Genomic DNA, 57,671 nt, shown 5'->3' with positions numbered 1-57,671 from the left:
GATGACGGCCTGGTCCTGGACCCTGATGCGCCCGTCACCCCCACCCAGGCCATCGAACTGCTGGCGCTGCGCGGTCTGTGCTACTCGGGTGAACGCTTCCCCCAAGACGTGCGCGCCGACTCGCGGCAGGCGCTGGACACCCACCCGGACGTCCTGCTGTTGCCGGCGACGTTCGCGGTGGTGGAACGGACTGCGGGCGGTTGGAAGCCGGTCAGCGGCCCGCACGCGACCGCGCACGCCGCCCGCAAGTCCTTGGACTTCGCCCTGACCTGGATGTGGCCGCGCATGCGGGGCCACATCCCCGACGACGCCGGCCCGCACACCGACGCCCGTACCCGGGCAGCTGGCGGCCCGTGGGCTGCGGAGCTGGCGGCGTACGCCGAGGCCGGCGACGCGCTCCGGGCCGGACGCGTCAACCGGCTGGAGTTCCAGGGCTCCGTGTACCAGGTGGTGCGCACCCGTCGCCTGGTGCGCTGGGGTCCGGACGGGCCCGAGGGACCGCGTCGATCCGACGTCAACAGCCAGGACCCCGCACGCATCCACCTCGCGCTCGACGAGGACGGCCGGGTCGTCCCCGAACGCTGATCCGGAAGGCGACCGTAAAGATCGGCTTCGCGCAGGCGGCAGGTACACACCCCGGTACCCCCGCTCGGAGCGAGCGGGGGTACCGGGGGTCTTCTCACCACTCCTCGGTGCCGAGGTCGGCGCGCGCGGCCGGGAAGCCGTACCCGCTGTTCCAACAGACCGTACCCTTCGGGCAGTTCCGCTCGCCTTACGCAGTGGTGTCTGCGGTGCGGTGAACGCGGCCGCGGCCGGTGCGGGGGTTGCGCTCGCTGCCTTCGACGGCGGCGCGCACCCCAGTGAGGGTGTAGGCCAGCGCGGCGGCGGCCACGATCGCGAGCAGGGCGAGGCCTGCCGCGTACGTCCCGTACTCGCCGTACAGCGAGCCCATCACCAGCGGCGGCAGGAAGCCGCCCAGGCCGCCCGCGGCGCCGACCACGCCGGTGACCGAGCCGACCTGGTTGGCCGGGGTCAGCAGGGCCACCAGGGCGAACGTCGCTCCGCTGCCCGCGCCGAGCGCGGCGGCCATGGCCAGGAAGGCAACGGTGCCCACCGGGCCCAGCGCCGGGGTGAACGACTGCACGACCGCTCCGGCGACGACCACGGCCAGCGAACCGGCCAGCACCCGGACCGGGCCCAGTCGGTCCGACAGCCAGCCGCCCATCGGGCGCATCGCCACTGCGAGGAGCACGAACCCCGCCATGCGGTTCGCGGCGTCCGCCTGGGTGAGGCCGTAGCCGGTCTTGAGGTAGGTGGGCAGGTAGACGGAGAAGGCCACGTAGCCGCCGAACGCCACCGCGTACAGTGCGGACGCCTGCCAGGTGATGCCGAGGCGGACGGTGGCGGCCAGTCGGCGGGCCAGCGGCTCGGTCGGCACGGTGCGGCCGGGGGCGTCGCGCAGCAGCAGTGCGGCGGCCACGGCGTACACGGCCAGCACTGCGGCGGTGATCAGGAACGGGGTGGACATGCTGTTCGCGTCGACCAGCTTGACCGTGGTCAGGGCGCTGATCGCGGTGCCGCCCATGCCTGCGCCGAAGACGCCGATGGCCAGACCCCGCCGCTCGGGCGGGAACCAGGCGCTGACGAGCGGTACGCCGACGGCGAAGGCAGTACCGCCGATGCCGAGGAAGAACCCGCCGACCAGCAGTGCCAGCAGCGAGGAGTGCCCGGCCAGGCCGAGGTAGAGCACCGGCACGATGGTGGCCGCCGACACGATGGGGAACATCACGCGTCCGCCGAACCGGTCGGTCAGCGCGCCGACCGGGATGCGGCCCAACGAACCGACGACCACGGGCACCGCCACCAGCAACGACTGCTCGAACGACGACAGGTCGAGGCTGTCCTTGAACCGCGGGCCGAGCGGGCTGAGGAGCGCCCACGCCCAGAAGTTCACGGCGAACCCGACCGTGGCCAGAGCCAGCATCAGCCATGCCCGGCCTGACACCGGTGCAGCTGACGGCGAGTCGCCGCTCTTCGACTTCAACGCCTGGACCATGTTGACCGTCCCTTTCCTCTTCATGGCGGTACTGCGCCACTGGGATCGCACGGGCACCACAGGCCCCTTGCCTGTGGATCGGCATCCCGTCTCCACTGTCCGCATCAGGAGTCATCGGAGGCATGGGCCATGAGTCCCTACCGACGGACAGAGGGTCCCCGGGTTCGGGCCCGGCAGTCCCTGCCGACAGTCCCTCCCACCAGCCGCGCCCGGCAGCCGCGCCCGGCAGCCGCGTGCACCGCCGCGGGCCGGTGGCCCCTTCCGGTCATAGCCCTAGGGTGTCGCGCGGGGTGTACTGCGACCGCTCGGGCCGTACCCGAAGCGGATCAGCAGTTGCGGGCAGCGCCGCCGCCTCGACCCGGCCATCGCCGCCCGCAGGTCCGGCCACTCCATCGCCTGGTGCAGCATCGAGGTGCGCACCCCCCGCAGGGTCGCCGTGAGCAACACGTGCTCCAGGGCCTGGCCCGCGCCCAGCCAGTCCTGCGGCCGTTCGTGGGCCGTCCACAGCAGGGCCACCTGAGCGTGGCGTTCGAAACGCAGGGCGGGCAGCCGTGGTGCGGGCCATGCTCCGGTGAAGTCCCGCACCGGCATCCGCCCGGACGCGTCCTGCGGGCCCAGAGCCGTCACGGGAATGCCGTAGGAGGCGTCCGTTCCCGGAGCGGTGATCCAGGCCCGCACCTCGGCCGCGCGGTCCGCGTGGACGGCGTTGCGCGCCTCCGCCGCCTGGGTCAGGCGCAGCAGGCGCCGGGTCCCCGGGATGTCGGGTACGTCCAAGTGGGCGCCCTCGGCACGGGCCGCGTTGATCATCTGGATCACGACCGGGTCCGGAACCGGGCGGCCGGTGAACGGCATGCGGCTCGTGTGCCGCAGTGCGATGGCCTCGTAGAGGGCCGGGTCCGATGGCTGGTCGACCGCACCGAGCGGACGGGTCAGTCGTACGGAGGCCAGCAGGCCGGGGTCGTGCGGGGCCGGCAGGAGCCTCACCTCCGGCCGCCAGCCCAGGCGGACGGCGGCGAGCCGGAGGTTGAAAACCGCGGCGCCCACGGAAAGGTACTGGGCGCGGCGCATCGGGTCGGTCAGTGGCAGCAGGCTGCGCTCCGGCGCCGAACGGACCTCCAGCACTTGGCTGTCGGGGTCCAGGCGGAAGCGCCAGGGTTGTGTGTTGTGGATCGACGGGGCCGCCGCGGCCGCCGTCAGCAGCGCCTCCACGGTGGCTGCGTCCAGTGCGGCTCGGGTCCGCATGATGCTTCCTCCTTCTCTTTGGTGCCGTCCTCGCAGTGGCCGCCGGTCACGTGGCGGGCAGGGCCGTGGCGAGCAGGACGACACCGAACGAGCCGACGAGCGAGACGACCGCCAGGGCTCGGGCCAGCTCGACGCGGCCCTTGGCGTGGGCGATTCCGTGCCCGGCCGCGGCGAGCATCACCACTACGAACAGGGCGAGTTTGGTCGTCAGTGTGCGGCCGTAGCCGGGTTCGGCGAGGGAGGCCCAGGTGACTCCCTTGTGCCAGGCCATGGCCCAGCCGGTGGCCAGCTGGACGGGCAGGAACACCGCTCCGGTCAGCATTCCGAACCGGCGGCCGGCGGCTGCGGTGAAGCGGTCCTTGGCCTCGGGGTCGAGCAGGCGGCGGGCCAGCGGCAGCACCACCAGGGAGAGGGCCAGTTGGCCGCCGACCCACAGGGCGGCGCCGGCCACGTGCGCGAACCGCACCAGGGACCACCAGCCGACGGTGTCCATCAGTCGCTCACCTCCACCATCCCGTGGGCGCCGGACTCGGCGTGGCGCATGTCGTGGTCGACGAAAGCGTAGTGACCGGCCTCGCGGAACGTCGCCTCGACGAAACCGCCCTGCGCCGTGGCCAGGTCCAACACCTGTGCACCGCCCGGCTGGTCCGGTGTGAGCAGGTAGCCGCCCTCCTTGTACACGGTGTCGAAGACGGTTCCGACGACGTGGAAGGCGATGCCGTCGCTCGGCCCGGCGGCGACCACCCAGAAACGGACCCGCTCTGCGACCTTCGCCTTCAGCGGCTGCTTGGCGTACTGGTTGGCGACGCCGTTGAACACCCAGGCGTCCGGCGCGTTCTGACGCATCTTCGTCACTTGGGCCGTGCTGCCGGGCGTGCCGAGGTACAGCTCGGAGCTCACCAGCACGTAGGAGCGGTCAACCTTCGCCAGGCCCGGCGGGTCGATGATGACGGCGCCGTACATGCCGTTGCCCATGTGCTGGAGCATCGGTGCGGTACTGCAGTGGTACAGCCACGCTCCGGCCTTCTCGGCGCGGAACCGGTAGACCAGGCGCTCACCGGGCCGGATCGTGCGCATGGGCCGGTCCGGGGCGAGGGAGCCGGCGTGGAAGTCGATGCCGTGGCCCATGGACGGGTCGTCGTTGACGAGGGTGACCTCGAAGACGTCGCCCACCCTGCCGTGCAGGGTGGGGCCCGGGGCGGTGCCGCCGAAGGTCCACATCTGCTGCTTCACGCCGGGAGCCACCTCCACCGTCGTATGGGCGGCGTGCAGTTCGACCTGGTGCACCGTTGCGCCGGGTGCGGGGGCCAGGTCGGCATCGCGTGATCGCCAGCCGGCGGAGAAGTCGGCGGAGAGGTCCGGACCGCCGCGGTCGGCGGCGGCCGAGGTGTGTCCCCCGTGTCCGCTGCTGTCGGTTGCCGCGTCGCCCTCCACGAGGATGTCCAGGGTCATCCCGGCCGCACGGTGGCCCGGCAGGGTGCACCAGGCCCGGCGGTTCCCGGTGACCGGTCCGAGGTCGAGCACGCGGGTGCTGCCCTTGGCGAGCATCGGGGTGGCGGGACCGTCCTCCACCTTGAGGTCGTGGCGCTGGGCATTGGTGTTGGTGACTTCCAGCCGCAGCACGGTGCCTGCGGCGACCTCGATCCGGGCCGGGCGGATGCGCAGGTCGGCCAGGGTGACCGCGACCGTGCGCGTGGTTGCCCTCACCGGGCCCGCCGGCCCGGCAGCGCGTGCCCCGCCGCTCGGGTCCCCGCCGCTGTTGGCGACGAGCACGGCCAGCACGGTCACCACGGCGCCTGCCGCGGTGCCCCACAGCACGGGGCGCCGTGACGCGCCGGCCCGCTCCGGGGCCCGGAGCAGATCCCGCCCGCTGCGGACCAAGACGCCCACCACCGGTGCGAGGAACGCGGCCCCGGCCGCTCCGGCCAGGAGCGCGCCCGTCGTGCCGACGGGGCCGGGCAGCGGAAGTGCGAGCAGGGCCACCCCGGTGTTGAGTACGACGAGCCGCGGCGCCCAGCCTCGTTCGAGTACCGCCCGCAGCGCGGCCCGTTCTCGAGGACCGCCGGCGAGCACGACGGGCAGCAGGTAGATGAGGGCCCCCATGAGGACCTGCGCGACGAGCCCGACGAGCAGCACCGCAACCAGGGACCCGATGTCGTCCCGCATCTCGGAGAGCGGCCGTGCGACCAGCAGGCCCAGGTCCACGACCACGCCGAGGACCAGCCATCCCGTGGCTGCGGCCAGGGTCCACGCGGCGGCAGGCGAGATCGCGGGCCTGTTGCGTACCGTGCGCACCGTACGGGCGAACAGCTGCACCGCGCCGGCAACGCCGGCGGCGTACAGGGCGATGCCGAGTACGGCGGCGGGGCGCCAGCCGGCCGCCAGCCCGGCGACGGCGATCGCCAGCCCGCCCCCGGTGAGCGCCAGCACCCGGCGCGCCAGCCGGGCGGTGTGCTCGGCCATCCGCACGCCCAGCACGGTGGGCCAGAGCATGAACAGCGTGCCCAGCACGGGCAGTCCGATCCAGCCGAGGAGCATGACGTGCACGTGGGCCAGCTCCAGTCCGGTGGAGTGCCCGGGTCCGGCCTTGCCGGTGGCCACTATCCAGCCCAGCGCGGCGCCGATGACCATCGCCGCCGCGGCGGCCCGGTAGTAGTCGGCGATCGGGGCGAGCCGCCCGCCGAGCGCGCGCCGGCCGATGCGGACCAGGACCACCAGGTGCGCGGTGACGGCGGTGATCAGCAGCGCGCATCCGGCGCCGGTCAGGACGGGCAGATCGGCCCACACACCGGTGAGGACGCTGACGGCCCCGGCGTTGACGCCGACCAGCCGGGCGTTGCTCCACCGGCGGTCGGGCAGCGGGGCGTGGAGCACGGCGACGGCGAAGTGCTCGCTCCACACCACGATGGCGGTGGTGGCCGCACCCAGCAGGAACAGGTGGACCGCCAGCCAGCGGGCCACCGGGAGCGTCTGCTGTGCGCTCGCGGCCAGCAGCGCGAGCACGGCCCAGGCCGCGACCAGGACGTGGGCGGTCAGCTGTCGGCTGCGCAGGCCGGCCGGCTTGGACCTGCTGGGCGGGCGGCCACCGCCGACGGCCGGGTCATCGTTCTTGGTGTGCACGGTGCTCCTTGGCGTCCGAGGCCGCGCTCGGAGCGGGGCGAACGGGCGGTTCCGTGTCGGCGCCGCCCAGCAGCTCGGCCAGTTCCCGCTGGCGGGGGAAGGAGCCAGGGGCGTAACCGCACCACGGCTCCTCGGCGTACGGGTCGCCGGTCAGCCCGTACGCCCTGGAGCGCGAGCCGCCGCACACCCGGCGGAACTCGCACGCCCCGCACCGGCCACCCAGCCGGTCGGCGTCCCGCAGCCCGGTGAACAGCTCCGAGGTGCGGTAGATCTCCGTCAGCGGCGTCTCGCGAACGCTTCCGGCGCCCAGTGGCAGGAAACCGCTCGGGTGCACGGTGCCGGTGTGAGAGATGAATACGAAGCCGCGGCCCGCGTTGACGTCCAGCGGCGGTCGCCGTACGCGGCGCGGTCCGGCGTCCAAGCCCAGCTCGGCGGCCCGCTCGCGCAGCTCCCGGTACAGCGGGCCGAGTCCGAGTACCGCCACGTGGTCGTCGCCGGTGGCGGCGAGGACCTGGCGCTGCAGGACGACGCGGCGGAAGTGGTGGGCCTCGGTGGTCTTGGCGGGGATCGTCAACCCCACGTCGTAGACGAAGTTGAGGACGTCCTCGACCTCGCCCGCGGTCAGTGCGCCAAGGCTGCGGCCGCGGCCGGTGGGCACGAGGAAGAAGGCGCTCCAGAGCACGGCTCCGTGCTCGGAGACGAGGCGGACGATGTCGGGGAGGTCGTGCAGGTTGTGCCGGGCGATCGTGGTGTTGATCTGGACCCTCATGCCGTGGGCTCGCGCTGCGTCCCAGGCGTCCAGGGTCCAGCGGAACACCCCGGGCACCCCACGGAAGTCGTCGTGGATCGCGGCGGTGGACCCGTCCAGGCTCAGCGAGAGTCCGACCGCACCCGCGGCGTGCAGCTCCCGCAGCCGCTCGGCGGTGAGCGTGGGCGTGCCGGACGGTGACACCGCGACCCGGACCCCGGCCTCGCGGCCGTACGTGATGAGCTCGGTCAGGTCGGTGCGCTGGAACGGGTCGCCCCCCGTGATCACGAACAGCGGGGCGGGCTGCCCGAAGGCGGCCACCTGGTCCAACAGGTCCCGTGCGGCGGCGGTGTCCAGCTCTCGCGGGTCGCGGTCGGGGACGGCCTCGGCCCGGCAGTGCAGACAGGCCAGCGGACAGGCCCGGGTGGATTCCCAGATGACGATGAACGGCCGGTCCCCCGCGTCGTGGCGCTGGTGGCGGATGGCCCGTACGGCAGTGCTCATCGCACCTCCCTCCCCAGCGCCCTCGGGCTGTGTCCGGCCGCCCTGGAGTCAGGGCAGACCAGGCGGGCGGCCGGACGGTGACCGGACCGAACTGTGCGCGGCACCCACCACGAGCGACAGCGGCGGGATCGGCCTCGATGGTGGTGGTCGAGATGGTCGTGCACGAGATACCTCCGGATCGGTCGCCGTCAGCATCCACCGGAGGCGGGGGGCGGCGCGGCGGCCGATGGTCTTCTCGAACAGGGCCGATGGTCCCCCTTCGCGGCGGGTCGCACAGGGCCGGTCGGCCGTCCGGCAAGGACCGGCGGCCCGGGTGTACCGGGGTCCGCGCCGCCTACCGTTCCTGGCATGGAGAACGATCAGAAACCACGACGCCAGGTGCCACGATCCGGTGAGGGCTGGCCGCTGGCCGCCCGCAGGCTGCTTACCCGCAGCGAGGTGTCCGCAGACGGACGGGCCGTGTTCGGCACTGGCGACCCGCACTGGGAGGGCTTCTATCGGGACCGGTGGGCGCACGACAAGGTGGTGCGCTCCACGCACGGGGTGAACTGCACGGGTTCGTGTTCGTGGATGGTGTACGTCAAGGACGGGATCATCACCTGGGAGCACCAGGCCACGGACTATCCGTCGATCGGTGCGGACTGTCCCGAGTACGAGCCCCGGGGCTGCCCGCGCGGTGCTTCGTTCTCCTGGTACACCTACTCCCCCAGCCGGGTCCGTTACCCGTACGTGCGCGGCGCCCTGCTGAAGCTCTGGCGCGAGGCGCGCAAGCGGCTGGGCGATCCGGTGGCGGCCTGGGCGGAGATCACCGGCGATCCGGCGAAGGCACGGGCCTACAAGCGGGCCCGCGGCAAGGGCGGCCTGGTGCGTGCCGACTGGGCCGAGGTCAGCGAGCTGATCGCCGCCGCCCAGGTCCACACCATCAAGGCGTACGGCCCCGACCGCGTCGCCGGCTTCTCCCCGATCCCGGCGATGTCCATGGCCTCGTTCGCGGCCGGCGCCCGTTACACGTCGCTGATCGGCGGCACCCTGCTGTCGTTCTACGACTGGTACGCGGACCTGCCGATCGCCTCGCCGCAGGTGTTCGGCGACCAGACGGACGTACCGGAGGCCGCCGACTGGTGGAACGCCGGCTACCTGATCATGTGGGGCTCCAACATCCCCGTCACCCGCACGCCCGACGCGCACTTCCTGACGGAGACCCGCTACAACGGCACCAAGGTCGTCGCGGTCAGCCCCGACTACGCCGACAACGTCAAGCACGCCGACGAGTGGCTCGCGCCGCACCCCGGCACGGACGGGGCGCTGGCGATGGCCATGGGGCACGTGATCCTGCGCGAGTTCCTCGTGGACCGCGAAGTGCCTTACTTCCACGACTACATGCGCAAGTTCACCGACGCCCCGTTCCTGGTGACGCTGCGCGAGCACGGCGAGAACGGCCTGGTTCCGGACGGGTTCCTGACCGCGGCCGACCTCGGGCACGACACGGAACACGCCGATTCCAAGACCGTCCTCATCGACGCCGCCACCGGCGAACCGGTCGTGCCGAACGGCTCGCTCGGTTTTCGCTGGGGGGAGGCCGAGCCGGGCCGCTGGAACCTCGACCTGGGCGACACCGTGCCCGAGCTGAGCCTGCTCGGCCGTGCGCAGGACATGGTGTCCGTGGCCCTGCCCCGCTTCGACGAGGGGAGCACGGAGGGTGGCTCGGCCATGGTGCGCGGGGTGCCCGTGCAGCGCATCGGCGGGCGCCTCGTCACCACGGTGTTCGATCTGATGCTGGCGCAGTACGGGGTGGAGCGGCCGGGCCTGCCGGGCAGCTGGCCGTCGTCGTACGACGACGCGACGCAGCCCTACACCCCGGCCTGGCAGGAGACGATCACCTCCGTGCCGGCCGAGCAGGCGGCCCGGATCGCTCGGGAGTTCGCCCGCAACGCGGAGCGCACGAACGGCCGGTCCATGATCGCGCTGGGCGCCGGTACCAACCACTGGTTCCACTCCGACACCATCTACCGGGCCTTCCTGGCGCTGACGACCATGACCGGCTGCCAGGGCGTGAACGGCGGCGGCTGGGCGCACTACGTCGGCCAGGAGAAGGTCCGCCCCCTCACCGGCCTGCAGCACCTCGCGTTCGCCTTCGACTGGCAGCGACCCACCCGGCACATGGCGGGCACCTCTTACTGGTACCTGAACTCCGACCAGTGGCGCTACGAGGCGTTCGGGCCGGACGAGCTGGCCTCCCCGCTCGGGGACGGACGGTTCCGGGGCAAGGCGTTCGCCGACTGCCTGGCGCAGGCGGTGCGTCTGGGCTGGACGCCCGGCCACCCCGGCTTCAACCGCAACCCCCTCGACCTCACCGACGAGGCAGCCGCTGCGGGCCGCCCGGTCACCGAGCACATCGTCGACGAACTGAAGTCCGGACGGCTGCGGTTCGCCGCCGAGGACCCCGACGACCCGGCCAACTTCCCCCGCGTACTGACCGTGTGGCGGGCCAACCTGCTCGGCTCGTCGGGCAAGGGCAACGAATACTTCCTGCGCCACCTGCTGGGCACGGACGCCGCCGTCCGCTCCGAGGAGACTCCCCCCGAGGGCCGTCCCGAGGAGGTGGTGTGGCGGGAGGAGGCCCCCGAGGGCAAGCTCGACCTGCTGGTCACCATGGACTTCCGGATGACCTCCACCGGACTGCTCTCCGACGTGGTCCTCCCTGCCGCCACCTGGTACGAGAAGGACGACCTGTCCAGCACGGACATGCACCCGTTCGTGCACGCCTTCACCCCGGCCATCGCCCCGCCCTGGCAGGCCCGCACCGACTACGACTCCTTCCTGACCATCGCCGACCGGTTCAGCGAGCTGGCCGCCGAGCACCTGGGCACCCGTACCGACGTCCTCGCCGTGCCGCTGCTGCACGACACCCCCGACGAACTCGCCCAGCCCGGCGGGTCGGTACGGGACTGGAAGGCCGGCGAGTGCGAGCCGATCCCCGGGCGGACCATGCCGAAACTCGTCGTCATCGAACGGGACTACGCCGCGACCGCGCAGAAGATGCGCGCCATCGGCCCGCTGCTGGACACCCTGGGCACCACCACCAAGGGCGTCACCGTCCACCCGAACCAGGAGCTGGACGAGCTGCGGCGGCGCTGCGGCACCGTCAGGGACGGAATCGCCGCCGGCCGGCCCTCGCTGGCCACCGCGACCGACATGTGCGAGGCGATCCTCGCCCTGTCCGGCACCACCAACGGGCGTCTGGCGACCGAGGGCTTCCGGGAGCTGGAGCGGCAGACCGGCAGCGAGGGCCTGGTGGAACTGGCCTCCGAGCGCGAGGCGGAGCGCATCACCTTCGCCGACACCCGCACCCAGCCGCGTGCCGTGATGACCTCCTACGAATGGTCGGGCTCGGAGACGGGTGGTCGACGCTACTCGCCGTTCGTGATCAACACCGAGCACAAGAAGCCCTGGCACACCCTCACCGGACGCCAGCACTTCTTCGTCCAGCACGACTGGATCACCGAACTTGGTGAGCAACTGCCCGTCTTCCGGCCCCCGTTGAACACCCCTCGGCACTACGGCGACGAGCACCTGCGCGACAAGGACCGGGCGGAGGTCACCGTCCGCTACCTGACCCCGCACTCCAAGTGGTCCATCCACTCGAACTACCAGGACAACAAGTACATGCTCGACCTGTCCCGCGGCGGACCCACGATCTGGATGTCCTTGGCGGACGCCGAGAAGATCGGCGTCAAGGACAACGAGTGGATCGAGGCGTACAACCGCAACGGCGTCGTCGCCGCCCGCGCCGTGGTCACCCACCGCATGCCCGAAGGCACCGTGTACATGTACCACGCCCAGGACCGCAACGTGAACGTCCCGAAGACCGAGGTCAGCGGCAAGCGCGGCGGCATCCACAACTCCCTGACCAGGCTCCTGCTCAAACCCACGCACCTCGCGGGCGGCTACGCCCAGTTCACCTACGCCTTCAACTACTACGGGCCCACCGGCAACCAGCGCGACGAGGTCACCGTCATACGCCGCCGCAGCCAGCAAGTGGAGTACTGACATGCGCGTCATGGCACAGATCGCGATGGTCATGAACCTCGACAAGTGCATCGGCTGCCACACCTGCTCGGTCACCTGCAAGCAGACGTGGACCAACCGCACCGGCGTCGAGTACGCCTGGTTCAACAACGTCGAGACCAAGCCCGGCGTCGGCTACCCGCGCCGCTACGAGGACCAGGAGCACTGGAAGGGCGGCTGGATGCTCGACAAGCGCGGGCGTCTCGTCCTGCGCTCCGGAAACCGGCTGAAGCGTCTGCTGTCGCTGTTCTCCAATCCCGACCTGCCCACCATCGAGGACTACTACGAGCCGGTCACCTACGACTACGACAACCTGGTCAGTGCCCCGGCCGGGCAGGACATGCCCGTCGCCCGCCCCCGCTCCGTCCTCACCGGCGAGCCCACCGCCATCACGTGGGGCGCCAACTGGGAGGACGGCCTCGGCGGCGCCCCCGAGAACGCCGGCGACGACCCCAACCTGACCGGGGCGTGGGCGGAGAAGGTGAAGTTCGAGTTCGAGCAAACGTTTCTCTTCCACCTGCCGCGGCTCTGCGAGCACTGCCTCAACCCCGCCTGCGTCTCCGCCTGCCCGTCGGGAGCGATGTACAAGCGGGTCGAGGACGGCATCGTCCTGGTCGACCAGGACCGCTGCCGGGGCTGGCGGATGTGCGTGACGGCGTGCCCGTACAAGAAGGTGTACGTCAACCACGCCACCGGCAAGGCCGAGAAGTGCACCTTCTGCTTCCCGCGCATCGAGGCCGGCCAACCCACCGTCTGCTCCGAAACCTGCGTGGGCCGCCTGCGCTACCTCGGCCTGCTGCTGTACGACGCCGACCGCGTCAGCGAGGCCGCCGCCACCCCGGACGAGCAGGACCTCCTCGATGCCCAGCGCGGCGTCTTCCTCGACCCGCACGACCCTGAAGTGATCGCGGCGGCACTGGAGTCCGGCATCCCGCAGGACTGGCTGGACGCGGCCCGCCGCTCTCCGGTGTACGACCTGGTCATGCGGTACAAGGTCGCGCTGCCGCTCCACCCGGAGTACCGCACCATGCCCATGGTCTGGTACGTGCCCCCGCTCTCCCCCGTGCTCGACGCCGTCGACGCGGCGGGCGGGAACCAGGACGACCCCGACCACGTCTTCGCCGCGGTCACCCGGCTGCGCATTCCGCTGGAGTACCTCGCGGAGCTGTTCACCGCCGGCGACAGCGACGTCGTCGCCGGCGTGCTGATGAAGCTCACCGCGCTGCGCTCGTACATGCGCGAGCGCACCCTCGGCGAAGCCGGCGACGAGACGGCGCTCAAGGCCGTTGGGCTCACCGCGCGGGAGGCGGAGGACCTCCACCGGCTGCTCGCCGTCGCCAAGTACCAGGACCGGTACGTGGTCCCCGCCGCCCACAAGGAGGACGCCGCCGCGCTCACCGCGATGGAGAACCGCTGCCCGGTCGAGACGTCCGACGATCCGGCGGACGCCGGTGGCCGGCGCGTGATGCTCGGCATCCCCACGCTGCGCCGCCGTACGCCCGACTCCCCGGCCGGAGGCCGCTCGTGAACCCGCTGCCCGCGAACCCGCAGCCCGTGAACCCGCGAACCGCGAACCCGCTGCCCGCGACGATCCCCGCCCTGGTCCGCACCCGCGTCCGTGCAGCCGTCCGCCGCCCCGGCCGCCTCACCCCCGAGGAGGCCGCGGCGCGCAGCCTGCTGCTGCGGCTGTGCTCGCTGTTCCTGCAGTACCCGGACACCGAACTCGCCACCGCCCGGCCGGTGCTCACCTCGACCGTCGAGGCACTGCCGCCCTCGCCCGCGGCCGAGGAGCTCGCCGCCTTCACCTCGTGGTTCGCCGAACAGCAGCCGGAGGCGCTGGAGCGGCACTACGTCGAAATGTTCGACCTGCGCCGCAAGAGCAGCCTCTACCTCACCTACTACCTGCACGGCGACACCCGCCGCCGGGGCATGGCCCTGCTCACCTTGAACCAGCGCTACCGGGCCGCGGGTTGGAACACCGACGGCGGTGAACTGCCCGACCACCTGCCGGTCGTGCTGGAGTTCGCCGCCCTGACGGGGTCCGCTGGCGGCGAGGCACCGCTTCGCCAGCACCGGCGCGGACTGGAGCTGATCCACCGGGCACTGACCGACGCCGACTCGCCCTACCGACACGTCGTGGCCGCACTGCTCACCCTGCTGCCGCCCGCCACCGAGGCCGACCGCACGGCGGTGGCCCAGCTCGTCGCGGAGGGCCCGCCGAACGAGGAGGTCGGCCTCGACCCCTACGGCACCTACGGTGAAGGGGAGTTCGCGCCTCCGGGCACCTTCGTACCACCCGCGGCCGCCCTGCCGACCCGTGTACCGCCCGCCCCGACCAGCCGTACGGAAGGCCCCCGATGAACCCCACGCCCTCTCCCCTGGCCGCCGCCCCGGCCAGCGGTGGCGATCTCCTCCTGTGGGTCGCCGTTCCCTACATCTGCCTCGCCGTGTTCGCCGTCGGACACGTCTGGCGCTACCGGCAGGACCAGTTCGGCTGGACCTCCCGCACGACCCAACTCCTCGAACACCGCTGGCTGCGCTGGGGCAGCCCGCTGTTCCACCTGGGCGCCTTCATGGTGATCGCCGGGCACGTGCTGGGGCTCGCCATCCCCGACTCGTGGACCGAAGCGGTCGGCATCACCGAGCACGCCTACCACACCACGTCCGTCTGGGGGGGGTCGGTGGCGGGCGTCGCCATGGTCGGCGGACTGGGCATGCTGTGCGCCCGCCGGCTGCTGACCCGCCGGATCCGACTCGGCACCGACCGCAGCGACAAGTTCCTCTTCCCCCTGCTCTCCGCCACCGTGCTGTTGGGCATCACCGCCACCGCCGCCCACAACGTCTTCGGCGGTGGCTACGACTACCGCGCCACCGTCTCCGTCTGGTTCCGCGGCCTGTTCCTCCTCCAGCCCCACCCCGAGGCGATCGCCGGGGCGCCGCTGTTGTTCCAGCTCCACGCGCTGACCGCCTGCCTGCTCTTCGCGGCGTGGCCGTTCACCCGCCTGGTGCACGTGTGGAGCGCCCCGATCGGATACCTCGCCCGCCCGTACCTGGTCTACCGCCGGCGCGCCACACCGACCGCGGCCCCGAGCGCCGCTGGCCGGACGCGGTCGACTTCCGGCTCCCGGTGAGCCGAGCGAGTCATCAACCCGAAACCGTCGGAGAACCGATCATGGACGATGTACTGAAGGAATGGACGGCCGCCCTCCAGGCCGAGCTGGGCATCGAGCTCGAAGTCGACCGGTCCCTCCTCCTCGCCCTCGCGGGCGATGCCGCTCACGGCGTCGCCCGGCCCGCCGCACCGCTGACGACCTTCCTGGTCGGGTACGCAGCGGGGCGCGCGGGCGGCGGACCGGACGCGGTAGCCACCGCAGCCCGGCACGCCGGACTACTCGCCGACCGGTGGGCCGCCGGGGCCGCTCCTGACTCCCGCTCCTGACCCGCATGACCTCCCGTCCTGCGGACGAGGACCGGTCGGCACGCACTGTTCCTGGGGGTGGCACCCGGACCGGCCGCCCGGATCGCGGGGTTCGGGACGGGAGCGCCGCAGGAGGTGTCCTGCGGTCGGCCAGTCTTCGTACCGCGGCATCGCGCAAGTGCAGCGGCCACCGTGCAACGCCTCCCCGTACGGAGAGGACAGAGGCGGTCGGGGCAGCGGACCGGGTGGGAGGCGGCAGGCCCGGACACCTGTCTGGCATTGGAGTGAAACGCCGTTTCCCGTGACCGACCCGTGACGTTGAATCGCCGACGCGTACCTTCGTCGCGCGTCATCCAGACGTCCTTTAGGAGTAGTCATGCGTATGCGCTCTGCCCTGACCGCCTCTGTCCTGGCCGCGGGCATCCTGCTGGGCGGCGCCGGTGCCGCCCTGGCCCACGACGAGGTCGAGGGCGAGTACTTCTCCGGCGGCCACGCCAGCTTCGCGTCCACCTGCTCGACGGCCGCCGCCGTCCCGGCCCGGTTCGGCCCGGCCTACACCTCGACCTGTTCGAGCGAGGGCGAGAAGGAGTACGCGGAGTTCGGCCACTTCCACGCCCACTGACCCGCAGACGGCAGCGCAGGGGCGGTCGACCAACGACCGCCCCTGCGCTGTGAGCGCCCACCGGCCCGAACAGCGCCGCCGAGGGCACCGAAGAAGCAGTGAGAGTCACGACTGCTCCCCGTACCGGCTGGCCGGCCGGCCCTGATCGCGGGACATCCCATCGACTGGGGCTCGGCCGCTCCTCCTTCTGGTCGAGGAGTACCGCGGCGGTATCACTCTTCGCGCTTCAGGGCGGTCAACTGGAAGAGACGTGCGGTGTGCATGTAGGGGTGGCGCGCGGTCAGGGCGAGTTCCAGACGTTCCAGGTCCTCGTAGAACGCGGGGTCGTGCTTGCGCGCGTCGTCGGTGATGTAGTCGCAGACGCTGCGGATGCCGTAGTGCCTCAGGTCCCGGCAGCCCAGGTCGGTCAGGTGCGGGGTGATCTCCTCGGCCGTGTGCAGGGTCAGCGCCGAGTCGAACATCTGCGTTCGAGCCCGGTCGGTGTCCAGCGCGGCCACCGCGGCGGCAAGGTCCATCTCGCGGACGGCGACGGTCAACGGCGCCGAATGCCGGTTGATCGCCATCACCGAAAGCAGGCCGCCCGGCCGCAGCGGGGCCAGGGCCGTGGCGAGCGTCTGGCGGACGTCGTCCACGTACGGAAGGAGGTTGTGGCACAGCACCACGTCGAACCCCCCGTCGGTGAACTCGTCCGGCAGCGCGTTCACATCGGCCTGAACGCAGCTGATGAGATCGGTCAGACCGCCCGCTTCGGCCCGCTCGGCGGCAGCGGCGAGCATTGCGGGGGCGTAGTCGACGATCGTGACGTGGTGCCCCCGGGCAGCCAGGCGCACGGCGTCGCCACCGTCCCCGCCGGCGAGGTCGAGAACGCGCAGCGGCCCGCCCACCGGTTCGTCGAGATGGCGGACCAGGTTCGCCTCGGCGACGGCGTAGCGCAGACGGCCCCACGGAGCGTCCTGCCACTCCTTCCAGGCGGACATGGCGGTGTTGAACTTCTCAGCAGCTTCAGGCATCCGGTGACGATAGCGGCCTGTTCCCGGCCACGGGGAACACCGTGGACGAGCAGCCCGGTGACAGCAGCGCAGGCCGATCCGAACGGGCAGCCGCCGGAGCAGTCAGCCTCGGCTACGGCCGCTGGGATAAGGAAGCCCGGATACTTGGGTCCTCGGCGCGTGGTACGGGCGGGCCCGGGAGGTCCGGGCCGCCCGCGGACCCGACCGCCGCGAACGCCACGCGGTGGAGCGCGGGATCAACCGCCCGACGTAGCTCCGGCGGCGTGGCGACCCGCGACGAGGGGCTGTGACCAGCACCTCTAGGCATCGGCCGGGCGGTGCGGTTCGCGCCACATCGCCCACAGCACCGGCCCGTTCCCCGGCAGCTGCACCTCCTCACGCACGGTGAAGCCGAAGTGCTCGTAGAAGGGCAGGTTGGACGGCTTGGAGGATTCCAGGTAGGCGGGCAGACCCGCCGCGTCGGCCTTGGCCAGCCCCGAGCGCAGCAGAGCCGCCCCGTGCCCCTGGCCCTGGGCGGCCGGGTCGGCACCGATCACCGCCAGGTACCAGTGCGGTTCCTGGGGAGTGTGCTGGGCAGCCGCCTCCACGGCGTCTCTGAACAATGGAGCCCGGTCACCAAGGATGTTCTGGAGCTCCTGGATGGTCTCCGCATCGGGAACGGCCTTGGCCTGCGCCTCCGGCGGTACCCAGAAGGCAGCCGCCGACTCGGTGCACTCGCACACGCTGTGGTGGACGTACTGCCGGGTGAAGATCGTGGAGAAGTAACGGCCCAGCTCTGCTTCGCGCGAGGCGTCGCCGGTGAAGAACCAGCGCATCATCGGGTCGTCGTCGAAGGCGCGGGCCAGGGTGCGGCTGATCAGAGGTGCGTCGGCGATTGTTGCCGTCTTCGGCGTGTTCGTTATCGACATACGGGTCATTCTGCACACCGGTGTTCTTCGGCGACTGGGTGGGGGCCGGTCCGCTTGCGGGGCCAACAGAAGGAGAGGCGGGCGGGAGTTGGGGCGGGGTGCGGCGAGGAGCAGTGGGGCCCTGGACACCCTGGCCCCGGCAGGGGCGCGCACGAGGTGTGGGCGGGGATGCCACGGTCGTCGCCGGGTGCATGCTGGCCCGCCGCCCCGTGACCGGTCCTGCCGAGCGAGTGACGGCGCCGGTCCCGGCCTGTCCTGGCGAATCGACGCCCGAACGGCACACGAGGAGTTCCACGCCACTTACGTTGGCGACGACTTCAACATGAGCCCGTGGTTCGTCGTTGGACCGCGGTTCACGGGCGCTCGAAGAACTGGAGCACGCCCCCGACCGAGAAGCAGAGCGCCCCCGTCAGGGTGCCCCAGTTGGCGATGTCCTCGTTCACCAGACTTCCGGTCGCGGGGCGGGTGAAGGCCGCCAGCGCCGAGATCAGGAAGAGTAGGGATCCGAGCTGGTTGACCGCGACGATCCACCAGCTGAGGTCCCGGGCGCGGACACCCAGGCGGCCGTGACAGACCTCGACCAGCGCGAGGTGCCCCGAGATCAGGAACAGGAAGCACCCGACCATGTCGGGGGCCCAGATCAGTCGGTTCACCTGCTGGAGCGAGAGCCCTTTCAGGAGGGAATTCAGCAGGTTGATGCCGAACACGAGGGTGCCCACGAACAGCACGAAGGTACTCAGCCAGTCGATCCGGTGGGGCTCGTAGCTCCACCAAGCCCAGCGTCGGACGGCCAGCGATCCCGCTTCGACGTCCGGGCGGGGGGCGTTGATCGCCTGGAGCAGTGAGGCGTAACCGCCGGTGTTGAAGAACAGGCCGCCGGCGAAGTAGATCCAGGCGGCCGTCGCGTCACCCGAGCCGAACTGGGCGACGCAGGCCCCGAGCGCGAAGAGGGCCCCGCCGACGGTGAACGCAAGCGCAGCGACGGTATTCAGCCTGCGCAGGCGGCTGATCGACACGAGGTCGGCGATTCGGGACCGCGACTCCAGCTCGCCCGCTGCACGTACGGTCAGCTGGCCGCGCTTGCGCGCCTTACGGGACTCCCAGACCGCCGTGCCCCCTTCCACGGGGCGCCAGGTCAGCCGAGTCGTGAACGGTCCCGCTCCCTCGGAGCGCCTTTCGGTTTGGCTCACCCGCCGACCTTAGCCCCCAACGCCCGAAAAGATCCCTTTGCCCGCTACGCCATTTACCGGAAATCCCGTCGGTGCGACCGGGGCCGCCGCTCCCGCGGGCCGCTCCCGGGGGTGGCGTGCGGGGGGCTGTTGGACCGTTATCGTCCGGGTCGAATCCGGGGTTCCGGTGCTGCCCGGACCGCGGCCTGCTACTTCAGGCCGATCTCTTCACAGGCGGCCCTGAGCTTGTCGGTGCAGATCTCGGCGACCGTGTAGACGCCGTCGTCGACCACGGTGGACTTGACGTTGGACTTGGTGAGGGCAACGCCCGGGACGAGCACCGCTCGCACGCCCTTGGTGGTCGGGCTGTCGACGATCTGGTTGATGATTCCGTCGATCTTCTCTCCCTGGGCGAGGGCGACGGCCATCTCCGCGGCTGCCGCGGCCTCGGGGGCGTACCGCTTGTAGACGCTCATGAACTGCTCGCCCGCCACGACCCGCTGCACACCGGCGAGTTCCGCATCCTGGCCGGTGACCGGGGGCAGGGGGGACACGCCGGCCGCCTTGAGCGCGGTGATGATGCCGCCCGCCATGCCGTCATTGGCGGAGTAGACGCCGACGATCTTGCCCTTGCCGAGCGCCGCGATAGCGGCAGCCATGTTCTTGTTGGCGTTCTCCGGCTTCCAGTCGACCGTGTCGTACTCCTTGCCGATGTTCACCTTGTCATCGAGGACGAAGTGCGCACCGGACTTGAACTGCTTGGCGTTCGGGTCGGTGACCGAACCGTTGACCATGACGATCTGGCCGTCCTTGGCCTTGTCGCCCAGCGCGTCCAGCAGCGCCTTGCCCTGGACCTTGCCGACGTCTTCGTTGTCGAAGGAGGTGTAGGCGTCGATCGGGCCCTCGGCGAGGCGGTCGTAGGCGACGACCGGGATGCCCGCGTCCTTGGCCTTCTTGACTGCGGGCGCGATGGCCTTGGAGTCCACTGCGTCGATGATGAGCACGTTCACCTTGTTGGCGATCATCTTCTCGACCTGGGAGTTCTGAACCGCCGCATCCTGAGCCGCATTGGCGTAGACCACCTGGCCCTTGTTCCGCGTGAGTTTGGCGACCTCCCTCTCGATGAGCGGCTTGTCGAACTTCTCGTAGCGCGCGGTCTGGTTCTCCGGAAGCAGGAGACCGACCTTGATCGCGTCGCCCTTCGCGGAACCCCCGGGTCTTCCGTCGCCGTCCTCCGTGGCGCCGCAGGCGGCGAGCGAAACGGAGATCGCGGAAGCGACGACAGCAACGGCGGCACGACCCAGATGTGTGTTCACGATGTAAACCTCCATGACGAGGCCGTGTCCTTGCGGCCGAGGTAGAGGCAGTCAACTCGGCGCCGGCACCATCGTCAAGAAGTGAATTATTAACGAGATGGCAACGTTGCATCACCATGAGCAATCGCGCAATCCGGCGCTTTCCATAGCTTTTCTGGGCCATTTGCTCTGCCATGACACTTCAACTTATGAAGTTGAAAGGAAACGCCTCCGCGTTGTTGGAGGAGCCCGTCAGATTCAGTTCACCCTTCGCCTCGACCTCGTACGGAGTCACGGCCCGCGGCGTCATCGGGCCGGAAGGCGGCGCCGACGCCGTAGAGCCCGTGGGCAATGACGCCCTCGCGGATCCAGACCCAGCCCTGGTGCTCACGGATTCCTTGCCTGCCGAGCCAGGCACCGCCGATCTCCAAGAAGCCGGTGACGACGAACAGGGCCACGGAACGAGCGACGATCACGCAGGTGAGCCTTCGCCGGTCGGTAATGGAGAGCCCCACGGCGTCGTGCGTGCACGAGCAGCAGCGGCGGCGCGGCCGGGCTCCAGCAAGGTGGAGTCGAGCCGTGGGCATCCTCGATGACCTCACGCGCGGTACGCGACGCCGGGCATGCCGCGCTCCGCGGTGCGAACCGCACGGACGTGACGCAGGAGCCCATCGGCCGTTGTTCCCGGTATGGACGACACGCTGGACCTGCTGGACGTGCTGCTCGACGGAGTGACCGAGCCGCGCCTGAAGCTGATCAGCGGCGACGAGGGACGGGCCCTGATGGTCCTCCTCGGGCTGCTCGACGACGACACTCAGCCCGAGGAGGTGCGCAGGGCGGCGGGTGAGATGCGGGTCCGCCTCGCATCCCGCCTCGCCGGAACCGGCGACGGTCCCGTTGCCCGCGGGACACGGCACGTGGGCGAATGCGCGTACGTCCGTGCACCCGCCAAGGGTTCACCCAACTCGGGAGCGTCGGCACCGCAGTTCGGGGCATGATGCTGCGACACAAGGGCCTCGTTCGCGCACCGGTGCCCGCCGCGTGTCCGTCCCGTTCCGCCGTCCAGAGGGTGAAGAGACGCATGCTCGACTTCCTGGGGGCCTTCTCGATCTGGCTGGTGCAGATGGTGGGGGCATGGGTCCTGGCTGCCGTCGGTCTCCTGCTGCCCCTCCTGCGCACCTCCTTCTCGCGGTTCGCCCTGGCCCGCTCCCTCGCCACGTCCGGGGTGGTGCTGGCGCTGGCCTACCGGTACGGCTTCACCGCCGACGGGTTCTCCGGCCTGGTGGACACCATCATCGGCAAGTACCTCGTCATGGGCGCCGCCGCTGCGGTCGCCCTGGTCGTGGTAAGTGCGGTCTATGTGGCATTCGGGCGCCCGCGCGCCCGAAGGGACCGCCTGCGGAGGCTCTTCGTTCGACGCACCGACGACTCCACGATCCCCGGCCCCCTCACCGTGATGCTGCTCCTCCTCGCCACCACCGGATTCCTCGCCTGGGTCATGAAGGCCACCGAGGCGTACGAGAACGACCTCATCGGGGTGCTGAGTTTCCTCATCGTGTTCCTGCCGGCCCTTGCGTTCCTGCTGCTCGTCCCGTTCAGCGTCGCCGGTACCGTCTTCAATGCGGCGAACGCCCACCCGGCCCTGCCGCCGTTGGCCGCCCCGTTCGTGGCGGGGGCGGCGGTGCTCGCCGACCGGTTCCTCGACGGGGTCATCGCCACCCCCGAGAACCTCAAGGACCCCCTCGCCCTGGCCGGTCTCCTTGTGGTAGTGGCCACCAGCGCGGTCGAACTCTTCCTCCTCCACCAGCGCGGCCACGGCCTCACCCGCGACCCGGACGGCGAGGTCTGGCGCCCGGAGTGACACGGGCGGTGAGGGGCCTCCTCGTACGCGTTGCCCAGCACAGGGAAGGATCGAGTCGCACTCGTGTCGGGCCGTCAGCCAGTGCCGCCCGCACAGGAGTTCACGATCCTAACCGGCCCCAGTTCTGCAGCGCCCACCGTCTCGACGGTGCCGTTCGGCCGTCTGATTCGCAGTCCGCGCTCGGTCGTGGAGTCGAGGAGCGTTCCGCACACCGTGGAGTCGTCCGCGCGGGTCACCTCGACGAACGCCCCTGCGGGCGCGGTCCGCGGCCAGAACCAGATGCACCCGAGCGCCACCACCAGGGCGGCCAACGCCGCCAGGGCCCATCGCACACCCCGGCGGAGCTGGGCCGCGGCCTGCGAGAGATGGGTGCGCCGACCCGCGAACCACGTGGTCAGCAGTTGGTCGTTGCCGAGGTCGACCACCACGGGCCACCCGTAGGCCGCTCGATAGGACTGCGTGATCGCTGCCGCTGCGAAGGCGGCGGCCAGCAGTGCGGCGCCCCCGGCACAGCCCCTCGCCCAGGGGCTCAGGCCGGTGAAGGCGTCCTTGCCCACCACCACCCCGGTCAGGCCGAACAGTCCGACCAGCGCCGTCACCGCCGCGATCCACTTCTCGGCCGACGACCGGAGCCTGCTCTCCTCCGCGGTCGTCACCTCCTGCACCGCGCGCAGGGCCGGCAGCAGTGAGGCGTCCGTGGCGGCGCGGACCGGGACGACCGCTCCTTCGTCCAGGGCGATCGTGACGAGCCACCAGCTGCCGCAGCTCATGACCGGCTTCGCAGATCCGTTCGCATGGGCGACATTGCAGGCGCAGTCGCAGATCCTGGTCATCCGAGCGGTCGGCGGTGGCAGGGGCGCCGGCGTGGCCTCTCCCGCCCCCGCCGCCCTTTCGGCGTAGTCCAAGGTCAGGACGGACTCCTCCACGTTCTGCCGGGTGAGATGACCACAGTTGGGACACGGCCCGAAGACGGCCAGGATGCGGCCGTCAGCCGCCCGCTCCACCCTCCAGCCGAGCAGATCCTCGTCCGTGACCAGGTGCTGCTCGTAGCGGAAGGGCAACGCGTCGTTCGCCATGCCACCAGGGTGCGGGCATCCGTACGACGCGGCCTGCCCATGCCGCCGAACGGTGCACCGCGCGTTCCGTCGCCGAGCCGCCGAGCCGCCGCCCGCCTGCCCACCCGGCGGTCCTACGGGCACCGGGCGGGGCCGTAGCCCGGGCTTCACCCTCCCCCGTGCCAGCGGTGGTCGTGTGTCCGGTGGGCCTCGGTCAGCCCGTCGCGGAAGAACCGCTCGTAGTAGCCGTTCTCCAGGTGATGGGCCTGCAGCCACACACCCGGTGCGTGGATGGTGTCGCAGTGCGCGGGGAACCGTCCGTGGGTCTCGTAGACGTAGGTGCAGATGTCCCGCGTACAGGCGATGACGTCGGCGGAGTAGTTGCTGGCCTCGTGGAGGTACTGGCTGCCGAAGTCGCCCCGGTAGATGCGGGCGAACAGCCCCTCGTCGCTGTAGACGCCCGCCGGCCCGAACTTGCCCGCGACGACGGCGTCGACCGCGTCGCCCATGCTGTCGTAGTTGGGCGGGCACATCGCCTTGATCAGGTGTTCACCGTTGTGCCGGAGGCCGACGGTGGTCGCCCGCAGGGTCGAATAGCGCGGGAGCGGTACCTGCCAACGCAGGATGTCTGCCGGCTTCCACCGCGGCGTGGCCCAGTCGAAGGCGAGCATGGGGCCGTAGGTGGGGCGGAACTTCGGGTCGCCCAGCATGATCGGCGGGGCGATCGAGGCGTGGATCCACGCTCCGAGGCCCATGGCGTCCGCGGTGAGCATGAGGTTCTGCAGCAGGAGGTCCGCCTCGATCTGCGTGCGCATGGCCCAGATCACGCCCAGGGGCAGTTTGATGTCTTCGTTCAGGAATCCCGACTTGACCCACTTCCGCACGCCGGCCGAACGGTAGAGGTTCCGGTCGTCGACGATCGACGGCCTTGCCCCTTCGGGCTGGGTCAACAGGTACATCAGCCCGTTGATGTACTGCCGTGACAGGTCCACCACGGGAAAGAGGAGGGTGGTGCCCGGAAGGTTCGACAGGAAACGGTTGGAGTCGAGGTAGGCCGGGAAGTCCCGCTTCCCCTCGGGTACGTCGATGCGGTGGTCGAGCAGCTGCACCTTCGCCTCGGCCGCGCGTGCGCACAGAGTCGCCTCGTCGAACGCCAACGTCGAGCCCTCCGGCGGAGGGGGCAGTTTGCGCAGGAAGTAGGTACCGGTGTCGTTGATCAGGAAGAAGTGGGTGCCCTGGGCGTTGTCGGGGCTGCCGGCGGTCCGGCCGACCATGTTGAGGTTCGGTTTCGCCATGATGGGTGTGCCGTCGCGCGGATCGGCGAAGGGGCGGTCCGGCATGGTCAGGCCGGAGCATCCCGTCACGGCGATGAGGACGGCCTCTTCGAGCTCGGTCAACGGGGTGCGCGGCTCTGCGGACGCCCAGCTCATCGAACCGGCCTCGACCGAGCTTCCCCGGCTGACGCGGTGGGTGCGGCGACGCCAGATCGACGTGAGCAGCGGGTGGTTCATCAGGGCGTCGAGCCCGGCGCCGCTGCGGGTGTTCAGCGGGTCTTCCATGCTGCTGTCCCTTCACGGCGCGTCCGGGCCGGTCCGGCGCTCTGCCAGTCCGCGGGCCTACCGATCCGCGGGCTTGCCGGTCTGCCAGCCCGTCGGGTTCTGGCCGGCTGCCCGTCTGCCGTCAGTCGCGCAGGCGGGCTTCGATGGTCTCGACGAGGCCGGCGATGACTCCGTCGGGCGACGGGCTGTAGTGGGGAACGGCCCATCGTGTGATCTTGGCGTCGATCAGGGTGGGGCGGCCGGAGCCCAACGCTTCACGGAACGCCTTTTCGAACTCGTCCAGTGTCTCGACGCGGTAGCCGTCGGCGCCGCACGCCCGTGCGTACGCGGCGAAGTCGGGATTCCGGAATTCGACGAGCCCCGTCTCCCCGTAGGTGGTGAGCTGGAACAGTTTGATCAACTTGAATTCTTCGTCGTCGAAGATGACCCATATGACGGGGACCTCGTGCTCGACGGCGGTCATCAGCTCGAAGCCGGACAGCGAGTAGCACCCGTCGCCGCAACCGACGACGACGGTCCGTTCGGGGTGAGCGATCTTCAGGCCGATGGCGCCGTTGACGTGGCCGGCCATCGGCCCGAAGGAGCCGGCCTTGCGGAAGTGCTGTCCCTCCTCAAGCTCCACGTAGTAGCTGAGCCAGGCGAGATGTGCGCCCGCGTCGGCGAGCAGGACGCCCTGTGGGGGGAGCAGCCGGCCGATCGACTGGGCCAACTCCCCCGGGTGGATCTTTCCGGTCAGGTGGGTGATGTGACGGGCCTCGTAATCCCGACCGTCCACCTCGACCGGCGCAACGTCGCCGACCTTTGCCTCCAGCGCGTCGTGGAGAGCCGCCACGGCGAGGCGGGCATCCGAATGCAGCGCGTAGTCGGGCCGGTAGGCCTTCCGGAACTCGGCCTCGGAGATGTTCACGTGGACGAGCACCTTGTTCGCGAAGAGGTCTTCGCGGTAGTTGAACGTGGCGTGCTGGTTCAGGGAGTTGCCGATGCACAGGACGACATCGGCCTCGCGGAACGCCTTCCACGCGCTGGAGTGACCGCTGTCCGCGAAGACGCCCACGGAGAGCGGGTGTCCCTCGGAGACGATGCCCTTGCCGTCCAGCGTGGTGAGCAGGGGAATCTGGAACCTTTCGATCAGCCGTCGCACCTCCGCTCCCGCTCCGCTGCGGATCGCGCCGAAGCCGACGAGCGCCACGATCCGCTTCCGCCTCGCGAGGGCGTCGGTCAGCATCGACGCGATGTCCTCCACGCGTGCCGGGTCCGGGACGACCGGTGCCACGTCCAGCCGGATGTGGCGGAAGTCCGTGACCTCGACGCCGTGGTGGGTGAGGTCCTCGGGGACGTGGATGTGGACCGGTCCGGGCCGTCCCTCGAACGCGATGTTGACGGCTTCCTCCAGCACGTCGCACGTGTCGGCGGCATCGGTCAACAGAAAGGACTTCTTCGTCGTGGCCGCGAACATGGCCCGCGAGTCGGGCGTCCGGTTCAATCCCGAGGTTTCGTTGAGCGAGCCCCAGCCTTGCCATGCTCGTGACGCGTATCCCGAAACGGCCAGGACGGGGTAGGAGTCGGACATCGCCACGGCCAGGCCGGAGAAGAGGTTGAACGCACCGGGTCCGGCCGTGGCGAAACAGAAGCCCAGCTCGTTCGTGTACATCGCGTAGCCACACGCCATGAACGAGGCGGCCTGCTCGTGCCGTGTGATGACCGGCCGGATCCGCTGCGAATGCTTCAGCGCCAGCATCAGGCCGGCGGCGTTCTCACCGGCACCGCCGAACGCGGCCCGCACGCCGATGTCTTCCAGCCCTTTGACGATGGCCTCGTACACCCTCATCGCGTCGCCGTCCCCTCGTTCGCTCGTTCGCTCGTGCTCCTCGTACGGCGATCGAGAGCCCGAGCGGGTGGGACTGCAAGGGAGGCAGTTACGGGCCTTCCGGATCTGACGTCGCACCATGCCGGGTACGGCGGGGTGACCGACCGCGACCCCTGCGGGGGATTGGAGACACCACCGCGCCGCGCGCGCGTGGCCGTCGTACCGTCACCGTGCGCTTACGCTGTCCGGCGTGTTCACGCACACCCGACAGCAGGTCGTGCAGTGCTCCGAAGTCCAGTGTGACAGCAGTCGACGCGTCGCGCTCCTGCACGGGCACCGGTGTTTCGCCGCACGAGCGGGACCGGTGCGTTCGAGTGGCGGGCCCGGTGACGCTGCCCGCGGCGCCCCGCAGGCAGCGAGCCGGACGCCACCCGTCTGCGTTGCTCCGCGCGACGCGGACGCGTCATTGAGTCAAGGTTGCCGTGTGTAACAGAGGTGCCCGCAGGCGCAGCCTCGGGCAGCCGTGCGGCGTTGCCCCGTCGGGGCCTGCAGCCTTGTATGCGGCCGATGGGGTGCGCCTTGGCGAAGAGGTACACATGGACGAGATCCGGCAGTACGAGCACTACGTGGGTGGGCACCCGGAGGTCGAACGGCTCGCTTTCGAGCGGCTCGCCCGCGAGCTCATGCAGGTCCAGCTCACGTCCAAGAAGCGCAGTGGCGCCGCCGGCATCGCTCGGGCGTTCCACGCCAAGGGCGTCCTCGGTGCGGAGAACGCGCGGCTGAGGTTCCTCGACGACCTGCCGCCCGACCTGCGGACCGGCTTCGCAAGTCCTGGTGCCGAGTATCCGGTCACCATCCGGCTCTCCAACGCGAACGGCGCCCGGCAGCCCGACCACGCCCCCGATCTGCGCGGAATGGCCCTGCGCATCGCGGCCGGGCCGGGCGAGGCGCACGACCTCCTCATGACGAGCCATCCGGTCTCGCACGCGCGCAACGCGCGCGAGTTCGTCGCCTTCGCGAAGGCCATGGCGGGAGCCGATTCGACGCCGCGGAAGGCCTTCGCCCTGTTCGTCAGCCTGCCGCTCGCGGTCGGATGGTCCACCGCCGCGCGCATGCGGCGCAACGTGCGGGCCGGTACCCGCCGCACCGTGCGCAGCCTGGCCCTGGAGACGTACTGGAGCCGCGGCGCCATGCTGTGGGGCGACGCGGGACCGGTGCGCTACCAGGTGCGCCCCGCCGCGGACGCTCCGCCGGCCACCGAACCCTCCGGCACCGATCCCGACCACCTGCACCACGAGCTCGCGCGGCGACTGAAAAGGGCGGAGGTCGTCTTCGAGTTGTACGTGCAGCGCTACCTGGACTCCCGCCGCACACCCATCGAGGACGGCTCGGCCGAATGGAAGGAGGCGGACGCGCCCCTCGTACGGGTGGCCACGCTCACCGTCCCGCGCCAGGACATCGACTCCGCCGCGGCTCGCGCCGCAGCTGCCCGGGTCGACCAGCTGGCCTTCAACCCGTGGAACACGACGGAGGCGTTCCGGCCCCTCGGAAACCTCAACCGCGCGCGCAAGATCGCGTACGAGGCCAGCAGCGCCCACCGCCTGGGCCACCGCTTCGCCCCCGTCGAGCCCCGGCGCAACACGTTGCTGGGCGTACCGCTGCGCGGCGCCTTCCGCGGGCTCAACCGGTTCGTCCCCTGGCACCGGCTGCCCACACCCCTCGGTCTGCTGAACCTGGCGGCGCTGCGGCAGCAGCTGCGCCGGTCCAACCTGATCGACACCGAGGTCCGCGAGGCTCCGCCCAGGGCCCGACCCGTGCCCGAGCCCGTCGACGAGGACATGCGGGTCGCGCGTAGTTACGACGGCAGCTACAACGACCTGTCCGCACCGGGGATGGGCGCCGTCGGGGCCGCCTTCGGCCGCAACCTTCGCCCCGACTACCGACCGGATCTGTTCGACGTACCCAACCCGGTCACCGTCAGCAGGGAACTGCTGCACCGGGACGCCTTCATCCCCGCGCGTTCCCTCAACATCCTGGCCGCCGCCTGGATCCAGTTCCAGGTGCACGATTGGGTCAACCACAAGCGCTACCCGACCGGCACCCGGACCGTCGAGGTTCCGCTCCCACCCGGCGTCACGTGGAAGAACACACCGGGGGGACGGCAGGAGAAGGTGATGCGCTTCGCCGAGAACGAAGGGCTGTACCCGCTCGACGGGACAGGGCCACCCACGCTCTTCGGCAACGTGGCGTCCCACTGGTGGGACGGCTCGGAGATCTACGGCGGCGACAAGGACTCCGCGGTGTCGCTGCGCGAACCGGACGGTGGTGCCGCACTGCGGCTGGAGGACGGGCACTTGCCGGTCGGGCCGGACGGTCTGCCGCTGACCGGTTTCGCGGAGAGCTGGTGGTACGGCCTCAGTGCCATGCAGACCCTCTTCGCCCGCGAGCACAACGTCGTCTGCGAGGCGCTGCGGCAGGAGTACCCGCTGTTGGACGAGGACCGTGTGTACCACACGGCGCGGCTGGTCGTCTCGGCCCTCATCGCGAAGATCCACACTGTCGAGTGGACCCCCGCGATCCTCGCCACTGAAGTGATCGACATCGGGCTGAAGACCAACTGGCAGGGGCCGCCGAAGAAATGGCTCGAACAGTTGGGGTTGTGGCTCTTCGAGTCGCACTCGCTGACCGGCATCCCCAAGACCCTGCCGGATCACCACGGCGTTCCGTACTCGCTCACCGAGGACTTCGTCACCGTCTACCGCATGCACCCGTTGCTCCCCGACGACTACGAGATCATGGACCACCGACTCGGTCGACGTCTGGACACGCTCGGCTTCAACGACCTCCAGGGCGCCGCTGCGGAAGCGCTGATGCGCAAGACCGGTCTGGCCAATTCGCTGTACACGCTGGGCACGGCTCATCCCGGGGCGATCACCCTGCACAACTACCCCCGATCGCTACAAGCGTTCGAGCGCGACGGCGAGATCATCGACCTGTCCGTGGTCGACCTGGTGCGCACCCGGCGCCGCGGTGTTCCCCGGTACAACGACTTCCGGGCGGGTCTGCGCAAGCCGCGGCTGCGGCGGTTCGAAGACCTGTCGTCCGATGCGGAGACGGTCGCGCGCCTCAAGGAGGTGTACCGCGATGTCGATGACATCGACACCATGGTCGGCCTCTTCGCCGAGAACCCTCCCCAGGGCTTCGGTTTCAGCGACACCGCCTTCCGCATCTTCATCCTGATGGCGACCCGCCGTTTGCAGAGCGATCGATTCCTCACGGTCGATTTCAGACCGGAGGTGTACACACCCTTGGGCATGGACTGGATCGAGCGCAACGGCATGACGAGCGTGGTGCTGCGGCACTGCCCCGAGTTGGCGGGCTCCATGCCGCGCACGGCGAGCGCCTTCGCGCCCTGGCGCGCGGCCCCTGCGAGGAACGGCGACGGAAGTCGCGGTTGATGCCGTCCCCCGTCGCTCCTGTACGGACCGCTGGTCATCCCTCCCGTCCGTCGGCGGCTTACGGGAGGGATCAAGTGGGCGTGCTGACCGCCCTGAGCTTGACCGTCACACCGTGTCAGGGTCTTCACTGGACGGCGTGATGTGCGGCGCCGTTGCAGCCGCCCATCGCTTCCTGACCGAAGAAGACAGGACGACTGTGACGCACTACATCGGCTCCGGCCCGTACTGCTACGCCAACTCCCTGGCCATGGTGCTCGGCGAGGCTGCCCCGCCGGCGGTCATCGAGGTGCTGACCGGCTCGCCGTTCGGCTTCGAGTTGATCGGCGGCACTCTGCCGCTGTTCGATCCCTACGGCTGGGACCCGGACCTGGGCCTGGACGCGGCCATCGCCCTGCTCGGTGCTCGCTGCGTGCGTACCAGCGGCGGCACGGCCGAGGAGGCTGAGGAGCGGCTGCGCGACTCATCCGCCCGAGGCCCCGTCCTGGTCGGCCCCCTCGACATGGGGCTACTGCTGCACCAGCCGGGCACACCCACCTCCGACGGTGGCGACCACTTCGTGGTCGTCCTGGAAGTCGAAGGGAGCACGGTGGTCTTCCACGACCCGCACGGTCACCCCCATGCAACGCTCCCGGTCGCGGACTTCCTCGCCGCGTGGGAAGCGAAGGCGGTCGGCTACGTCGACGCCCCGTACGTGATGCGCGCCGGCCTCGTCCAGGAACGGACGGTCACACCGCAGGAGGCACTGCGACAGTCACTGCCCGATGCGGAGCGGTGGCTGGCGGGTCGCGACGACCGGCCGGTGCCGCCGGGGACGCTCGGAGGCGCCGCCGGCGTGGAGGCCTTGGCCGCCCGAGCGGACCGAGGACTCGACGGGGGCACGCGCGGGTTCCTGGCGCACTTCGCGATCAGAGTCGGCGCGCGCCGACTCGCGGACGCCGCGCACTGCCTGGACTCGCTGGGGCTCCCCGATGCGGCGGCGGTCGCGGCCGGGCAGTCGCGGCTGATCGGTGGCCTCCAGTACCCCCTGGTCACGGGTGACGACCGGGCCCTGGCGGACGGTCTGCGCCGGTTGGCTCCGAGCTACGAGCGGCTGCGGACCACGCTCGCGTCCCGCATTGCCTGAGGGGGCTGGTGCGGGGCGTGACGTGACGTGACAACGCCGCGGGAGTTGGTCGAGGGTGTGGCCCCCCCCGTGGACCGCCCACCAGGAGTCGGTCCACGGGAGCGGCGCCGCGGCGGACGGGCCGGCGCCCAAGGAGCCCCAGCGCCCCGAACGTCCCGCGGAGCGGCCCGGCGAGCGCCGTCCTCACGGCTGATCTGTGGGTTGCCACCGAGCCGGTCCCTAGAGGACGAGTTCGAGGTAGGCGGCCTGCTTCTCCTCACGGGCCACGAGCGCCCTGCGCCACATTTCGAGCGCGAAGGGAGGAATCATGCGGGGCGAGATCTCCTCGGGCAGGCAGAACCGGACCTCGCCGATCTCCGACTCCTGGAGGCTGATGGCCTGCTGCTGCTCCTGGCTGAGCTGGGGGCCGTCGAACACGTAGAAGACATGGGACCCCTCTTCCCTGGTGACCCAGGCGGTGACCAGGAGGTCCCCGACTTCGAGGTCCAGGCCGAGCTCCTCACGGACCTCACGGCGCACGGCGGCGGTGGGGACCTCGCCCTCTTCGAGATGGCCGCCCGGCAGGTTCCACCGCTCCTTGTAGATCGGGTTGACGATGAGCACCCGGCCCTGCTCGTCCCTGATGACTGCGGCGGCGGATGCGGTGGCCTTCATGCGGCCGGCGGACGTGGTCATGAGCTGCTCCTGTGGTGAACGACGATCCAGGACCGTCAAGCCGAGGCGCGGGACTCCCGCACCGCGCCCGCCGGTACGCGCGGCGCAGAGCCGAGCCTCCGCGCACAAGCGCACGAACATGATCCATCACGCCTCGGCGGCCCGGGCCACGTGCCCTCCCCCGCGGTCCAGCACACCGTCCGGGCCGCGCCGGGTGCTGCAAGTGTTTTGCGATGACTGAACCCTCCGACCGGCCGGTTCCGGCCAACCTCTGCGTCCCACCACCCCAGGGGTGCGGCCCCAGCCCGACACGAGGACCGGGCAGGCCGCGGCCGCCGTGACGGAAAGGTCGGCCAGATCCCGCTGCTCCGGCCGCCGGCCTGCGCTCTACTCGCCTCCTCCAGTTCCCTCGTCCCGCGAAATCCCTCCGCACGCCGTGCGGCCGGGCTTCCTCGCCATGCCCGTGGTCGAGCGAACTGGCCTCCATCACAACCCAGTTGAAGGAGCAGCCGAGTGTCCGAGAAGCAGGTCGAGCAGCCGAAACCCGCAGCACCTCCCGCCCCGCCCGAGTTCAAGTACACCTGGGGCCAACACAACCAGACCATGGAATCGCTGTCGCTCGGGCAGATGGCCCGGCGCGTTCCTTCCGCCCTCGCCCAGACGGCCCGCCTCGCTCTCGCGGTCAATCGAAGCGCCTTCTACGTGCTGGTCGCCGCCCAGGTCCTTGGCGGGATCTGTACGGCTGCAGCGCTGGCCGCGGTGTCTCGCGCGATGGTTCCGCTGCTGAACGGCGGCAGCGTCGAGGACCGCATCTCGGACGCGGCCTGGCCACTGGTCCTCGCCGCCGCGATGACCGCCCTCGGCGCACTGTCCTCCGTCGCCTCGGGGAGCGCGGCCCGCCGCCTCACTCCCGGCATGGCGACCCTCGCCGACCTCGCGATGGTCGACGCCCACATGGACGTGGAGCTCGCCGCCTACGACGCCCCCGACTTCACCGAGCGCTCCGAGGCCGCCGAGACCGGTTCCGCACGCTCCTCGATGCTCCTGCAGGACGCCCTCGGCTTCACCGGCGGCCTCATCGACATGGTGGCCGTCGCCTCGGTCCTCACGGTCGTGCACCCGGTTCTGCTGCCCCTGCTCCTGCTGTCAGTGATCCCCCGCGGCCTCGGGTCGGTCTACGCCGCCCGCCTCGACTACACCCTCCACAACCAGACGGTCGCCTCCCGGAACATCAAGCACATGATGCGCTGGCACCTGACCACCCCGAAGCTCGCCGACGAGCTGCGGGGCAACAGCATGCGGCCGTACGCCCACCACTGGTACGCGGCTGTGTGCGAGCGCATCGACTCCAAGATGGTCGGCTCGGCGCCCCGGTACCTGACCGTGTACCTGATCGCTGCAACCGCCTCCGGCGTCTTCGTCGTCGCGACGTACGGCGCACTGGCCGGACTCGTCGTCGGCGGGTACATGGCCCTGGCCGCGGCCGGCACGGCGATCGTCGCCATGCGCACTTCGACCGCCGCCCTCAGCTCGCTCGTCGTATACGGCGCGGCCATGTTCCAACACGCGCTCTACCTCGGCGACTACGCGAGTTTCGTCAAGGAGGCCGCCGAGCAGTCCGGGCCGCGCGGCCCGCAGGTGATGGAGGCCGCGCCGGAGAAGATCCGGCTGGAGGAGGCCACGTACACCTACCCGGGCAAGGACGCGCCCGCACTCGGACCCGTCTCCCTCACCCTGAGTCGGGGCGAGGTCGTCGCCGTCATCGGGGAGAACGGCGCCGGGAAGTCGACTCTGATCCGGCTCCTGACCTCACTGACGGCCCCGACGTCCGGCACCGTCTCCTGGGACGGCGTGCCGACCTCCGAGGCCGACCAGCGCACGGCGTGGCAACACGTCGGCCTGGTGACGCAGAGCTACGGCTACTGGCCGTTCTCCGCAAGGGAGAACATCACGCTCGGCCAGCCCGATCCGCGGGGCGAGACCGCCGTCTGGGAGGCTCTGGACGCCGTCGGGATGCGCAAGGCCGTCGAGGACTTCCCCGCTGGTCTGGACACCCTGCTGGCCCGCTCGGTCTGGGGCGGTCACGAGCCCTCCGGCGGACAGTGGCAGCGCTTGGCCTGCGGACGTGCCTTCCACAGGAGGCCGGGCCTGCTGGTCATGGACGAGCCGACGAGTGCGATGGACCCACGGGGAGAGCACAAGGTCTTCTCCGGCCTGCGGGACATGAAGGAGGACCGCATCACGGTGATCGTCACGCACCGGATGGAGAACTGCCGTCTGGCCGACAGGATCGTGGTCCTGGACGGCGGCCGGATCGTGGAACAGGGCACGTTCGCCCAGCTGTTGGCCGTGCAGGGAGGTCAGTTCCGGGAGCTGTACGAACTCTCCCAGGACCGCTGACGCGGTGAGGTGACGCGGGCGTGTGGTCCCCCTGGTTCGCACCCAGGGTTGCGAACCAGGGCACCGGACGCGCACCCCGCACGCCCCGGGAACCCGATGGCGGTACGAGGGAGCCCTGCGCGTACGATTCCTGCTGGTCACACCGCACCCTCGGCAGCACCCAACGCCGCCACGGGCCGTGCCCCCGAACACAGTTCGCCCGGTACCGCCTCATCGTCGCTGCCTTCACTGCCACTTCCCGCATCCCGGGCGGGAGAACGGAGCACTCTGCATGACCGGCAGCCGTCGAGCGAAAGCGCTCCCCCTGGTCCTGTTGTGGGCGGCGATGACCCTCCTGATGTGGGGCGGGAGACAACTCGGCGATACGCACACCCCGCTGGCGATCTGCGCAGCGAGCTGCGCCCTCCTGCTCGGCCTCGGCGAAGCGGCCGACTGGCTTCGACGCCGCATCCGGCGGCGCCGTGCGGCGCGCAGGTACCCCGGCCTCTGACGCGCGTCGCCTGCCGTCGGCGGCGTCGGAGCCGTCCCACGCGACGGGGTCGGGCCTGCGGGCGGTGTCAGGGGTGGGGATGGGCCAGGCGACCGAGCAGGGACACCGCCTCGCCGAGGGGCACCGCTTCGAAGAAACGCGCACCGAGCGTGACGACGACCCCCAGGGCCGCTTCCGGTTCGGTGAGCGGTCAGGTCGGGCGGGCGGCAGCCGCACGCCCGCCGACGTCCGCGCCCCGCCGTCGACCAGGCGCGACGGGGCGGGGCGGATCTGATAGCCGGCCCGACCTGCGGTTTCCCGGTTGGCCAGCGCGAAGACCTCGGCCGGGCCGGCGACGTCGAGGAGATCGACATCGGGGAAAAGGGCACGCGTGCGGCGCGGCGTGGGAGTACGTTCGGATGTACGGGGTGCGGCCCTGGCCAGCAGGGCCGCGACGGGGGCCGCACCCCGACATCCGAGCCGCGGGGGCCTCGTCTACTTCTTGATCTCGTTGATGCAGAGCACGAACTGCTTGCCCGACCTTCGCCGGGATCCGCTGGTCTGCTCGTGGTAGCCCACGTCGGACTTGCCCTGGCACTTGGCCGTGTCCAGCGTGTTGGGGATCACCTCGACCACCTTGTACGTGGCGTCCGCACCGCCACACTTGACCACCTGCAGGTCGGGGCTCACTGTGGACCCGTTGTTCTTGAGGCAGTCACCGACCTCCGCCTTGTCGGCATCGTCCTGGCTCAGGAAGTAGCCCACCGCGCACACGATGAGGGCGATCACGACACCGATGATCTTCAGGATCTTCATGAATCCCATGCCCCCGCCCCGGGACGGTGCAGCGGGCGGCGGCGCGGACCACTGCTGCTGGGGCGGATACATCTGCTGCTGCGGCGCGCCGCCATAAGGGGGCTGACCCTGCTGCGCCGGGTACCCGTACCCCGGCTGGGGCGGGTACCCCTGGGGCGGCTGCTGCGCGTACGGGCCGGGCTGGCCGTACGGACCGGGGCCTTGCTGCGGTGGATAAGTCATATGGGAATCCCCCGTGAACGTGCATTGCATTTCTTGACGTGCGCACGCTATACCAACTGATCACCACCCCTTGAATCCGTGCGGCACGCCACGCCGCGGGCGCTCTCCGTCACTACGCTGCCAGCCGTTCACGACGGGGCGCGCCGGCATGGAACAGGTCGCCGGTGCCAACCCGTGACGGCTTGGCACCGGGTCAGTGGGAGGTCCGGCGCAGGACCAGACTGACGAAGCCCCAGGTGTCGCGGTAGGTGCGCAGCCATTCTGAGCGGCGGGTGGCGGCCACTGCGAGCGCCTCGGAGCTGTTCGGATCGGCGGGGTGGTCCAGGGCCCAGGAGGCCAACGACCCCCAGCAGGCCCACTCGTAGTCGTCCAGTTCGCGGCGCGTGCTGACGTGCCCGTGGACGGGCGTCCAACCGTCGGCGGTGACGCGGTCCACGGTGCTGGCCAGGTCGGTGAAGTCGCCCAGCATCTCTACGGCTTCCTGGGTGGGCTCACGGTCCCAGAACCCCTCACCGATCAGGACACGTCCGCCCGGGGCGAGGTGTTCGCGGGCTGCCGCGAGGGTCGGGAGCAGTCCTCCGAAGGCATGGGCGGCTCCGAAGCTGAGCACCACGTCGAACCGGTGCGGGGAGGTGAAATCGGCGGCCTTCCGGTGATGGAGGACCAAGCGCTCCTCGACCCCGAGCCGGCTCGCGGCGTGACGGGCGTCCGCCAGGGCGCTCTCGGAAATGTCGACGCCCTCGGCGTGCAGGTCCGGGTGTGCGGACAGCGCCCGCAGGAGCCACTCCCCTGCGCCGCAACCGAGGTCGAGCACGCGCTCGTCACCGCGGGTGATGCCGCGATCCAGGAGTTGGCGCACCGACTCGTCGTCGAGCGGGGATTTTATCGGATGGTCGGCGTGGGCGATCCTGGAGATCTCTTCATGGTTCACCGGCGCATCGTGACAGCGCCGGACGGACCGCGCACCTGCTTTTGGTGCGCGCCCGCCCCGGTCCCGCGGGTACGCCACCGCTCGGACGACCTGGCCGCTTCCCGGGCACTCGATGACGGCGGACCCAGCGGGTGCGCGGTCCGTCCGGATGGGGGAAGCTGGACGTGGCCGCAGTGCCGGCAACGTGACCGACGGGCGAGGAGGGTCTCATGGACGCCTCAAGAGGCGGCGGGGCCGGTCGCGCCCGGTCCGCGGTACGCAATGCCGCACTGCTCTGCGCAGCGGCGGGTCTGGCTGCGGGAGCCGCGCCGGCCTCGGCGCGGGCTCCGGCCGCACCGGATCCGGTCGTGGTCGTCGACTGCTCCTCGCAGGCTCAGGTGCGCCCCGAGGAGTACGTGCTGGCCTGCGGGGACGGCAACAATCAGCTCATCAGGCTCCGTTGGGACACCTGGGGACCGCAGACCGCGACGGCCACCGGCACCGACATGGTGAACGACTGCCGCCCCTACTGTGCGGCGGGCCGCTTCCACCCGTACCCGGTCAGGGTCACCCTGGGGAACCCGCAGCGCTGGCCCGATCATCCCGACCTCAGGCGCTTCACCACGATCCGGCTCCTGTATCCCGAGGCCGCACCGGCCCCGGTCGCGAAGGACGTGACGTACAAGCTCGTGTACTGAGTCGAGTCGTCGGTCACCGTCATTGCGTCGTGCCGCTCGGGGTGGGGGCGGGTCCGGTGGGGAGCGAGAGGCCGGAGTAGACCTGGTTGAGGACGGTGGGGAGCAGGGCGTTCGCCGTGGTCCGACCGTCGGGCGACAGGGTCAGGTTCGTCCAGATCACGAGGGTGACGTCGTTGCCCGGGTCGTGGCCGATGAAGGAGTTGAAGCCCGGGAGTTCACCCCCGTGGTAATACATGGCGGCGTTCGGGCCGAAGCGCTGGTAGCTGATGCCGTAGCCGTACTTCTGCCCTTCGGGCGCGGCCGGGTCCTCGGACTGCAAGCTGTGGAGCCACTGTTGCTGGGCCGCGGCGTTCAGCACCTTGCCGGTCACGAGCGACCGGATCCACGTGCCCAGGTCGTCCGCGGTGGAGATGGCGCCGCCGGCAGCGGTGGCGTACGAGGGGTTCTGGTGCGTGTAGTCGACGGGTTGGATCCATCCCTCCCGTGCCGCCCGGCTCAACCCGGTGGGATAGGGCCGGTCGACCAAAGCGTAGGCCGATCCGCCGTACATGTAGCCGTGCGCGTAGGGGGCGGGGAGGGACCGGTCGTCGATGGCGGGCAGGGACGTCCGCTCCATCCCGAGGGGAGCGAACAGTCGGTCCCGGAACTGCTGGGCCAAGGGGTGACCGCCGGCTTTCTCGGCGACCAGGCCCAGCAGCACGTAGTTGGTGTTGCTGTACGCGTAGGCCATGCCGGGCGGGAAGTCCGGTGGGCGACGGAACGCGATGGCCAGGGCCTCCTGCGGCGTCCAGGCCTTCCCCGGATCGGCGTCCAGGGCCGCCGAGAACTCGGGAGCACTCGTGTAGTTGTAGAGCCCGCTCCGCATCTTCAGCAGGTCAGCGATGGTGATCGCCGCGCCGTTGGGCACACCTGGGACGTAGGCGGACACCGGGTCGCTCAAACGGAGCGCACCGTCCTGGGCGAGCAGGTTGATCAGCGCCGCCGTCATGGTCTTGGTGTTGGAGGCGATCCGGAAGTGGTCCCCGGTTCCGGGCGGCTTGGCCGTGCCCAACTCGGTCGTGCCGACGATCGCCCGGAAGGTCCCTTGCGGAGTGCGCAGCCAGACCACCGCGCCGGGGACCATGAGTTCCTTCGCCGCGCGTTCCACGGCGGTCTGGAAGCGGGCTGGATCGATGGGCTTCAGCGCCGCCGGAACGCGAGGAGAGGCGGCTGCCGTCGTTGCCGGCACGGGCGACGCACCCGAGAGCGCCACGGTGTCCGATCCGGGTGGCAGGGCGCAACCCGCGATCAGGAGGGCGGCACAGGGTGCCAGCAGAACCGTGCGGCGGCCCGGGTGCGCGACTCCGGGACGTGCCCTGCTCCGGAGCATGCCGGCCGGGCAGCCTTGGTGGGTTCGAGAATGCGTCATGCCGGCACCACAGCCCTCGCACTCGGCGGTCCGTAATGCGGCAAAGGTGCTGCGGCAGGGCCGCAGAGGCCGATATGGGAAAAATCAACTCATTTTAACAGTTTGGTGAAGGTAGGGCAGGACGGCTCGCTGCTCGGGTCAAAGTGGCGCGCCGCGTTCGGGGCCGGGGACTCGGGTGGGGTGTCAGACGAGGACGTTGACGGCGCGGGCGATGACGAGTCCCAGGATGACCAGGGAGACGAGGGACTGGATGGCCATGACGATCTTGGCCCAGGGGGCGAGTGGCATGACGTCCGTGGGACTCAGCGCGGTGGAATTGGTGAATCCGAGATAGAGGTAGTCGATGTAGTGGGGACGCCAGTGCGTGGCGTTCAGGTCGGGGCTGATCTGTTGGGGAAAGGCCAGTGCGGGAGTGGGGGGCATGTGGTGGGCGCGGGTGGCTGGTCCGCCGCTGTCGAGTTCGAAGTACAGCAAGGAGAACGCGAGGATGGTGGAGACCCAGACACTGCCGCCGACCAGCAGCAGGGCAGTGGCGGAGCTGGTCTCGGCCCCACCGTGGACGATGTCGTCGATCAGCTGAACGGTTGACCAGATGGCGCTGGACGCCAGCACACTGACCAGGGCGATCGACACTCCGCGCAAGGCAGCTGTACGCCGGCTGATCCGACCGGGGTCGCCAGAGATCAGGGCCATCAGGAGCAGGCCCTCGGCGAGGGGGAGCCCCCATCGGGGTCCCAGACGCAGGTCGTCGGGCAGGAGCAGAGTCAGCACCGCGGAGACGACGACGGCTCCGGCCATCGGCCAGCGGGCCTCGGTGTCCACTGCCGGCGCAGGGTCCGGCTCGGGCGCATCGCTCGCATCGTTCGCGTCGAAAGGGTGGTGTCCAGTCATGGCCGGCGGCTGCCCGGGACCGGTCGCGGGTCAGACCGTGCCGTTCGCCGCGGGCAACCGGTGTCGTGGGTTGCGGGCGGCGTCGGTCGCCGGTGACGTCGCGCTCATCTGCGGCTCCTCGGAAGTGACGGTGTGGGCAGCTGCGATGACCAGCCCCTGCTCCCCCGCTCGGCGCGGGGAAGGGCAGGATCTTGGAGGCAACCGTAGACAGAGTTGAGAGGGGCGGCGTGACCGACACGCTCTGGCTCCACAAGCGGACCGCTCTGGGTGGGGCCCGGAACGGCGGGCCCCTGACTCCTCGTGCCCAGCCCCGGCGCCGGGCGGTCCGCGTCTCGGCGTCCGCGAAGAGATCGTCGGCAAGCCCAACGCGTCAGACTTCGATCTGCCACGGGCACGCTCCGACTGCCGTCGGTTCGCCGGTCCCTACAGCGTTGGGGCGTCCTCCCCCTCAAGGACATGCGGCGGCCGGGGCGTCGTGGACGAGGACGCAGATCATCTGCTCGCCCCGCCGGTGATCGGGATAGGTCTCGCGGAGCTCGGCCTCGAAGTCGTTCCACTGGCGGGCATCTCGGCGGTGGCCCCGGCCGTGGCGCGGCGGAAGTTGTCGCCCGTCTTCGAGCGGGCGGAGGCCCCGGTGTCCTTGTTCAGGGCTCGGTTGTGGGATATGCGGCCGTCGTACCGGGAGCCGCCCGCATGGCGCCATCGGGTGGGCCGGCTGAGAATGGGAGCGTCGGAAAGCGCTCGGTCGGCTTGAGCCCTGCCGTATGGGGCTCCCGAGAGAGCTCCATACATTCCGTATCACGGTCGGCAGGTTCATTTCCGATGCGAGGTCCTGCTCTTCGCCCGTTTCGCCCGGCGATCGGGCTCTGCAGGTCGCACACCACTCGCGCAACCTCTTCGAACCGCCGCTGTACCGCGCTGGAGAACGAGGAACGCAGGTGATCGCTCATGTGCCGATGGCTCGCTTATTCGGGAGCGCCCGTTCTGCTCGACACCATCCTGTACAAACCGAAGCACTCGCTGATCGACCAGAGCCTGCATTCCACCATGGGTGTGGAAACGACGAACGGCGACGGGTTCGGCGTCGGATGGTACACGCCGGACGCCAACACTCCGGCGACGCTCCGCGACATCGGCCCCGCCTGGAACAACCGCAATCTGCGCGAGATCGCGGACCACGTCCGCTCCTCCCTGTTCTTCGCCCACATCCGGGCGTCGACGGGAACGGCGGTGCAGCAGACCAACTGTCACCCCTTCCGGCACGGCCGCTGGATGTGGATGCACAACGGCTCCATCGCTGACTTCCACCTGCTGCGCCGCGAGTTGACCCTGCTCGTCGACCCCGCCCTGTATGCCGACATCGAAGGAACGACGGACTCCGAGGTGATGTTCTTCCTCGCCATCACGTTCGGCCTCGACCAGGACCCGCCGGCCGCCGTGGCGCGGATGGCCGGGACCGTGGAGCGCATCGGCCGTGAGCACGGTGTGGAGTTCCCGCTCCAAATGACCGTGGCCGTCACCGACGGCGATCGCATCTGGGCCTTCCGCTACTCCAGCCAGGGCAATTCCAGGTCGTTGTTCTACAGCAGCCGCGTCGACTCGCTGCGCAAGCTGCACCCCGATGTGGCGTTCTTGCAGGAAGCGTCCGACGAAACCCGCCTCATCGTGTCCGAACCCCTCGGTGATCTGCCCGGCGCGTGGAACGAGGTGCCGGAGAGCACCTACGGCGTCGTACAGCCGGGGGCGGACGAGCTGCATCCCTTCGTTCCGGAACCCGCATGACGCTGCGGCGGAACCAGGATCAGGGGGCCAGGCCCCGGGACGACCGACAGGAGACCGGACATGAATGAGACGATGCTGAACCTCGCGGTGGACTATCCGCTGTTGAACGCGTTCTGGACCATGATGATGGTCTTCCTCTGGATCCTCTGGTTCATGCTGCTCTTCCGCGTCATCGGAGACATCTTCCGCGACGACGACCTGAGCGGCTGGGGCAAGGCGGGATGGACCGTGTTCGTCATCATCCTGCCCTTCCTGGGGGTGTTCGTGTACCTGATCGCCCGGGGGCGTGGGATGGGCGAACGCGAGATGAAGCGGGCCCAACAGAACGAGGAGCAGTTCCGCTCCTACGTGCGACAGAACGCGGGGACCACCAGCCAGGCGGAGGAACTCTCCCGGCTCGCCGAGCTCAAGAACCACGGCGACATCACGGCGGCCGAGTTCGAGCGGGCGAAGGCCAGGGTCCTCGCGGCCTGAGACGGGCCCGCGGGGACGTCCGGCGGCCCGTCCCGCCGTGCCCGTTCGTACCGGCAGCGGCCGGGTGGAACTCCGCCCGGCCGCTGCCGGCCGCCGTCTCGCCGCCGCTGCCCGGCGACCACCACGGGCGGAGCGGGCACCCCCCGCGCGCACGACCCGGAGAGGTCCTACAGTCGGAGGAGAGGCACGCCGATGTTCGCGGACATCCGCTCGCTTCGGTGTGGCTCCCCAATTCTCGGGCGCGACAACACTCAGGAGGACGTGCCACATGACCACTGCATCCGAAACCCCCGTCCTGGACACCCTCGCCGCAATGACGGGCGACTCCCTTGAGCGGTGCGGGCTGGCTCCCGACATGCTGCTGCTCACCCGTATCGCGGCCCTCGCGGCCTCGGACGCTCCGCCGATCTCCTACGCCGCCCACATCGACCCCTCCATCAGGGCCGGTGTGACCAGCGAACAGTTGCAGGACGTACTGGTGGCCATCGCCCCCATCGTGGGCACCGCCCGCGTCATGACGGCGGCCGGCAACATCGCCAGGGCGCTCGGCATCGCCATCGCCGTCGCCGAAGCCGAGGCCGAGATGGACGCCCGCGGCTGACGCGGACGCCCGTACGGCACCACTGGACACGGCGCGCGGAGCAGGGACCAGCCGTTCGCGTCCTGAGGTCAGCACGGCCAGTCAGGAGTGCAGCGATGTCCCAGAGCGCGACCACCGCAATGCGCGCGGTGCCCCACAGCACGCCCCAGGAACGCGCGGCCCTCGGCAAGGAGGCCCGCCGCCGGTCGCCGCGGACCGGTCATGCCACGTACCGGCCGTCGCCGGACAGGCCGGATCCGCTGGCGATCCTGGAGGCGCAATCTGCGGAACGCGTACCCGAGTTGGTGCCGATCCGCTACAGCCGGATGGCGGAGTCTCCGTTCCGGTTCTACCGGGGAGCTGCCGCGATCATGGCGTCCGACCTGGCCGGCAGCCCCGACTCGGGAATCAGGGCCCAGTTGTGCGGGGATGCGCACCTGCTGAACTTCCGGCTGCTGGGCTCTCCGGAACGGCGGTTGATGTTCGACATCAACGATTTCGACGAAACGCTGCCCGGTCCCTGGGAGTGGGACGTCAAACGGCTGTCGGCCAGTCTCGTCATCGCCAGCCGGGCGAATGGCTTCGACGAAGCCCAGCGCGCCGTCATCGTGACTTCGGCCGTGCGCTCGTACCGCGAGGCCATGCGCGCCTTCGCCGGCATGGGCAACCTCGACGTCTGGTACGCGAAGATCGACTCGGAACGCCTGGAGGCCCTCACCACCGAACAGCTGCCCAAACGCGGACAGAAGAAACTGGTCGGTGTACTGGCGAAGGCCCGCACGCGTGACACGCTCCAGGTCTTCGACAAGCTCACCGAGGTGGTCGACGGCCACCCGAGGATCGCGGCGGACCCCCCGCTGCTGGTGCCGGTCGCCGACCTGCTGCCAGACGTCGAGCGCAGCGCGCTGGAGCGCCGGTTCCGCAGCCTCGTGGAACGCTACGGCAAGACTCTGGCCGCCGACCGGCGGGCACTCCTGGACGACTACCGGGTGGTGGACGTGGCCCGCAAGGTGGTCGGCGTCGGCAGTGTCGGCACCCGCTGCTGGATCCTCCTGCTGCTCGGCCGGGACGGCCGGGACCCGCTCTTCCTACAGGCCAAGGAAGCCGGAACCTCCGTACTCGCCGACCACCTCGGCGCGAGCCAGTACCGCAACCAGGGCGAACGCGTGGTCTCGGGACAGCGGTTGATGCAAGCGGCCAGCGACATCTTCCTCGGCTGGGAGCGGGTGGACGGGATCGACGGCAAGCGGCGCGACTTCTACTTGCGCCAGCTGCGCGACTGGAAGGGGATCGCCGTGCCGGAAACGATGTCACCCCAACAGCTGGAGGCGTTCGGCACCGTGTGCGGCATCACCCTCGCCCGCGCGCACGCCCGGTCGGGCGACCGGATAGCGATCGCCGCGTACCTGGGCACCAGCGACGTCTTCGACCGGGCCGTCATCACCTTCGCCGAGGCCTACGCCGACCAGAACGAGCGCGACCACCAGGCCTTGGTCGACGCAGTACGCGCGGGCCGGCTGCCCGCGCAGGAACCGACGAAGGCCTGACCGCGCGGTGTAACGCCCGCGCGGGTCGATCCGGCGCTGTCAGGCCTTCGCCGCGTGGGGCTGGGTCGTCGGGATCCGCTGGGTGAAGAACATCGCGACGAGGGCGGCGAAGGCGAGGATGGCGAGCGCGGCGCGCAGGCCGTCGAGTCGTGCCGCGGCGTTCGCGTCGAGTACGGCCTGGGCCTGCTGTGGGCTGGTGCCCGCCTCGTCGAGGGCGTCCTGCAGTTGGGCGTCGGAAAGGAACGGAATACCGCTTTCGAGTTCGACGGCCGCCTGGCTCTTGACCTCTTCGGGGACCGCCGGATTCTCCGTCACGCTCGTCAGGAACGACGACGTGAGCGCCGCGATCAGGATCGACCCGGCCAGTGCGGTACCGATCGAGGCGCCGAGGTTGGTGACGGCGTTCTGCACGCCGCCGACTTCCGCGCTCTCCTCTTCCGGCACCGCGGAGACGGTGACCGAACCCAGCTGGGAGGCGAGCGCGCCCATGCCGAGCCCGATCAACAACATCGGAACGGTGACCACTTCCGCACCGGCGTCCGCGTCGAGCGCGGCCATCAGGATCACCGCACCCGCGAGCAGCAAGAGGATCCCGGCCCGCACCACCCGCCGCGGGGAGACGTCCGGCAGGAGACGCGGGATCAGGACCGCGGCTGCCAGCAGCGTCACCGAGAGCGGCAGGAGGCGGGCACCGGTCGCGAGTGCCGACAGGCCCAGGGCGACCGAAAGGTAGAGCGGTACGACGAAGAACACGCCCATCTGCACGCAGTACTGGAAGAAGAACATCGTCAGTCCGCCGGTGAGCTGCTTGTTCCGCAGCATGGCCGGGTCGATGAGCGGCTCCCTGTGTCGCCGGACGAGCCGGGTCTCCCAGCGAATGAAGAGGTAGATCATCAGCAGCCCGGCCAACATCAGCCAGACGGTCAACGAGATCCCGAACAGTGCCGGTGCGTCGGGCTTGGGCTGGAACCAGCCCCACTCGTCCGAGCGGAGCACGCCGTAGACGAAACTCCCCAGTCCGAGGGCCGAGAGCGCGGCACCGACCAGATCGATGCGCTGCCCTTCTTCGCCCACCGCGTCGGCGATGGGACGGGCGAGCAGCAGGATGCCGAGCACGACCAGGACCTCGCCGGCGAACACCCAGCGCCAGGAGAAGTACGTCGTCGCGAGGCCTCCGACGAGCGGCCCGACCGCGATCGCCACGGCACCCGCCGCGGCGACGAGGCCGTAGGCGGCGGGACGGCGTTCCGTGGCGAAGTTCCCGGCCACGAGCGCCACGATCGCGGGCAGGATGAGCGCAGCCCCGAGCCCTTCGAGGAGCGCCCAGCCGATCAGCAGTACGGTCAGGTTGGGTGCGAGCGCCGTGGTCAGGGAGCCGCAGCCGTAGATGCAGCAGCCGATCATGAACGCGCGCTTGCGACCGATCAGGGCCCCGACCTTGCCGCCGGGGATCATGAACATCGCCATCACGAGGGTGTAGGCCGTGATGGCGCCCTGGATGCCCGCCACCGTCGTGCCCACGTCCTCGGCCACCGTCGCGATCGAGACGTTCATGACGGAGCTGTCGAGCGCCATCAGGAACTGGCCGGACGCGAGGGCCAGCAGGACGACTCGCGCCTTGGACAAACCCTCAGCAGTGTCTGTACTCGGTGCCATGGGCGAATCGTCCCAGCCGCACTGGAGCACGGGCTCGCGACCCGCCGTGACGATCACCGGCTGACCGCCCCGCTCGGTCGCACGGCGCGGACGGGTGGGCGCCGGCGTCCCACAGCTCGGTGCTCGATGCTCGGTGTCCGAACATGTCAGCGACCGTGTGACCATGGCCCGTCGACACATCCGCACCTCATGGGGGGAACCATGCACAACCGCACCGCCACCGCCGCGACCGGCCTCGTTGCCGGCCTCGCAGCGCTGTTCGTCCTGGCCGGTTGCACCACACCGGGCGAGAGCCGGCCCGGGACGGTTGCTTCCGGGGCTTCCGCACCCGCGCAGGGCGGCGGGTCCGGGTACGAGGGGCCCCGGCCGCAGGATCAGAACCTGCTGGCGTGGACCGGCGACCCCAATGACGCGGGGCACGTCACCGCCCAGTCCGCGGCCGGGGTCGGGGGGCGGGTCACCCTGGTGCGGATCGTCCTGCGCGAGCAGATCACCTGGTCGAACATCTGGCTGGGCCTGGCCGGCATCGACCCGAACGCCCAGCTCGCCAACTGCTATCTCGGTGTGTACGACACCACCGGCACCCTACTCGCGGCCACCCCCGACATCTCGCCCCAGCTGATGACGGACGCGATCGCCAAACCACTGGCCCTCGGCAAGCCGTTCACCGCCGTCCCCGGCACCTACTTCATCGCCCTGCTACTCAACGGCAATTGGGCCACCAACGCCCTCACCTTCAAGTCCACCGGGGCCGGCATCTCGGTCAATGCCGGTCTGGCACCCCCGAAGCTCCGCTACAGCACGGTCCTGACCGGCCAGAGCTCGCTGCCGGGCAAGCTGAACCTCGACGAACAGTCCACCAGCACCATCAACACCGGCTGGGCCAGCCAGTGGTACGCCGTCTCCTGATGCACCTTCCCTCGGATGCCCCGGTGGACGAGATGGGGGCCTGATGCATGATGATGTTCACTGCAACAGTGGGTAGTTGGGCTGAAGAGCGGGTTGGGGGGCTGCTGATGGACGACGCGGTCGAGTTGGCGGACATGATCGCGCAGCTGCGCAAGGAACTGAGCCGGGCCATGTCGGCCGGTGAGGACTGCGACCTGAAGTTCAAAGCGGAGCGCGTGGAACTGGAGCTGACGGTAGGGGTCGAGCGGACGCACGAACCGGGCGTGAAGGTGCGGTTCTGGGTCTTCGACGCCGGCGTCTCGGCGAAGCGGTCGGTCGCCGTCACCCAGAAGCTCACCCTGTCGCTCCAGCCGGTACGGGCCGACGCACCCGAGGAGATGGCGCTGATCTCCGGGAACGAGCTGCTCGGTGAGAGCTGACGGGACGCACGTGGGGGACGGACTGGACCCCCACCGCATCGCCGAGGTCATCGTGAGCACCGCGGCCGGTGACGGGGGGCGGCGGGGCTCGGGGTACCGGGTGGGTGACGCGGCAGTGCTGACCGCCTTCCACGTGGTGGCCGGGGCCACCGGTGTGAGGGTGCGCTTCGATGCCGACCGGCCGACCCAGTGGGCGGCGGACGCGGAGGTCACCTGGTCGGACGCCGACACCGACGTGGCGGTGCTGACGTTCACGCCCGCGCCGGGTGCGGCTCCCCTGGTACCCGCACGGTTCGCACGGATCGGCGAGGACCGTCACGCCGTCATCAACGTCCACGCGGCCGGTTTCCCGCTGTGGAAGCGGCGACGCGGTGCCGACGGCAGGCCGTTCCGGGAGCTGCACCAGGCGGACGGAACGGTGGCGGCACTGTCCAACCTGCGGACCGGCACCCTGGAGCTCACCGTTGCCGTGGCGGCGGCCGATCCCGATCCCACGGTCTCGCCGTGGTCGGGGATGTCGGGCGCCGCCGTATGGGCCGGGTCCCACATCGTTGGGGTCGTGGCCGAGCACCATCGGGGCGAAGGGATGGGCCGGTTGACGGCGGCCCGCATCGACCACACCCTGCGCCGCGTGGACGAGCCGCTGCGCCGTGAGCTGACCGCCCTGTTGGCGATCACCGACCCGCAGGCGCTGCCGGACGTGAACACCGGCTCGCCGGGCCCGGATCACCCGGATGCACAGCCTCCGCACACGGGTTCCCGGGTCATCGGGCTGCCGGTCACGCACGGGCTGGAACTGTTCAAGGACCGGATCGAGGTACGGGAGACGATCGGCCGGTACCTCTCGGATCCCGGCATCCGCATGGTGACCGTCACCGGTCGGCGGGGCATGGGCAAGAGCGCGGTCGCCGCCAAGGTCATGGAGATGCTGGAGCAGGGCGAATGGCCGGGCCGCGCCCAGGCTGCGCTTCCGTCGGGGCTCGTCAACCTGAGCACCCGTACCTCCGGCGTGTCCCTGGAGCGCATCTACTTCGACTGCGCCCGCGCCCTCGGCCCGGCCCACGAAGCACGGCTGCTGGCCCTCTGGGCCACGAACCGCCCCGTACAGGACAAGATCGGTGAGCTGTTCGCGGCGATGGGCGACCGGCTCTTCATCATCCTGGTGGACAACCTGGAGGACCACCTCCAGGACGACGGCCGGCTCGAGGACGAGGAACTCGTCACCTTCTTCGACTGCCTCTTCCGCGCCCGCTCCACGCCGCGGCTGCTGGTCACCTCGCAGCTCCCGTTGCGGCTCGCGCCCGAATTGCGGCGCTTCGCCGCGGAAGTCGAGCTGTCCGACGGGCTACCGCTCGCCGAGTCCGTCGCGCTGCTGCGCGAACTCGACCAGGACGGCAGCCTCGGCGTGGCCGGACTCTCGGAAGAGCAGTTGCTGCAGGCTGCCGTCCACGTCCACGGCGTACCGCGCGCCCTGGAGCTGCTCGTGGGGGCCATGGCCGAGGACACGCTGATGCTGCCGACGCTGCAGGACGTACTCCAGGACTTCACCCTCCGCGGCGACGTGGTCGCCGGCCTCGCGCAGGACCGCTACCGACGGCTCGGCCCCGAGGGCCGTACCGTGCTGAACGTTCTGGCGGTGTTGCGCACGCCCGCACCCCGCGAAGCGATCGAGTGGATCACGAGGGCTCTGGACCCCGCCCTCGACGTCGTGTCCGCCCTGTCCCAGTTGCTCAGGATGCGGATGCTGTCGGTGGACCGGGCCAGCCGCAGCTACGCGCTGCACCCGATGGACACCGACCTCGCGTACGGAGCCCTGCCCGAGGAGGGCGTGCTGGGCAGGCGGTCGCTGGAGCAGCGGGCGGCCGACTGGTACGCGCACGTCGCCCCGCCCCGCGCGGACTGGCGCGGACTGGACGACGTCCAGGCGTACCGGCGGGAGTTCGACCACCGGGTCCGGGCAGGGGACGTGGACGGCGCCGCCCTGGTCCTCGGCACGATCGGTGAATGGATGGTCTGGCACGGCTCCGTGCTCGCGGCGATCTCGATGCACCTCAAGGTCGAGGGCCGGGTGGGTGACGAGCGGGCGCGTCTTGCCCACCTGATCAGTTTCGGCCACGCCCGGTTGAGCGGAGGGCCGCTGCCGCACGCACGGGAGCTGTTCACCCGGGCCGCCGAGCTGGCCGAGCGCCTCGGTGACCGCCGGGCTTTGCAGAACGCCATGTTCGGCCTGGGCGACGCCTACCGTCAGCTGGGCCGCGTCGAGGACGCGACGGACCCGCTGGCCCGCGCCGGCGCCCTCGCGCACGAGAACGGCGACGCCGAGGCGGAGGCACATGCCGTCCTCAGCCTCAGCATCGCCCACAGTTCCCTGGGCGAGGGGGAGGCGGCCCTCGCCGGCGCCGACCGGCTGGCCGAACTCGCCGTGGCGTCCGGGGACCGGCTCACCGAGGCCCGGTCGTGGAACGCACGGTTCACCGCGTTGCTCAGCATGGGCCGGTGGGAGGAGACCATCGCGGCGGGCGACGAGGCCGTACGTGCCTACCGGGAGGCGGGCATCAAGGAGGCGACGGGCGGCGCCCTGAACGCCAAGGGCCTGTCCCTGCTCGCGCTGGGGCGGACCGAGGAAGCGCTGATGTCGCTGGAGGCCGCACTCCGGGAAGCCTCGGAGATGGAGAATCCGCGCACCGAAGGCATGTTCCTCCACAACACCGCCTGGGCGCACTGGACCGCGGGCCGCTACGGCCGGGCGGCCGATACGGCCGAACGCGCCGCAGCGTCCCTCCAGCGCGCGGGGGCCGCGGAAGCCGCCGCAGCCCAGGCCCTCGCCGAGGCGGCCCGGGCCCGTGCGCAGCCCGACCTGCGGGCGGCAGCCGACGCCCTGAGCCGGGCCGCCGCGAGCCCCGGGCGCAACGCCGAGACGGTCCGCCCGTCGTGGCTCGCTGCGGAGGCACGGCGCCTGCGCGGGGAGGCCTGACGCCGCCGGGCCGACCGGCGCCGTTCCTTCCGACGTGACACGGCTTTCGTGGTCAGCCCGACGGCAGCGCCTTGCGCAGTTTCGCGTCCAGGGCCTTGGCGAGCTCGGCGTCGGAGGGCGGCTTGTCGCCCTGGAGCCGGCCCAGTTCGGCGGCGAAGGTCTGGGTGAAGGCTCCGTACAGGGGGGTGCGCGGCCGTTGGACGGCCTTCTCCAGTGCGGGCAGCAGGGTGCCGCGCGCGTATCTGGGCCGGCCGTTCGCATCGCGGGGCATCCGGTCGGCGCCCTCGCTCGTCGGGGACGCGGTGGTCTGGCCCGGTGGTTTCGCCACCGTGCAGGTCAGGCCGTCGTCCTCGTACGCCGAGTGCCGGGTGGCGGCGAAACCGGCATCGAGCAGGCAGCGTTCGCTCTGCTTGCCGGTGAGGAACTCGACGAGCTTCTTGGCGGCGTTGCTTCGCTGCGACCCCTTGGCCACGGCCAGGTTCTGTCCACCCAGCACCGCCCTGCCGGGCAACGGGGCCACGCCCAGCTGCTGCTCGGACAGCGATTGGTGGAGCGTGCGGTAGGCGTACGGCCAGTGGCGCAGGAAGGCCGTACGGCCGCCCGCGAAGTCGGTGAGCGTGTCCGCCTCGTCGGAGTGAACGGCGTCCGGCAACGTGTAGGCGGCCTGGGTGCGATTGCGCAGCTCGTCCAGACCCGCCTTCAGCTCGTCCACGGAGCCGTCGTAGCGGCCTTCGTCGTCGGTGAGGGCGAACGGGTCGGTGGCGGAGGCGAACGCTTCGACGCCGTTGACCGTGAGGCCTTCGTACGACGCGTCGAGCTGCGCGGTCCAGCCCTTCTCGAAGGCGTCGGGCATCTTCTTGGCGGCGGCGTCGAGGGCCTCCATCATCTGCTGGACGACGGGCCAGCGGGTGTCCTTGCCGAGGTCGATCTTCGTCACGCCCGCGCTCTTGAGGTAGTCCGGGCGGTAGAAGAGCAGTCCGACGTCGCTGTTGAAGGGCACCGCGTACACCTTGCCGCCCCAGCGGGACGTGGCGGACACGGACGTGATGACGTCGGTGTCGACGAGGTCGCCGGGGAGCTGCTGGACGAGTCCTGCGGCGGCGAACTCCGGCACCCAGGTCACGTCGAGGTTGACCACGTCGTAGTCGGCGCTGCCGGACTGGAGCGCTCCGAGCAGCTGGCTGCGCTGCTGGTCCGCCGAGCCGGGCAGCTCGACGAGACGGGCCCGGTAGCCGGAACCCGATCGCTCCTGCTGCCGGTTCCATTCCGCTATCAGCTGCTGGCGGACACCGCCCTTGCCGGTCACGTCCCGGCCGCTGGCCAGCACGATGTCACCCGGGGGGTCGACGGTGTCCGCGGCCCCGGCCTTCGCGCCGCCGGCTCCACCGCCCCCGCCGGTGTCGCACCCGGCGGCGAGCAGCAGCACGAGCAGCGCGGCGTAGATGCCGCGGCGTCGGGGACGGCGCTGGTGGTCGTGCCGTCCGGGTTCGTACGTGCGGCCGGTCCGTTCGGAGCCTTCGCTCATCCTTCGTCCCCCGTTCCGGTCCTGGCGACCTCGTCCCGCAGGCGGGCGACGAGGTCGCTCTTGGTGTCCAGGCAGCGGCCGCCGCTGGCCTCGGAGATGGCCGCGTCCGGTTTGCCCCGGTCGCAGCCACCGCTGTCCAGGGACGCCATGACCACAGGGATCTTCTTCTCCCGGGCGGACTGGAGCAGACCCTCCAGTCGGCCGCCCTCGGTCAGGCGGTTGTTGTCCTCGTCGTCCGTGATGTAGACGATCAACTGCGGACGGTGGTCGTCGGTGCCGAGCTGCCGCATGGCGTCCAGGGCGGCGACCAGCGCCTGGTACGGGTCGGCTTCCATGTCCTTGACCTGGGCCGAGGTCTCGATGGCGTGCTGGGCCTCCTCGCGCCGGTGCTTGCCGAACGGCAGCACCACGCTGTGCGCGGGCCGGCTGCCCGGCTCCGCGGCCACCGCCCAGACGCCGTACTCGTCCCGCTCGCCGAGCCCGGCGAGGGACTGCCCGATGATGCCGGGCGCGCCGCCGGGCCCCTCCCACAGGCCGCCCATGGACCCGGAGGCGTCCAACAGGAAGAGGACCCGTCCGGGTCCGTTGGCCTCCCGGTAGCCCTTCAGCGCCGCGGTCATCGCGGGCGGGAGGGCGGAGCCGGTGAGCGGGCCGGTGAGCTGGCCGGGGTCGTTCAGTGCCCCGAAGTCGCTGAAGGTGCCTCCCGCGCCGGCGTCGAGGGGGCGGTGGCCTCCCGAGGCGCTACGGAAGCCGTCCTTCCCGAACTCGGCGAGTCCGCCCCCGACCCCCGGTACGGAGGAAGCCGCTCCGCTCTTCCCGGCTGCCCCCGTGCCGGTGAGCCAGTCGTGGAACCGCTTCACGGCGTCGTCCCGCTCGTCCTTGTCCCGGTCGGCGCCCGCCCAGCGCACCCGCACGAATCTCGGGCTGAGGCCCGGCACGTCGACGGGGTACTCCGCCATCCGCCGGGCCCGCGTCGCGGCGTCGCAGCCCACCCCGGTCTTGAGCAGGAACTCCGGCACCAGGGCGGCGGTGCGCTCGTCCGTGGAGTCGTCGTCCGGGAGGGTACACAGCAGGTCCCCACCGGTACGGGAGGGCGGTCCGGCCTGGGCCACGGCATGTTCGGCGGCGGCCGGGTCCGGCGCTCCCGTGCCGTACAGTCCGACGGTCGCGAGCAGGCCGGCGTCGGTGTACTCCGGGTCCGTGCGCCGTACTTCGGCCTTCCCCTCGCGCCCCCGCAGCGCCGCCGTCAGGGCCGCCAGACCTCCCACCCGGTCCGCGACGGCCTCCCCCGCCAGGTTCTGCGGGACGGCGAGTACGACCGGGGAGTACGCGAAGGGCTCCTGGTCGGCTTCCAGTACGGCGTACGTCCGCTCGGTGGAGGTGGGACGGGCTCGCTCGACGCTCGCCGAGGACGCCGGGATCCAGATGTCCGGCTGGGGACCGATGTCGCGCTGCGGGTTGCTCTCGTCGCCCGCCGGCCGCTGCCACGGGTCGGTCTGCCGGCTGAACGCAGCGACGGTTGCGGCGGCTCCGGCACCGTAGACGGTGATCCCGCTGCGTCTGCACCCGTCACCCGTCCTGTTCGCGTCCGAGGTCAGATACGCCTCCGCCGCCTTGCGGACGGTGGGTTCGAGGTCGGGGTCGGTGAGCAAACGGAGTTCGAGAGGGGGTTTGCAGGGGGCACTGTCCCAGCCGTCGAGGACGGCGAGGCCTGCGGCGACCAGACCGGCGATCGCCACGGGCACGCCGACGGCCACCATCCTCCGTCTGTACCTCTTGCCGTGGGCCGGGTGATCGGGAGGCCGCGGGCCCTGTGGCGGTGCCCCGGGTGACTGGGGCGAGGTGTCGCCGGTCCGGTCCAGTCCGGGGGGCGTTGGCGGCCGGGGCGCGTCCGGCGAGGGGGCGGGACCGGCGGCGAGCAGCACGTCGGCGCCCGAGGTGGCCGGGCGACTCTGCGGCACCCACGGTTCGGGGCGCAGCGTCTTGTGGTGCGTCGACATGTGGGCTTTGAGCCGATCGGCCAGGCCTTCGAAGCCGACGTCACCGCCCTGCCCGTGGAGGCCGTGGCGCAGGAAGCGCACGAGCTGCCCGGTGAACGGCGTGGGCGTGTCGTTGTCCCCCGCGTCGATGCGGTTGTTGGCCTGCACGCTCATCAGCAGGGAGATCCGCTGCCGTTGGGCGGCGCCGAGCGCGTCCCACGCAGCCGAGGCGTTACCCGCGTAGCAGCAGTCGAGGATGACGACCACGTGCTCCGCTCCGGCCCGGGACAGCACGGTGAGGACGCTCTTCCAGGGCGCGGCACCGCGGAAGACCGACTCGTCCCCGGGGACGATCGTCGCCCGCCCCATCAGGAGCCAGAGCTCGGCCCCCGTACTGGGCACGGCTCCGTGGCCGGAAAAGTAGAGCAGGAGCAGTCCTTCGGCCGCGTCCACCGCCGCGTCCAGCTCGCCGTCGAACTCGTCCACGCTGCTGGGCCGGGACAACGTGATCTCGTGCTCGGCGAACACGCCGCCCTCGTGGAGCGACCGCTTCAGTCCGACGAGGTTGTGCTCGACGGCCTTCAGGTCGCCCGACACTCCGGCGGGGTTCTCGGGCTGCTTGAACGCGTAGGCCGGGACCCCGACGAGCAGCGCACGGTTCGCCTTCCCGCGCGGGTCGAAGCGCACCACCTGGCTATCTCCCGTCACCGTCCGGGGCGACCTCGACCTCGGGGGGTTCGCCGCACTCCACGGAACGGCGGTTCTCCCGCCATGCGCGCACCCCGCTCTTCACCTGCTCGAACACTTCATCGAATAATTTGGGGGCCGCCGCTCCGATCAGGACCAGCACGATCTCCAGCCCGGCCCCCATCGGGCTCCCGCGCCCGTCTTCCGTCCCCGCGCGTTCCTGGATCTCCAGCCCACCGCCGGTCCTGAGTGCTTCGAGCTTCTGCTCCCGTTCGAGCCACGCCTTCAGCGCCCCGATGTCACTCTCACTCGCACCCTGCATCAGGCGCACGCGGATAGCCGTATTCACCAAAGCTCCCCCCTCAGCAACAACTCCTCATCATCGCATCGAAGTTGACTGTCAGGGAGACGTTGGCCACGAACGGCATCCCTTAGGCGCAGGCCGGGCACAGTCCGCGGTAGGTGACCTCGACCGCGGACACCGTGAAGCCGAACCGTTCCTCGGCCCGGAGGCCGGCCAGCGGGCTGCCGGTCGGGTGGACGTCACGGATGAGGCCGCAGCCGGAGCACACCAGGTGCTGATGCGGGTGGTGCGCATTGGGGTCGTAGCGCTTCGCACGGCCGTCGGTGGAGACCTCCAGGACCTCGCCCAGGGAGACCAGCTCGCCCAGGGCGTTGTAGACGGTCGCCCGGGAGATCTCGGGCAGCCGCTGCGCCGCGCGGGCGTGCACCTCGTCAGCCGTGAGGTGCACGTGATCGCCGTCGAGGACCTCGGCAACGACACGCCGCTGGGAGGTCATCCGCCAGCCACGCCTGCGCAGTCGCCCCAGCAGGTCACTCATATCGGCTCACCCATTCAGGATCGGCGCGGCACCCGGAGTTCAGTTCGGCGGGGAACATCCGGGATCCGACTGGATATGCATTTGGCGCGCTTCTTGACTTGGATTCTGTCCATCGTAGGATCGGTTTCGTTGATAGCCAAGTGACAGGAAGACTCCAGTACGGCAGGAGACGGAGACTGTGACGGACCACCGCAGAGCGACCGCCCGGCGGTGCTCGGCCGCGCAGGACGGGAACCCGCGTCGCACTGCTCCCGACGCTCCCCACCGTCACGGACGGTGACCTCCACGGCGTCGAGGCCCTCCATGCGCCCGCCGCGGCCCGCACGCCGACCGCGCAGTCGGCGGGCCACCACGCTCACCGTCTCCGAAGGCCACGGCTTCGCATCGACGAGGCCGGGGTCGTCCACGGGGTCCGCGCCCCGACAGTTCCACCGCCAGCAGTTCCTGAGCACCAGGACCCGCCCGGTCCGGAAGGATTCCGATGTCCGAGAACCATGATGCAATCGTCGTAGACGCGAAGACGGAGGGCGCAGGTGGCTGTCCGGTCGCGCACGAGCGCGCCCCGCACCCGACTCAGGGTGGCGGGAACCGCCAGTGGTGGCCGGACCGGCTCAACCTGAAGATCCTCGCCAAGAACCCCGCCGCGGCCAACCCCCTCGGCGAGGAGTTCGACTACGCGGAGGCCTTCAAGACCCTGGACCTCCCGACAGTGAAACGGGACATCGCGGAAGTCCTGACGACCTCGCAGGACTGGTGGCCCGCCGACTTCGGCCACTACGGCCCCCTCATGGTCCGGATGGCCTGGCACAGTGCGGGCACCTACCGGATCAGCGACGGCCGTGGCGGCGCCGGTGCGGGCCAGCAGCGCTTCGCCCCCCTCAACAGCTGGCCGGACAACGGCAACCTCGACAAGGCCCGCCGTCTGCTCTGGCCGGTCAAGAAGAAGTACGGCCAGAACCTCTCGTGGGCCGACCTCATGATCCTCGCCGGCAACGTCGCCCTGGAGACGATGGGCTTCGAGACCTTCGGCTTCGGAGGCGGCCGTGCGGACGTCTGGGAGCCCGACGAGGACGTCTACTGGGGACCCGAGACCACCTGGCTCGGCGACGAGCGGTACACCGGCAACCGGGAGCTGGAGAACCCCCTCGGCGCCGTCCAGATGGGTCTCATCTACGTCAACCCCGAGGGCCCGAACGGCACCCCGGACCCGCTCGCCGCGGCCCGCGACATCCGTGAGACGTTCCGTCGGATGGCGATGAACGACGAGGAGACGGTCGCCCTGATCGCGGGCGGTCACACCTTCGGCAAGACCCACGGCGCCGGCCCGGCGGAGAGCGTCGGTGCCGACCCCGAGGCCGCGCCGCTCGAAGAGCAGGGCCTCGGCTGGAGCAACTCCTTCGGCACCGGCAAGGGTGGCGACGCGATCACCAGCGGTCTGGAGGGCATCTGGACGAACACCCCGACCACCTGGGACAACAGCTTCTTCGAGATCCTCTTCGGCTACGAGTGGGAGCTGTTCCAGAGCCCCGCGGGCGCCAACCAGTGGCGGCCGAAGGGCGGCGCCGGGGCCGGCACCGTGCCCGATGCCCACGACGCGTCGAAGAGCCACGCCCCGACGATGCTCACGACCGACCTCTCGCTCCGGTTCGACCCGGCCTACGAGCAGATCTCACGTCGCTTCCGCGAGAACCCTGCCGAGTTCGCCGACGCCTTCGCGCGCGCCTGGTTCAAGCTGACCCACCGTGACATGGGCCCGGTCGTGCGCTACCTCGGGCCGGAGGTCCCGTCCGAGACCCTGCTGTGGCAGGACCCGCTGCCCGCAGTGACGCACGAGCTGATCGGCGCGGAGGAGGTCGCCTCCCTCAAGGAGCAGGTCCTCGCCTCGGGCCTGTCGGTGTCCGAACTCGTGTCCACCGCCTGGGCGGCGGCCTCGTCCTTCCGCGGCAGCGACAAGCGCGGCGGAGCCAACGGTGCGCGCATCCGTCTCCAGCCGCAGAGCGGGTGGGAGGTCAACGACCCGGACCAACTGGCTTCGGTACTGCGCACCCTGGAGGGCATCCAGCAGTCCTTCAACGCCGCCCGGACCGGTGGCAAGCAGGTCTCGCTCGCGGACCTGATCGTGCTCGCCGGGGCCGCGGCGGTGGAGAAGGCCGCCAAGGACGCGGGCTTCGACGTCGAGGTCCCCTTCACGCCGGGTCGCGTGGACGCGTCGCAGGAGCAGACCGACATCGAGTCGTTCGCCGCGCTGGAGCCGTCCGCCGACGGGTTCCGCAACTACCACGGAAAGGGAAACCGACTTCCGGCCGAGTACCTGCTGATCGACCGGGCCAACCTGCTGACCCTGAGCGCGCCCGAGATGACGGTGCTCGTCGGTGGCCTGCGCGTCCTGGGCGCGAACCACCAGCAGTCTGCGCACGGCGTCCTGACCACGGCCCCCGGGACCCTGACCAACGACTTCTTCGTCAACCTGCTGGACATGGGCACGACGTGGAAGGCGACGTCGGAGGACCAGAACACCTTCGAGGGACGCGACGGCGCCACGGGCGAGGTCAAGTGGACCGGCACCCGTGCCGACCTCGTCTTCGGGTCGAACTCCGAGCTGCGCGCCCTCGCCGAGGTCTACGCCAGCGATGACGCGAAGGAGAAGTTCGTGAAGGACTTCGTCGCGGCGTGGGACAAGGTCATGAACCTCGACCGGTTCGACCTCGTCTGATCGCTCTCGTCCGGCCGCCGGCGGCGTACGAGGTACCGGGCCGTCTGGAGACCATCGCGTCGGCCTGTTCCTGCGGGAGCACCTGGCTGCGCC

The 57,671-nt window shown here is 70.6% G+C and carries 44 protein-coding genes and 2 pseudogenes (1 of these 46 running past the window's edge); 23 read left to right on the top strand and 23 right to left on the bottom strand.

Features of this window, described 5'->3' with window-relative positions; genetic code table 11:
* Positions 1-585, top strand: partial view of a DUF5954 family protein gene (locus ABZZ20_RS25700; RefSeq protein ID WP_356873383.1) — the 3' portion only. The gene continues 480 nt to the left of window position 1, outside the view; only the last 585 of its 1,065 coding nucleotides appear in the window; its start codon lies off the left edge, out of view; it ends in the stop codon at positions 583-585.
* A 187-nt stretch (positions 586-772) separates the two neighbouring features.
* Here ABZZ20_RS25700 and ABZZ20_RS25695 read toward each other — a convergent pair whose 3' ends face one another.
* The 5 genes from ABZZ20_RS25695 to ABZZ20_RS25675 form a co-directional block, all read right to left on the bottom strand.
* Entirely contained in the window at positions 773-1,984 is a 1,212-nt protein-coding gene (locus ABZZ20_RS25695; RefSeq protein WP_356873505.1) for an MFS transporter, read from the bottom strand.
* 345 nt (positions 1,985-2,329) lie between these two features.
* A complete protein-coding gene (locus tag ABZZ20_RS25690) occupies positions 2,330-3,298 on the bottom strand; it encodes a hypothetical protein (RefSeq protein WP_356873381.1) in 969 nt (322 codons plus the stop codon).
* A gap of 46 nt (positions 3,299-3,344) precedes the next feature.
* On the bottom strand, positions 3,345-3,791 hold the full coding sequence (locus tag ABZZ20_RS25685) for a hypothetical protein (protein WP_356873379.1): 447 nt from the start codon (positions 3,789-3,791) through the stop codon (positions 3,345-3,347).
* Complete coding sequence (locus ABZZ20_RS25680) at positions 3,791-6,418, bottom strand: multicopper oxidase domain-containing protein (protein WP_356873377.1); 2,628 nt, start codon at positions 6,416-6,418, stop codon at positions 3,791-3,793. Before ABZZ20_RS25680 ends, ABZZ20_RS25685 begins: the two co-directional genes overlap by 1 nt.
* Positions 6,399-7,670 (bottom strand): TIGR04053 family radical SAM/SPASM domain-containing protein, encoded by a 1,272-nt coding sequence (locus ABZZ20_RS25675; protein WP_356873375.1) that lies wholly within the window; start codon positions 7,668-7,670, stop codon positions 6,399-6,401. Before ABZZ20_RS25675 ends, ABZZ20_RS25680 begins: the two co-directional genes overlap by 20 nt.
* 348 nt (positions 7,671-8,018) lie before the next feature.
* Between ABZZ20_RS25675 and ABZZ20_RS25670 the strand changes: the two genes are divergently transcribed.
* The 6 genes and pseudogenes from ABZZ20_RS25670 to ABZZ20_RS25645 all read left to right on the top strand — a co-directional run bounded on the left by ABZZ20_RS25670 (position 8,019) and on the right by ABZZ20_RS25645 (position 15,778).
* Entirely contained in the window at positions 8,019-11,720 is a 3,702-nt protein-coding gene (locus ABZZ20_RS25670; protein WP_356873373.1) for a nitrate reductase subunit alpha, read from the top strand.
* Between the two features lies 1 nt (position 11,721).
* Positions 11,722-13,266 (top strand): nitrate reductase subunit beta, encoded by a 1,545-nt coding sequence (gene narH / locus ABZZ20_RS25665; RefSeq protein WP_356873371.1) that lies wholly within the window; start codon positions 11,722-11,724, stop codon positions 13,264-13,266.
* A gap of 5 nt (positions 13,267-13,271) precedes the next feature.
* Entirely contained in the window at positions 13,272-14,099 is an 828-nt protein-coding gene (narJ, locus tag ABZZ20_RS25660; RefSeq protein ID WP_356873503.1) for a nitrate reductase molybdenum cofactor assembly chaperone, read from the top strand.
* Positions 14,096-14,869: a respiratory nitrate reductase subunit gamma gene (gene narI / locus ABZZ20_RS25655; RefSeq protein WP_356873369.1), complete on the top strand. Its 774-nt coding sequence runs from the start codon at positions 14,096-14,098 to the stop codon at positions 14,867-14,869. Before narJ ends, narI begins: the two co-directional genes overlap by 4 nt.
* A 50-nt stretch (positions 14,870-14,919) precedes the next feature.
* Positions 14,920-15,177 (top strand): annotated as a pseudogene (locus ABZZ20_RS25650) (DUF6457 domain-containing protein); the annotation flags it as partial.
* A gap of 355 nt (positions 15,178-15,532) precedes the next feature.
* Positions 15,533-15,778 (top strand): hypothetical protein, encoded by a 246-nt coding sequence (locus ABZZ20_RS25645; protein WP_356873367.1) that lies wholly within the window; start codon positions 15,533-15,535, stop codon positions 15,776-15,778.
* 212 nt (positions 15,779-15,990) lie between these two features.
* Here the strand turns inward: ABZZ20_RS25645 and ABZZ20_RS25640 are convergent, their stop codons facing one another.
* The 5 genes and pseudogenes from ABZZ20_RS25640 to ABZZ20_RS25620 form a co-directional block, all read right to left on the bottom strand.
* The gene (locus tag ABZZ20_RS25640; RefSeq protein ID WP_356873365.1) at positions 15,991-16,788 is read right to left on the bottom strand and encodes a methyltransferase domain-containing protein; all 798 of its coding nucleotides are present in this window, start codon (positions 16,786-16,788) and stop codon (positions 15,991-15,993) included.
* Positions 16,789-17,087: 299 nt separating this feature from the next.
* Positions 17,088-17,705, bottom strand: coding sequence for a GNAT family N-acetyltransferase (locus ABZZ20_RS25635; protein ID WP_356873363.1), 618 nt, complete (start codon positions 17,703-17,705; stop codon positions 17,088-17,090).
* A gap of 344 nt (positions 17,706-18,049) precedes the next feature.
* A complete protein-coding gene (locus ABZZ20_RS25630; protein ID WP_356873361.1) occupies positions 18,050-18,886 on the bottom strand; it encodes a hypothetical protein in 837 nt (278 codons plus the stop codon).
* A gap of 188 nt (positions 18,887-19,074) precedes the next feature.
* Positions 19,075-20,181 (bottom strand): substrate-binding domain-containing protein, encoded by a 1,107-nt coding sequence (locus tag ABZZ20_RS25625; RefSeq protein WP_356873359.1) that lies wholly within the window; start codon positions 20,179-20,181, stop codon positions 19,075-19,077.
* 272 nt (positions 20,182-20,453) lie between these two features.
* A pseudogene (locus ABZZ20_RS25620) lies at positions 20,454-20,636 on the bottom strand (hypothetical protein); the annotation flags it as partial.
* Positions 20,637-20,849: 213 nt separating this feature from the next.
* On the opposite strand from ABZZ20_RS25620, the gene ABZZ20_RS25615 reads away from it, so the two are divergent.
* Positions 20,850-21,158 (top strand): hypothetical protein, encoded by a 309-nt coding sequence (locus ABZZ20_RS25615; protein ID WP_356873357.1) that lies wholly within the window; start codon positions 20,850-20,852, stop codon positions 21,156-21,158.
* Between the two features lie 83 nt (positions 21,159-21,241).
* On the top strand, positions 21,242-22,021 hold the full coding sequence (locus ABZZ20_RS25610) for a hypothetical protein (protein WP_356873355.1): 780 nt from the start codon (positions 21,242-21,244) through the stop codon (positions 22,019-22,021).
* Positions 22,022-22,095: 74 nt separating this feature from the next.
* Here the strand turns inward: ABZZ20_RS25610 and ABZZ20_RS25605 are convergent, their stop codons facing one another.
* From ABZZ20_RS25605 to ABZZ20_RS25595, 3 genes are all read right to left on the bottom strand, one after another.
* Complete coding sequence (locus tag ABZZ20_RS25605) at positions 22,096-23,097, bottom strand: hypothetical protein (protein ID WP_356873353.1); 1,002 nt, start codon at positions 23,095-23,097, stop codon at positions 22,096-22,098.
* Positions 23,098-23,243: 146 nt separating this feature from the next.
* Positions 23,244-24,635 carry a hypothetical protein gene (locus ABZZ20_RS25600; RefSeq protein WP_356873351.1) on the bottom strand — a complete coding sequence of 464 codons (1,392 nt, stop codon included), beginning with the start codon at positions 24,633-24,635 and terminating at the stop codon, positions 23,244-23,246.
* Positions 24,636-24,756: 121 nt separating this feature from the next.
* Entirely contained in the window at positions 24,757-26,463 is a 1,707-nt protein-coding gene (locus ABZZ20_RS25595) for a thiamine pyrophosphate-binding protein (RefSeq protein WP_356873349.1), read from the bottom strand.
* A 575-nt stretch (positions 26,464-27,038) separates the two neighbouring features.
* Here ABZZ20_RS25595 and ABZZ20_RS25590 point away from each other — a divergent pair.
* Together ABZZ20_RS25590 and ABZZ20_RS25585 are read left to right on the top strand one after the other, a co-directional pair.
* Positions 27,039-29,900: a peroxidase family protein gene (locus ABZZ20_RS25590; protein ID WP_356873347.1), complete on the top strand. Its 2,862-nt coding sequence runs from the start codon at positions 27,039-27,041 to the stop codon at positions 29,898-29,900.
* A gap of 196 nt (positions 29,901-30,096) precedes the next feature.
* Complete coding sequence (locus ABZZ20_RS25585; RefSeq protein WP_356873345.1) at positions 30,097-31,023, top strand: hypothetical protein; 927 nt, start codon at positions 30,097-30,099, stop codon at positions 31,021-31,023.
* Positions 31,024-31,242: 219 nt separating this feature from the next.
* Here the strand turns inward: ABZZ20_RS25585 and ABZZ20_RS25580 are convergent, their stop codons facing one another.
* Positions 31,243-31,698, bottom strand: coding sequence for an NUDIX hydrolase (locus tag ABZZ20_RS25580; RefSeq protein ID WP_356873343.1), 456 nt, complete (start codon positions 31,696-31,698; stop codon positions 31,243-31,245).
* A gap of 492 nt (positions 31,699-32,190) precedes the next feature.
* On the opposite strand from ABZZ20_RS25580, the gene ABZZ20_RS25575 reads away from it, so the two are divergent.
* The 3 genes from ABZZ20_RS25575 to ABZZ20_RS25565 all read left to right on the top strand — a co-directional run bounded on the left by ABZZ20_RS25575 (position 32,191) and on the right by ABZZ20_RS25565 (position 34,841).
* Positions 32,191-34,077 (top strand): ATP-binding cassette domain-containing protein, encoded by a 1,887-nt coding sequence (locus ABZZ20_RS25575; RefSeq protein ID WP_356873341.1) that lies wholly within the window; start codon positions 32,191-32,193, stop codon positions 34,075-34,077.
* Positions 34,078-34,348: 271 nt separating this feature from the next.
* Entirely contained in the window at positions 34,349-34,567 is a 219-nt protein-coding gene (locus tag ABZZ20_RS25570) for a hypothetical protein (RefSeq protein WP_356873339.1), read from the top strand.
* 79 nt (positions 34,568-34,646) lie between these two features.
* The gene (locus tag ABZZ20_RS25565; protein WP_356873337.1) at positions 34,647-34,841 is read left to right on the top strand and encodes a hypothetical protein; all 195 of its coding nucleotides are present in this window, start codon (positions 34,647-34,649) and stop codon (positions 34,839-34,841) included.
* 200 nt (positions 34,842-35,041) lie between these two features.
* Here the strand turns inward: ABZZ20_RS25565 and ABZZ20_RS25560 are convergent, their stop codons facing one another.
* Both ABZZ20_RS25560 and ABZZ20_RS25555 read right to left on the bottom strand, forming a co-directional pair.
* The gene (locus ABZZ20_RS25560) at positions 35,042-35,584 is read right to left on the bottom strand and encodes a hypothetical protein (RefSeq protein ID WP_356873335.1); all 543 of its coding nucleotides are present in this window, start codon (positions 35,582-35,584) and stop codon (positions 35,042-35,044) included.
* 193 nt (positions 35,585-35,777) lie between these two features.
* Positions 35,778-36,515 carry a class I SAM-dependent methyltransferase gene (locus tag ABZZ20_RS25555; protein WP_356873333.1) on the bottom strand — a complete coding sequence of 246 codons (738 nt, stop codon included), beginning with the start codon at positions 36,513-36,515 and terminating at the stop codon, positions 35,778-35,780.
* A 209-nt stretch (positions 36,516-36,724) separates the two neighbouring features.
* Here ABZZ20_RS25555 and ABZZ20_RS25550 point away from each other — a divergent pair, with 209 nt between their 5' ends.
* On the top strand, positions 36,725-37,192 hold the full coding sequence (locus ABZZ20_RS25550; protein WP_356873331.1) for a hypothetical protein: 468 nt from the start codon (positions 36,725-36,727) through the stop codon (positions 37,190-37,192).
* 19 nt (positions 37,193-37,211) lie between these two features.
* On the opposite strand, the gene ABZZ20_RS25545 is transcribed toward ABZZ20_RS25550, so the two are convergent.
* Both ABZZ20_RS25545 and ABZZ20_RS25540 read right to left on the bottom strand, forming a co-directional pair.
* On the bottom strand, positions 37,212-38,420 hold the full coding sequence (locus ABZZ20_RS25545) for a serine hydrolase domain-containing protein (protein WP_356873329.1): 1,209 nt from the start codon (positions 38,418-38,420) through the stop codon (positions 37,212-37,214).
* A 363-nt stretch (positions 38,421-38,783) separates the two neighbouring features.
* Positions 38,784-39,491 (bottom strand): hypothetical protein, encoded by a 708-nt coding sequence (locus ABZZ20_RS25540; protein ID WP_356873327.1) that lies wholly within the window; start codon positions 39,489-39,491, stop codon positions 38,784-38,786.
* 948 nt (positions 39,492-40,439) lie between these two features.
* On the opposite strand from ABZZ20_RS25540, the gene ABZZ20_RS25535 reads away from it, so the two are divergent.
* From ABZZ20_RS25535 to ABZZ20_RS25520, 4 genes are all read left to right on the top strand, one after another.
* Positions 40,440-41,273 carry a class II glutamine amidotransferase gene (locus tag ABZZ20_RS25535; RefSeq protein ID WP_356873325.1) on the top strand — a complete coding sequence of 278 codons (834 nt, stop codon included), beginning with the start codon at positions 40,440-40,442 and terminating at the stop codon, positions 41,271-41,273.
* A 60-nt stretch (positions 41,274-41,333) separates the two neighbouring features.
* Positions 41,334-41,747: an SHOCT domain-containing protein gene (locus ABZZ20_RS25530; RefSeq protein ID WP_356873323.1), complete on the top strand. Its 414-nt coding sequence runs from the start codon at positions 41,334-41,336 to the stop codon at positions 41,745-41,747.
* 268 nt (positions 41,748-42,015) lie between these two features.
* Entirely contained in the window at positions 42,016-42,348 is a 333-nt protein-coding gene (locus ABZZ20_RS25525; protein ID WP_356873321.1) for a carboxymuconolactone decarboxylase family protein, read from the top strand.
* A gap of 95 nt (positions 42,349-42,443) precedes the next feature.
* A complete protein-coding gene (locus ABZZ20_RS25520; protein ID WP_356873319.1) occupies positions 42,444-43,874 on the top strand; it encodes a DUF2252 domain-containing protein in 1,431 nt (476 codons plus the stop codon).
* A gap of 39 nt (positions 43,875-43,913) precedes the next feature.
* Here the strand turns inward: ABZZ20_RS25520 and ABZZ20_RS25515 are convergent, their stop codons facing one another.
* The gene (locus ABZZ20_RS25515; RefSeq protein WP_356873317.1) at positions 43,914-45,530 is read right to left on the bottom strand and encodes an MFS transporter; all 1,617 of its coding nucleotides are present in this window, start codon (positions 45,528-45,530) and stop codon (positions 43,914-43,916) included.
* A 201-nt stretch (positions 45,531-45,731) separates the two neighbouring features.
* Between ABZZ20_RS25515 and ABZZ20_RS25510 the strand changes: the two genes are divergently transcribed.
* The 3 genes from ABZZ20_RS25510 to ABZZ20_RS25500 all read left to right on the top strand — a co-directional run bounded on the left by ABZZ20_RS25510 (position 45,732) and on the right by ABZZ20_RS25500 (position 49,832).
* A complete protein-coding gene (locus ABZZ20_RS25510) occupies positions 45,732-46,439 on the top strand; it encodes a hypothetical protein (protein ID WP_356873315.1) in 708 nt (235 codons plus the stop codon).
* Between the two features lie 107 nt (positions 46,440-46,546).
* Entirely contained in the window at positions 46,547-46,858 is a 312-nt protein-coding gene (locus ABZZ20_RS25505) for a trypco2 family protein (RefSeq protein ID WP_356873313.1), read from the top strand.
* A complete protein-coding gene (locus ABZZ20_RS25500; RefSeq protein WP_356873311.1) occupies positions 46,848-49,832 on the top strand; it encodes a tetratricopeptide repeat-containing serine protease family protein in 2,985 nt (994 codons plus the stop codon). Before ABZZ20_RS25505 ends, ABZZ20_RS25500 begins: the two co-directional genes overlap by 11 nt.
* A 52-nt stretch (positions 49,833-49,884) precedes the next feature.
* Here ABZZ20_RS25500 and ABZZ20_RS25495 read toward each other — a convergent pair whose 3' ends face one another.
* From ABZZ20_RS25495 to ABZZ20_RS25480, 4 genes are all read right to left on the bottom strand, one after another.
* Positions 49,885-51,357 (bottom strand): extracellular solute-binding protein, encoded by a 1,473-nt coding sequence (locus ABZZ20_RS25495; protein WP_356873309.1) that lies wholly within the window; start codon positions 51,355-51,357, stop codon positions 49,885-49,887.
* Entirely contained in the window at positions 51,354-54,044 is a 2,691-nt protein-coding gene (locus tag ABZZ20_RS25490; RefSeq protein ID WP_356873307.1) for a vWA domain-containing protein, read from the bottom strand. The genes ABZZ20_RS25495 and ABZZ20_RS25490 overlap by 4 nt, the downstream gene beginning before the upstream one ends.
* Positions 54,031-54,345 carry a hypothetical protein gene (locus tag ABZZ20_RS25485; protein ID WP_356873501.1) on the bottom strand — a complete coding sequence of 105 codons (315 nt, stop codon included), beginning with the start codon at positions 54,343-54,345 and terminating at the stop codon, positions 54,031-54,033. The genes ABZZ20_RS25490 and ABZZ20_RS25485 overlap by 14 nt, the downstream gene beginning before the upstream one ends.
* A gap of 109 nt (positions 54,346-54,454) precedes the next feature.
* Positions 54,455-54,865, bottom strand: a complete 411-nt coding sequence (locus ABZZ20_RS25480) for a transcriptional repressor (RefSeq protein ID WP_356873305.1) — start codon at positions 54,863-54,865, stop codon at positions 54,455-54,457.
* 481 nt (positions 54,866-55,346) lie between these two features.
* On the opposite strand from ABZZ20_RS25480, the gene katG reads away from it, so the two are divergent.
* A complete protein-coding gene (katG, locus tag ABZZ20_RS25475) occupies positions 55,347-57,578 on the top strand; it encodes a catalase/peroxidase HPI (protein WP_356873303.1) in 2,232 nt (743 codons plus the stop codon).
* Positions 57,579-57,671: the final 93 nt, after the last annotated feature.

Source organism: Streptomyces sp. NPDC006430 (assembly GCF_040612395.1).
GTDB lineage: Bacteria > Actinomycetota > Actinomycetes > Streptomycetales > Streptomycetaceae > Streptomyces.
Note: the sequence above shows the minus strand (reverse complement) of the source record. Positions and strands in the feature narration are given on the sequence as shown.

Excerpts from the sequence above, each read along its gene's own strand:
- ABZZ20_RS25695 (WP_356873505.1), bottom strand. The coding sequence starts at position 1,984 with ATGCTGGCTCTGGCCACGGTCGGGTTCGCCGTGAACTTCTGGGCGTGG.
- ABZZ20_RS25690 (WP_356873381.1), bottom strand. The coding sequence starts at position 3,298 with ATGCGGACCCGAGCCGCACTGGACGCAGCCACCGTGGAGGCGCTGCTG.
- ABZZ20_RS25685 (WP_356873379.1), bottom strand. The coding sequence starts at position 3,791 with ATGGACACCGTCGGCTGGTGGTCCCTGGTGCGGTTCGCGCACGTGGCC.
- ABZZ20_RS25675 (WP_356873375.1), bottom strand. The coding sequence starts at position 7,670 with ATGAGCACTGCCGTACGGGCCATCCGCCACCAGCGCCACGACGCGGGG.
- ABZZ20_RS25670 (WP_356873373.1), top strand. The coding sequence starts at position 8,019 with ATGGAGAACGATCAGAAACCACGACGCCAGGTGCCACGATCCGGTGAG.
- narH (WP_356873371.1), top strand. The coding sequence starts at position 11,722 with ATGCGCGTCATGGCACAGATCGCGATGGTCATGAACCTCGACAAGTGC.
- narI (WP_356873369.1), top strand. The coding sequence starts at position 14,096 with ATGAACCCCACGCCCTCTCCCCTGGCCGCCGCCCCGGCCAGCGGTGGC.
- ABZZ20_RS25645 (WP_356873367.1), top strand. The coding sequence starts at position 15,533 with ATGCGTATGCGCTCTGCCCTGACCGCCTCTGTCCTGGCCGCGGGCATC.
- ABZZ20_RS25640 (WP_356873365.1), bottom strand. The coding sequence starts at position 16,788 with ATGCCTGAAGCTGCTGAGAAGTTCAACACCGCCATGTCCGCCTGGAAG.
- ABZZ20_RS25635 (WP_356873363.1), bottom strand. The coding sequence starts at position 17,705 with ATGACCCGTATGTCGATAACGAACACGCCGAAGACGGCAACAATCGCC.
- ABZZ20_RS25615 (WP_356873357.1), top strand. The coding sequence starts at position 20,850 with ATGGACGACACGCTGGACCTGCTGGACGTGCTGCTCGACGGAGTGACC.
- ABZZ20_RS25610 (WP_356873355.1), top strand. The coding sequence starts at position 21,242 with ATGCTCGACTTCCTGGGGGCCTTCTCGATCTGGCTGGTGCAGATGGTG.
- ABZZ20_RS25605 (WP_356873353.1), bottom strand. The coding sequence starts at position 23,097 with ATGGCGAACGACGCGTTGCCCTTCCGCTACGAGCAGCACCTGGTCACG.
- ABZZ20_RS25600 (WP_356873351.1), bottom strand. The coding sequence starts at position 24,635 with ATGGAAGACCCGCTGAACACCCGCAGCGGCGCCGGGCTCGACGCCCTG.
- ABZZ20_RS25595 (WP_356873349.1), bottom strand. The coding sequence starts at position 26,463 with ATGAGGGTGTACGAGGCCATCGTCAAAGGGCTGGAAGACATCGGCGTG.
- ABZZ20_RS25590 (WP_356873347.1), top strand. The coding sequence starts at position 27,039 with ATGGACGAGATCCGGCAGTACGAGCACTACGTGGGTGGGCACCCGGAG.
- ABZZ20_RS25580 (WP_356873343.1), bottom strand. The coding sequence starts at position 31,698 with ATGACCACGTCCGCCGGCCGCATGAAGGCCACCGCATCCGCCGCCGCA.
- ABZZ20_RS25570 (WP_356873339.1), top strand. The coding sequence starts at position 34,349 with ATGACCGGCAGCCGTCGAGCGAAAGCGCTCCCCCTGGTCCTGTTGTGG.
- ABZZ20_RS25565 (WP_356873337.1), top strand. The coding sequence starts at position 34,647 with ATGGGCCAGGCGACCGAGCAGGGACACCGCCTCGCCGAGGGGCACCGC.
- ABZZ20_RS25560 (WP_356873335.1), bottom strand. The coding sequence starts at position 35,584 with ATGACTTATCCACCGCAGCAAGGCCCCGGTCCGTACGGCCAGCCCGGC.
- ABZZ20_RS25550 (WP_356873331.1), top strand. The coding sequence starts at position 36,725 with ATGGACGCCTCAAGAGGCGGCGGGGCCGGTCGCGCCCGGTCCGCGGTA.
- ABZZ20_RS25540 (WP_356873327.1), bottom strand. The coding sequence starts at position 39,491 with ATGACTGGACACCACCCTTTCGACGCGAACGATGCGAGCGATGCGCCC.
- ABZZ20_RS25535 (WP_356873325.1), top strand. The coding sequence starts at position 40,440 with ATGTGCCGATGGCTCGCTTATTCGGGAGCGCCCGTTCTGCTCGACACC.
- ABZZ20_RS25530 (WP_356873323.1), top strand. The coding sequence starts at position 41,334 with ATGAATGAGACGATGCTGAACCTCGCGGTGGACTATCCGCTGTTGAAC.
- ABZZ20_RS25525 (WP_356873321.1), top strand. The coding sequence starts at position 42,016 with ATGACCACTGCATCCGAAACCCCCGTCCTGGACACCCTCGCCGCAATG.
- ABZZ20_RS25520 (WP_356873319.1), top strand. The coding sequence starts at position 42,444 with ATGTCCCAGAGCGCGACCACCGCAATGCGCGCGGTGCCCCACAGCACG.
- ABZZ20_RS25515 (WP_356873317.1), bottom strand. The coding sequence starts at position 45,530 with ATGGCACCGAGTACAGACACTGCTGAGGGTTTGTCCAAGGCGCGAGTC.
- ABZZ20_RS25510 (WP_356873315.1), top strand. The coding sequence starts at position 45,732 with ATGCACAACCGCACCGCCACCGCCGCGACCGGCCTCGTTGCCGGCCTC.
- ABZZ20_RS25505 (WP_356873313.1), top strand. The coding sequence starts at position 46,547 with ATGGACGACGCGGTCGAGTTGGCGGACATGATCGCGCAGCTGCGCAAG.
- ABZZ20_RS25495 (WP_356873309.1), bottom strand. The coding sequence starts at position 51,357 with ATGAGCGAAGGCTCCGAACGGACCGGCCGCACGTACGAACCCGGACGG.
- ABZZ20_RS25485 (WP_356873501.1), bottom strand. The coding sequence starts at position 54,345 with ATGCAGGGTGCGAGTGAGAGTGACATCGGGGCGCTGAAGGCGTGGCTC.
- ABZZ20_RS25480 (WP_356873305.1), bottom strand. The coding sequence starts at position 54,865 with ATGAGTGACCTGCTGGGGCGACTGCGCAGGCGTGGCTGGCGGATGACC.
- katG (WP_356873303.1), top strand. The coding sequence starts at position 55,347 with ATGTCCGAGAACCATGATGCAATCGTCGTAGACGCGAAGACGGAGGGC.